The organism is Streptomyces xingningensis, assembly GCF_054957865.1.
On sequence record NZ_JBDJPF010000007.1, the window covers coordinates 115344 to 155915 of the forward strand.

At 68.9% G+C, this 40572-nt stretch carries 42 protein-coding genes; 15 read left to right on the plus strand and 27 right to left on the minus strand.

The window, feature by feature from the left end:
• Positions 1-253: 253 nt before the first annotated feature.
• The gene (locus ABCR83_RS06180; RefSeq protein ID WP_462693774.1) at positions 254-811 is read left to right on the plus strand and encodes a peroxiredoxin; all 558 of its coding nucleotides are present in this window, start codon (positions 254-256) and stop codon (positions 809-811) included.
• A gap of 11 nt (positions 812-822) precedes the next feature.
• Positions 823-1356, plus strand: a complete 534-nt coding sequence (locus ABCR83_RS06185; RefSeq protein ID WP_462693775.1) for an alkyl hydroperoxide reductase — start codon at positions 823-825, stop codon at positions 1354-1356.
• A 69-nt stretch (positions 1357-1425) separates the two neighbouring features.
• Here the strand turns inward: ABCR83_RS06185 and ABCR83_RS06190 are convergent, their stop codons facing one another.
• The 4 genes from ABCR83_RS06190 to ABCR83_RS06205 form a co-directional block, all read right to left on the minus strand.
• Positions 1426-2781 carry an AI-2E family transporter gene (locus tag ABCR83_RS06190; protein ID WP_462693776.1) on the minus strand — a complete coding sequence of 452 codons (1356 nt, stop codon included), beginning with the start codon at positions 2779-2781 and terminating at the stop codon, positions 1426-1428.
• Between the two features lie 176 nt (positions 2782-2957).
• Positions 2958-3677 (minus strand): aggregation-promoting factor C-terminal-like domain-containing protein, encoded by a 720-nt coding sequence (locus ABCR83_RS06195; RefSeq protein ID WP_462693777.1) that lies wholly within the window; start codon positions 3675-3677, stop codon positions 2958-2960.
• A 410-nt stretch (positions 3678-4087) separates the two neighbouring features.
• The gene (locus ABCR83_RS06200) at positions 4088-5410 is read right to left on the minus strand and encodes a PhoH family protein (RefSeq protein ID WP_462693778.1); all 1323 of its coding nucleotides are present in this window, start codon (positions 5408-5410) and stop codon (positions 4088-4090) included.
• Positions 5411-5828: 418 nt separating this feature from the next.
• Positions 5829-6590 (minus strand): isoprenyl transferase, encoded by a 762-nt coding sequence (locus ABCR83_RS06205; RefSeq protein ID WP_462693779.1) that lies wholly within the window; start codon positions 6588-6590, stop codon positions 5829-5831.
• A gap of 113 nt (positions 6591-6703) precedes the next feature.
• Between ABCR83_RS06205 and mgrA the strand changes: the two genes are divergently transcribed.
• A complete protein-coding gene (gene mgrA / locus ABCR83_RS06210) occupies positions 6704-7747 on the plus strand; it encodes an L-glyceraldehyde 3-phosphate reductase (RefSeq protein WP_462693780.1) in 1044 nt (347 codons plus the stop codon).
• Between the two features lie 503 nt (positions 7748-8250).
• Here the strand turns inward: mgrA and ABCR83_RS06215 are convergent.
• Entirely contained in the window at positions 8251-8988 is a 738-nt protein-coding gene (locus ABCR83_RS06215; RefSeq protein ID WP_462693781.1) for a prepilin peptidase, read from the minus strand.
• 104 nt (positions 8989-9092) lie between these two features.
• Here ABCR83_RS06215 and ABCR83_RS06220 point away from each other — a divergent pair, with 104 nt between their 5' ends.
• Positions 9093-9479, plus strand: coding sequence for a DUF192 domain-containing protein (locus ABCR83_RS06220; RefSeq protein WP_462693782.1), 387 nt, complete (start codon positions 9093-9095; stop codon positions 9477-9479).
• A 367-nt stretch (positions 9480-9846) separates the two neighbouring features.
• Positions 9847-10587 carry a hypothetical protein gene (locus ABCR83_RS06225; RefSeq protein WP_462693783.1) on the plus strand — a complete coding sequence of 247 codons (741 nt, stop codon included), beginning with the start codon at positions 9847-9849 and terminating at the stop codon, positions 10585-10587.
• Positions 10588-10649: 62 nt separating this feature from the next.
• On the opposite strand, the gene ABCR83_RS06230 is transcribed toward ABCR83_RS06225, so the two are convergent.
• Complete coding sequence (locus ABCR83_RS06230) at positions 10650-11171, minus strand: ATP-binding protein (RefSeq protein ID WP_462693784.1); 522 nt, start codon at positions 11169-11171, stop codon at positions 10650-10652.
• A 271-nt stretch (positions 11172-11442) separates the two neighbouring features.
• Here ABCR83_RS06230 and ABCR83_RS06235 point away from each other — a divergent pair, with 271 nt between their 5' ends.
• From ABCR83_RS06235 to ABCR83_RS06245, 3 genes are all read left to right on the plus strand, one after another.
• A complete protein-coding gene (locus tag ABCR83_RS06235; RefSeq protein ID WP_462693785.1) occupies positions 11443-12294 on the plus strand; it encodes a DUF5753 domain-containing protein in 852 nt (283 codons plus the stop codon).
• Between the two features lie 12 nt (positions 12295-12306).
• The gene (locus ABCR83_RS06240; RefSeq protein ID WP_462693786.1) at positions 12307-12498 is read left to right on the plus strand and encodes a hypothetical protein; all 192 of its coding nucleotides are present in this window, start codon (positions 12307-12309) and stop codon (positions 12496-12498) included.
• Positions 12499-12775: 277 nt separating this feature from the next.
• On the plus strand, positions 12776-13477 hold the full coding sequence (locus ABCR83_RS06245; protein WP_462693787.1) for a hypothetical protein: 702 nt from the start codon (positions 12776-12778) through the stop codon (positions 13475-13477).
• Here ABCR83_RS06245 and ABCR83_RS06250 read toward each other — a convergent pair.
• The 20 genes from ABCR83_RS06250 to ABCR83_RS06345 all read right to left on the minus strand — a co-directional run bounded on the left by ABCR83_RS06250 (position 13440) and on the right by ABCR83_RS06345 (position 30225).
• Complete coding sequence (locus tag ABCR83_RS06250) at positions 13440-14762, minus strand: hypothetical protein (RefSeq protein WP_462693788.1); 1323 nt, start codon at positions 14760-14762, stop codon at positions 13440-13442. The genes ABCR83_RS06245 and ABCR83_RS06250 overlap by 38 nt on opposite strands.
• A 225-nt stretch (positions 14763-14987) precedes the next feature.
• A complete protein-coding gene (locus ABCR83_RS06255) occupies positions 14988-15590 on the minus strand; it encodes an OmpA family protein (protein WP_462693789.1) in 603 nt (200 codons plus the stop codon).
• A gap of 5 nt (positions 15591-15595) precedes the next feature.
• On the minus strand, positions 15596-16132 hold the full coding sequence (locus ABCR83_RS06260; protein ID WP_462693790.1) for a hypothetical protein: 537 nt from the start codon (positions 16130-16132) through the stop codon (positions 15596-15598).
• Between the two features lie 93 nt (positions 16133-16225).
• Positions 16226-16834: a pilus assembly protein TadG-related protein gene (locus tag ABCR83_RS06265; RefSeq protein WP_462693791.1), complete on the minus strand. Its 609-nt coding sequence runs from the start codon at positions 16832-16834 to the stop codon at positions 16226-16228.
• Between the two features lie 5 nt (positions 16835-16839).
• The gene (locus ABCR83_RS06270; protein ID WP_462693792.1) at positions 16840-17076 is read right to left on the minus strand and encodes a hypothetical protein; all 237 of its coding nucleotides are present in this window, start codon (positions 17074-17076) and stop codon (positions 16840-16842) included.
• 114 nt (positions 17077-17190) lie between these two features.
• The gene (locus ABCR83_RS06275) at positions 17191-17982 is read right to left on the minus strand and encodes a LuxR C-terminal-related transcriptional regulator (RefSeq protein ID WP_462693793.1); all 792 of its coding nucleotides are present in this window, start codon (positions 17980-17982) and stop codon (positions 17191-17193) included.
• A gap of 52 nt (positions 17983-18034) precedes the next feature.
• Positions 18035-19285, minus strand: a complete 1251-nt coding sequence (locus tag ABCR83_RS06280; RefSeq protein WP_462693794.1) for a sensor histidine kinase — start codon at positions 19283-19285, stop codon at positions 18035-18037.
• A complete protein-coding gene (locus tag ABCR83_RS06285; protein WP_462693795.1) occupies positions 19282-20151 on the minus strand; it encodes a DUF5936 domain-containing protein in 870 nt (289 codons plus the stop codon). The genes ABCR83_RS06280 and ABCR83_RS06285 overlap by 4 nt, the downstream gene beginning before the upstream one ends.
• A 10-nt stretch (positions 20152-20161) precedes the next feature.
• Complete coding sequence (locus ABCR83_RS06290) at positions 20162-21097, minus strand: type II secretion system F family protein (RefSeq protein ID WP_462693796.1); 936 nt, start codon at positions 21095-21097, stop codon at positions 20162-20164.
• Positions 21098-21111: 14 nt separating this feature from the next.
• Positions 21112-22449, minus strand: a complete 1338-nt coding sequence (locus tag ABCR83_RS06295) for a CpaF family protein (protein WP_462693797.1) — start codon at positions 22447-22449, stop codon at positions 21112-21114.
• A gap of 16 nt (positions 22450-22465) precedes the next feature.
• On the minus strand, positions 22466-22834 hold the full coding sequence (locus ABCR83_RS06300; RefSeq protein WP_462693798.1) for a TadE/TadG family type IV pilus assembly protein: 369 nt from the start codon (positions 22832-22834) through the stop codon (positions 22466-22468).
• A 3-nt stretch (positions 22835-22837) separates the two neighbouring features.
• Entirely contained in the window at positions 22838-23218 is a 381-nt protein-coding gene (locus ABCR83_RS06305; protein WP_462693799.1) for a TadE/TadG family type IV pilus assembly protein, read from the minus strand.
• Complete coding sequence (locus ABCR83_RS06310) at positions 23215-24495, minus strand: AAA family ATPase (protein ID WP_462693800.1); 1281 nt, start codon at positions 24493-24495, stop codon at positions 23215-23217. The genes ABCR83_RS06305 and ABCR83_RS06310 overlap by 4 nt, the downstream gene beginning before the upstream one ends.
• 8 nt (positions 24496-24503) lie before the next feature.
• Positions 24504-25208, minus strand: coding sequence for a Flp pilus assembly protein CpaB (gene cpaB, locus ABCR83_RS06315; RefSeq protein WP_462693801.1), 705 nt, complete (start codon positions 25206-25208; stop codon positions 24504-24506).
• A gap of 18 nt (positions 25209-25226) precedes the next feature.
• Positions 25227-26135 (minus strand): hypothetical protein, encoded by a 909-nt coding sequence (locus ABCR83_RS06320; RefSeq protein ID WP_462693802.1) that lies wholly within the window; start codon positions 26133-26135, stop codon positions 25227-25229.
• A gap of 165 nt (positions 26136-26300) precedes the next feature.
• Positions 26301-26600 carry a pilus assembly protein gene (locus ABCR83_RS06325; protein ID WP_462693803.1) on the minus strand — a complete coding sequence of 100 codons (300 nt, stop codon included), beginning with the start codon at positions 26598-26600 and terminating at the stop codon, positions 26301-26303.
• 301 nt (positions 26601-26901) lie between these two features.
• Positions 26902-27774 carry a trypsin-like serine peptidase gene (locus ABCR83_RS06330; RefSeq protein ID WP_462693804.1) on the minus strand — a complete coding sequence of 291 codons (873 nt, stop codon included), beginning with the start codon at positions 27772-27774 and terminating at the stop codon, positions 26902-26904.
• Between the two features lie 170 nt (positions 27775-27944).
• On the minus strand, positions 27945-28349 hold the full coding sequence (locus ABCR83_RS06335; RefSeq protein ID WP_462693805.1) for a RidA family protein: 405 nt from the start codon (positions 28347-28349) through the stop codon (positions 27945-27947).
• Positions 28346-29110 (minus strand): IclR family transcriptional regulator, encoded by a 765-nt coding sequence (locus ABCR83_RS06340; protein WP_462693806.1) that lies wholly within the window; start codon positions 29108-29110, stop codon positions 28346-28348. Before ABCR83_RS06340 ends, ABCR83_RS06335 begins: the two co-directional genes overlap by 4 nt.
• On the minus strand, positions 29107-30225 hold the full coding sequence (locus tag ABCR83_RS06345) for a sugar kinase (protein WP_462693819.1): 1119 nt from the start codon (positions 30223-30225) through the stop codon (positions 29107-29109). Before ABCR83_RS06345 ends, ABCR83_RS06340 begins: the two co-directional genes overlap by 4 nt.
• Before the next feature lie 173 nt (positions 30226-30398).
• Between ABCR83_RS06345 and ABCR83_RS06350 the strand changes: the two genes are divergently transcribed.
• The 4 genes from ABCR83_RS06350 (at position 30399) to ABCR83_RS06365 (ending at position 35075) form a co-directional block, all read left to right on the plus strand.
• Positions 30399-31679 carry an amino acid deaminase gene (locus ABCR83_RS06350; protein ID WP_462693807.1) on the plus strand — a complete coding sequence of 427 codons (1281 nt, stop codon included), beginning with the start codon at positions 30399-30401 and terminating at the stop codon, positions 31677-31679.
• A gap of 10 nt (positions 31680-31689) precedes the next feature.
• On the plus strand, positions 31690-33303 hold the full coding sequence (locus ABCR83_RS06355) for an N-acyl-D-amino-acid deacylase family protein (RefSeq protein ID WP_462693808.1): 1614 nt from the start codon (positions 31690-31692) through the stop codon (positions 33301-33303).
• Between the two features lie 88 nt (positions 33304-33391).
• A complete protein-coding gene (locus ABCR83_RS06360; RefSeq protein WP_462693809.1) occupies positions 33392-34603 on the plus strand; it encodes a pyridoxal phosphate-dependent aminotransferase in 1212 nt (403 codons plus the stop codon).
• 67 nt (positions 34604-34670) lie between these two features.
• Entirely contained in the window at positions 34671-35075 is a 405-nt protein-coding gene (locus tag ABCR83_RS06365) for an SCO4983 family protein (protein WP_462693810.1), read from the plus strand.
• A 59-nt stretch (positions 35076-35134) separates the two neighbouring features.
• On the opposite strand, the gene ABCR83_RS06370 is transcribed toward ABCR83_RS06365, so the two are convergent.
• Positions 35135-36979: a phosphoenolpyruvate carboxykinase (GTP) gene (locus ABCR83_RS06370; protein WP_462693811.1), complete on the minus strand. Its 1845-nt coding sequence runs from the start codon at positions 36977-36979 to the stop codon at positions 35135-35137.
• Between the two features lie 274 nt (positions 36980-37253).
• Between ABCR83_RS06370 and trhA the strand changes: the two genes are divergently transcribed.
• The 3 genes from trhA (at position 37254) to ABCR83_RS06385 (ending at position 40524) form a co-directional block, all read left to right on the plus strand.
• Positions 37254-37970 carry a PAQR family membrane homeostasis protein TrhA gene (gene trhA / locus ABCR83_RS06375; RefSeq protein WP_462693812.1) on the plus strand — a complete coding sequence of 239 codons (717 nt, stop codon included), beginning with the start codon at positions 37254-37256 and terminating at the stop codon, positions 37968-37970.
• A gap of 372 nt (positions 37971-38342) precedes the next feature.
• Positions 38343-39890: an MFS transporter gene (locus ABCR83_RS06380; RefSeq protein WP_462693813.1), complete on the plus strand. Its 1548-nt coding sequence runs from the start codon at positions 38343-38345 to the stop codon at positions 39888-39890.
• Positions 39891-39900: 10 nt separating this feature from the next.
• Positions 39901-40524: a TetR/AcrR family transcriptional regulator gene (locus ABCR83_RS06385; protein ID WP_462693814.1), complete on the plus strand. Its 624-nt coding sequence runs from the start codon at positions 39901-39903 to the stop codon at positions 40522-40524.
• The last annotated feature ends 48 nt before the right edge of the window (positions 40525-40572 follow it).

The window sequence follows — 40572 nt, forward strand, 5'->3', positions numbered from 1 at the left end:
ATCAGCCTCAAGCGCACCCGCACCTGCGGAACCCGCAAGCCCGGTTACGAGAACCGTCCCCCGATTCGGCAAACGCCCGACGATGGGAGGTGATAAGCCACGAAAGCCCCTACCTGCGCCCACGCGGGTAGGGGCTTCGTCATTTGATAGGAAATTCCTATCACCATCACCTTGATCACTGATTTCTCTGGATCAATGGATGTGTGGCACGGTGAGGGTCATCCAATCCCCTCAGTCTTGGAGGCACCCCCCGATGCTCACTATCGGCGACCAGTTCCCCGCTTGGAAGCTCATGGGCGTGGAAGGCCCGTCCGATGACAAGCTGGAGATCAAGGAGTACAGCTCGGAGGACCAGAAGAACGGTTGGTCAGTCGTCTTCTTCTGGCCCAAGGACTTCACCTTCGTCTGTCCGACCGAGATCGCCGCGTTCGGCAAGCTGAACGACGAGTTCGCCGACCGCGACGCCCAGATCCTCGGCGTCTCCGGCGACTCGGAGTTCGTCCACCACGCCTGGCGCAAGGACCACGCCGACCTGCGTGACCTGCCCTTCCCGATGCTGGCCGACGCCAAGCACGAACTGATGCAGGCCTGTGGTGTCGAGGGCGAGGACGGCTACGCCCAGCGCGCCGTCTTCATCGTGGACCCCAACAACGAGATCCAGTTCGTCATGGTGACCGCCGGTTCCGTGGGCCGTAACCCCAAGGAGGTCCTGCGGGTCCTCGACGCCCTGCAGACCGACGAGCTGTGCCCCTGCAACTGGAACAAGGGCGAGTCCACCCTGGACCCGGTCGCCCTCCTCTCGGGCGAGTGAGCTGATCCCACATGGCTCTCGACGACCTGAAGTCCGCGATACCGGACTACGCCAAGGACCTCAAGCTCAACCTCGGTTCGGTGATCGGCAATTCCGATCTCCCGCAGCAGCAGCTGTGGGGCACCGTCCTCGCCTGCGCCATCGCGACCCGTTCGCCGATCGTGCTGCGCGCGCTGGAGCCCGAGGCGAAGACCAGCCTCTCCCCGGAGGCGTACACCGCCGCCAAGTCCGCCGCCGCCATCATGGCGATGAACAACGTCTACTACCGCACCCGGCATCTGCTGTCGGACCCGGAGTACGGCAACCTGCGCGCGGGCCTGCGGATGAACGTCATCGGCAACCCGGGCGTGGAGAAGGTCGACTTCGAGCTGTGGTCGCTGGCCGTCTCCGCCATCAACGGCTGCGGCATGTGCCTGGACTCGCATGAGCAGGTGCTCCGCAAGGCCGGGGTGAGCCGGGAGACGATCCAGGAGGCGTTCAAGATCGCCGCGGTGCTCCAGGCCGTCGGTGCCACCCTCGACGCCGAGGCCGCGCTGAACGACTGAGGCATGCGCCCGACGCCAACACGTACGCGACGGCCCGCCGACCATCCGGTCGGCGGGCCGTCGCGCGTCTCAACTGGGCTGCTCGCCCTTGGCATACGCCCGTAGATAGCCGACCACCGTATTGGTGACCGCCACCAGCGGCACCGCCGCCACCGCGCCGCCGATGCCCGCGACCATCCCGCCGGCCGCCACCCCGAGCACCACCGCCAGCGGGTGGACCCGCACCGCGCGGCCGAGGATGAACGGCTGCAGCACATGGCCCTCGATCTGCTGCACCGCGAGCACCACCACCAGTGCCATCGTCGCGGTGAACACGCCCTCGGTCACCAGCGCCACCACCACCGCCAGTGCCCCGGAGACCACGGCTCCGACCAGCGGGATAAAGGCGAAGAGGAAGATGAAGACGGCCAGCGGCACGGCCATCGGCACATCGAGGAAGTACAGCCCTACGCCGATGCAGATCGCGTCGATCATGGCCACTATCACCGTGCCGCGCACATAGGCGGTCAGCGTCGCCCAGGCGCGCGGGCCCGCGCCCGCCACGCCCTCCCGCGCCTCGCTCGGCACCAGCCTCAGCAGCCAACTCCAGATCTTGGGGCCGTCATAGAGCAGGAAGAGGGTGGTGAACATCGCGAGCAGGATGCCGGTCAGCGACTCGATGATGACCTGTACGCCCTCTATGCCGGCCGAGGTGATCTCCTGGGTATTGGAGCCGATGGCCTTGCTGAGGTTGTCCGCGATCTTGTCGATCTGTTCCTGAGTGACATGGAACGGGCTGGTGCGCAGCCAGTCCTTGAGATTGGCGAGGCCCTTCTGTACCTGGTGGGAAAGGTGCTCGGCGTTGTCCATCACCTGCCACACCACAAACCAGCCGACCAACCCCATGACCACGAAGCCGGCGACAAAGGTCATTGCCGTGGCCAGCCCCCGGGGCACCCCCTTGCGCTTGAGCATGGCAACGGTGGGCTGAAGCAGTGCCGTGATCAGCAGGCCCGCGACAAAGGAGAGCACCACCAGCTGCACGGCGCTGATCACCCGCATCAGCACCCACAGCACCCCGGCCAGGATCAGCAGCCGCCAGCCCACCTCGGCCGCGACCCGCATGCCCCAGGGGACCACGGTGGCCGGCTCCGGCCGCGCGGACGGCTGCCCCGGCCCGGCGGTGGCCTGTTCGGACGCAGCCTGCTCCGGGAGGCCACCGCCGGGCCCGGGCTCGGCCGCCGTCTGCTCGGGCACGGCCTGCTCGGGCACGGCCGCGACGGGGGGCTCGGCCGCCGCTGCCGTGGTGCCCGCGAGCACGGGCACGCTCACCGGCTCGGGGACGTCCGCCGAGGCGGGCGCGCCCGCCTGGCGTTCCTCCAGCCGTCGGCCGAGCCGGGTCAGCCCCGCACCCAAGCCACCGAGCCATTGTGGCAATTTGGACATTTCTCTTCCTCAACCCCCGCACGCAACGAAGCCGCACTCAGACACCGGCCCCCGAGTCATCCCCCACGACGGTACCTGGACCCGGCCGGTCAAGGGCGAAAGGTTTCGTCCCAGAAGATCGACAAAGCCCCCGGCCACCAGAGGTGGGCGGGGGCTTTGCGAAGACATCGACGCGTCTAGTACCAGTTGTTGGCCTGCCAGAACGACCACGCCCCACAGGGGCTGCTGTACCGCTCGTTCATATAGCTGAGGCCCCACTTGATCTGGGTGGCCGGGTTGGTCCGCCAGTCGGAGCCCGCCGACTCCATCTTGGAGCCCGGAAGCGCCTGGACCAGTCCATAGGCGCCGGAGGACGCATTGGTGGCGGTGTAGTCCCAGGTGCTCTCGTTGTTCACTATGTTGCTGAAGCACTGGTACTGGTCGGCGGGGACGATCTGCCGGGCGATCGCCTGGACCTCGGCGACCGAGTAGGAGCCCTTGGCCGGGAAGTCGGAGTCGGCGCGCGCGGAGCGGCTGACGGCCTCTTCCTTGTCCTTCTTCTCGCGCTCCTTGGCGGCCTTCTCCTCGGCCTCCTTCTCCTTCGCGGCGTCCGCGGCCTCCTTCTTGGCGGAGGCGTCCTTGGCGGCCTGCTTGCGCGCGGCCTGCTCGGCGTCCCGCTTGGCCGTCGTCTGAGCCACGCTGACCTGAGTGTCCGCCTGCTGGGTCAGCGAAGCCGCCTGCACCTGGGCACTCTGTCCGGCGGGGATTTGCTCAAGGAGCGTGGTGTCGGCGGCGGTGGCCTCGACCTGGCCGGTCTGGTTCTGCTCGCTGCCCGAGGCAACACCTACGACGGCGCCTACGGTGGTGACCGCGGTGGCGGATGCCACGGCGAACCCCCGGACCGAGATCCGGCTCACACGGTTTCCTTCCAGCGTCGCCCGCAGCGGTGACCTCGTGGGCGCAATCGTGCCCCTGGCGCTGGCCTCCGCTGGCCCGGGCCCGCGAAAAACGGGACCGGCCGGTCACTGGAGGCACTGGCCCGGTACGCACTTCAGCGAAGGACTTCCGCACGGTGCTCGGGCGGCATACGGCGGCGCTGTTCAGTTGGGGTGCCGCACGCCCCCGGAGGGGCAAGTGCCGTATGCGGGGCCTGACAGGACCCAGACTCTGCCCGAACGGCAGGCTCCGAGGCAATTCCCCGTTGCGTGGGAAAGCTCACATCCCGTTTAGTCAACAGGATTTCCGGAAACCCGGGCGGAACGCCACAGTGCGCGGCTAAGCTCCTTCGCTTTGCCGCGCACTGTGCCCAACTACCCCCAGAGCGGCCTCAGATACGGCCGTCCTCCAGCATCTCGGTCACCAGCGCGGCGATCGGCGACCGCTCCGAGCGGGTGAGCGTGACATGCGAGAAGAGCGGGTGACCCTTCAACTTCTCCACCACCGCGACCACTCCGTCGTAGCGACCGACCCGGAGGTTGTCGCGCTGCGCCACATCATGGGTGAGCACCACCCGGGAGTTGGCCCCAATGCGCGACAGAACGGTCAGAAGCACATTGCGTTCCAGCGACTGCGCCTCATCGACGATCACAAAGGCGTCATGCAGCGACCGGCCGCGAATGTGGGTGAGCGGCAGCACCTCCAGCATGCCCCGCCCCACCACCTCCTCGATCACCTCGGCGGTCGTCACCGCCGACAGGGTGTCGAAGACCGCCTGGGCCCAAGGGCTCATCTTCTCCGCCTCGGTGCCCGGCAGATACCCCAACTCCTGCCCGCCCACGGCATACAGCGGCCGGAACACCATCACCTTCCGGTGCTGCCGCCGTTCCAGCACCGCCTCGAGCCCGGCGCACAGCGCCAGCGCCGACTTGCCCGTACCGGCCCGGCCGCCCAGCGAGACGATCCCGATCTCCGGGTCCAGCAGCAGATCGAGCGCGACCCGCTGCTCGGCACTGCGCCCATGGATGCCGAACGCCTCCCGGTCGCCGCGCACCAGCCGCACCGAACCGTCCGCCGTCACCCGGCCCAGCGCCTTGCCGCGCTCGGACTGGAGCACCAGCCCGGTGTGCACGGGCAGTTCGGCCGCCTCCGGTACGTACACGCGCTCGTCGGCGAAGAGTTCGTCCACCTGCTCGGCGGTGATGGCGAGTTCCGCCATGCCCGTCCACCCGGAGTCGGTGATCGCCAGCTCGGCGCGGTACTCCTCGGCCAGCAGCCCCACCGACGACGCCTTGATGCGCAGCGGAAGGTCCTTGGAGACCACGGTGACGTCATAGCCCTCGGCCTGGAGGTTGCGGGCGACCGCGAGGATGCGCGAGTCATTGTCTCCGAGGCGGAAGCCGACCGGCAGTATGCCCGGGTCCGAGTGGTTGAGCTCGACCCGCAGCGACCCGCCCAGCTCGCCGATGGGAAGCGGCGCGTCGAGCCGGCCGTACTGCACCCGGAACTCATCCAGCGAGCGCAGCGCCTTCCGGGCGAAGTACCCCAACTCCGGGTGGTGCCTTTTGGCTTCCAGCTCCGTGACCACCACCACGGGGAGCACGACCTCATGCTCCTCGAAGCGGGAGATGGCGCCTGGGTCTGCCAGCAGGACGCTGGTGTCGAGGACAAACGTGCGCCGGTCGTTCTCACGGCGCTTCTTGCTGGTCACCATTGGGTGCACGAACCCCCTCGGGGAGAGGTATGGGACGCGACGGTGTCGCGGGGAAAGGACCGGGTCCAGGCCCCCTTGAGGGGTCGGTCGCCGACCCCCCACGTCGTCCGTGCGGGCCGCAGCGCGTGCCGCCTGCTCCGCACGGTCGTCGTCCGTGTGCAAAGGGCCTCCCGGGCGAACGACCCCATGCCGTTCGCTGGCAGAGCGACGGTCGTTGGACCGGCCGTCGGCCTGCAAGGGATATTCCCGCCGAACCGCTTGACCATGCAACGGCATATGCGACGAGCAGGTGAACGCTTGACCCAACAACGACCATAACCAGCACGACAGGACGGCAATCGCCCCGCACACATGCTGCGGTTAACCGGTAACAGCCCGTATGCCACCGGGTTTTGTCAGGGATTCACCGGCCGGTTCATCAGTACCCATAACGCCGGTGGCGCGCCGCATAATCACGCAACGCACGCAGGAAGTCGACCTTCCGGAAAGCCGGCCAGAAGACTTCGCAGAAGTAGTACTCGGAATGCGCACTCTGCCAGAGCATGAAACCGGACAGCCGCTGCTCGCCGCTGGTGCGGATGATCAGATCCGGGTCGGGCTGGCCGCGCGTGTAGAGGTGCTTGGTGATGTGCTCGACATCGACCGACTCGGCGAGGTCCTCGAAGGAGGTGCCGTTGTCGGCCGCCTCCAGGATCAGGGACCGCACCGCGTCCGCGATCTCCTGTCGGCCGCCGTAGCCGACCGCGACATTGACCAGTATGCCGTCGACCCCGATCGTGTCCTGCTCGGCTTCCTTCAGCACGGACTGGGTCTCGGCCGGCAGCAGATCGAGCTGGCCCACATGATGCACGCGCCAGCGCCCGTCCACGGCCAGCCCGCGGACCGTGTTCTCGATGATGCCCAGCAGCGGGTTCAGCTGGTCGGCGGGCCGGTCCAGGTTGTCCGTGGACAGCATCCACAGGGTGACGACCTCGACGTCCGTCTCGGCGCACCAGCCGAGCAGCTCATGGATCTTGTCGGCGCCGGCCTGGTGCCCCTGCTCGAGCGTGCGACCGTCCGCACGCGCCCAGCGGCGGTTGCCGTCGAGGATGACCCCGATGTGCTTGGGCACCTGGGCGTGGTCGAGGCGGCCCTCCACCCGGCGTGCGTAGAGCCTGTACACCAGGTCGCGCAGCTTCACGTTTTTCCAGCCCCTCCATGCCAGTGCGATCGCCCCGTGAGGGCGCCACATTACTGCCAGCGTGTCGCGAGAACCCAACTCGGCCTGTCACCGGACCGTGATACTCAGTGGTCATGAACGATCCCTCGCACTACCGCGCGACCGAAACTCGCTATGCCGCCATGGAGTGCCGGCGTACGGGCCGCAGCGGTCTCAAGCTGCCCGCCATCTCCCTTGGACTGTGGCACAACTTCGGGGACGACCGCACCCTCGAGTCGCAGCGGGCGATCCTGCGCCGCGCCTTCGACCTGGGCGTCACCCACTTCGATCTGGCCAACAACTACGGCCCGCCACCCGGCTCCGCAGAGCTGAACTTCGGCAAGCTGCTGGCCCAGGATTTCCGGCCGTACCGCGATGAGCTGGTGCTCTCCACCAAGGCCGGCTATCTGATGCATCCCGGACCGTACGGCGAGTGGGGCTCGCGGAAGTACCTGCTTTCGTCACTCGATGCCTCGCTGGCCCGAATGGGTGTCGATTACGTCGACATCTTCTACTCACACCGCTTTGATCCGCATACGCCGCTGGAGGAGACGATGGGTGCCCTGGCGTCCGCCGTCCAGCAGGGCAAGGCGCTGTATGCGGGCATCTCCTCGTACACCTCGGAGCAGACCCGCGAAGCCGCCCGGCTGCTGCGCGAGATGGGCGTACCCGCCCTCATCCACCAGCCCTCCTACTCCATGATCAACCGCTGGACGGAGGATGACGCCCTGCTCGACACCCTGGAGGACGAGGGCATGGGCTGCATCTCCTTCGCGCCGCTGGCGCAGGGGCTGCTCACCGACAAATACCTCCAGGGCATTCCGGCGGGCTCGCGTGCCGCCCGGGGCACCTCGCTGGACCCGGGGCTGCTCACCGAGGAGGTCGTACGCCGTCTGCGCGGCCTCAACGACATCGCCCGGCGACGCGGCCAGTCCCTCGCCCAGCTCGCCCTGAACTGGGTGCTGCGGGACGAGCGGATGACCTCGGCGCTGATCGGCGCGTCCAGCGTGGGCCAGCTGGAAGCGAATGTGGCGGCGCTCGGCGCTCCGGAGCTGAACAAGGAGGAGCTGGCCGAGATCGATTCGTTCGCGGTGAGCGCGGCGGGCGTCAACATCTGGGCGCAACGCGGCGATTCCTAGCCGTTTCTTCGCCGTTCTTCACCGTTCTTCGCCATTTCCTTACGGCTCGCCGATCCCTCCCGCTCCCTCCCGATGGCTCGGAACCGGATACCCGGCGCAACCGTCCGAGGTCAAAGGGATCCCTACCGAGAGTGACAGCGAGGGGAAAGCAAGAGCGAAAGAAAACGGGCCGGTCCGTGGGGGGGATACGGACCGGCCCGAGGGGGGGTTTCCACCATAACCGGTCGGAGGGTGTGCTCTGTGCATCAATAGGGGTGACAGCCCCTACTGCGCTGACGTGCAACACCCTTATTGATCTTGGTTGTCGGGGCCCGCGCGACCACTCCGGAAGCCTCGAAGCCCAGGCAGCACAGAACCTACGCTGTAGAAGCAGCCCTATGGCGCACCATCGGGACACCATCCGCAGAAGCGTCCAAAAATGTTGCGGAAAGTCATCATCGACTTGACGCGAACCGCACCATCGCCATCACTGCCTGTCATTCCCCGTCACCAACAGCACGCCCTCACGCCACCGCCCAGCCGCCCAACACCACCCCCGCCCAGGCACCCACGATCATGAACGGACCGAACGCCAGCGTCGCCCGCCGCCCCACCCTCCGGATCACCATCAGCCCCACCCCATACAGGGCCCCCAGGAGCAGCCCCGCAAAGCCCCCGAATATCACTACCGCCCAGCCATACCACCCCAGCGCACAGCCCAGCCCCACCGCCAGCTTCACATCCCCGAACCCCATTCCGCTCGGGTGGATCAGAAACAACAGGAGATACCAGCCCCCCAGCCCCAGCCCGCCGAGCAGCGCACCCGGCCAGGACCCGCCCGCCCCGGGTAACAGCGCCACCACCCCGAGCAGCCCCGCCATCGCCACCCCCAACGGCACCGTCAGCACATCGGGCAACCGCCGCACCGACCAGTCGATCCCGGCCAGTACCACCGCCACCGGCGCCGCCAGCAGCCACACCCCCAACTCCGGCCGCACCCCCACTGCCACCGCCAACCCCGCACACACCAGCACCATCACCGCCACCGACCACAGCGCCCCGGGCCCATACCTTCCCCCACACACCGCACACCGCCCCCCACCGACCCAGCCCCCGGCGCTCCCCACCACGGCATGCCCACACGGCCCCGCCGACCGCCACCCCTCCTCCGGCTCAACGGACAGCCGATAGCGGACGCGCGGCACCAGCCATCCGACCACGGCGCCATAGAGAACGGCGAGAGCGATCAACACCGGGTACATAAGCCGAGGTTACGTACATCCGCCAGCCCCCGCCGAGCCCTGTGGATAACTTGACCCCCTTACCGAAGCCCCATACCGGCCACCAGTGAAAGGCCGCCCCGCTCATGCCCCGATGGCACAACGGCCCCGCCCAACTCCACATCCCCGCCCCCGACTCCACCACCCCAAACACCCCCACCGTGATCCCGCTCGAAATCGCCGCCTCATACCGCGCCCGCACCCGCGGCCTCCTGGGCCGCGACACCATCGACGGCGCCCTCCTGCTCACCCCGGCCGGTAGCATCCACACCTTCCGCATGCGCTTCGCCATCGATGTCGCCTACCTCACCCGCGACTTGACCGTCCTGGCCATACGCACCATGCCCCCGGACCGCCTCGGCGCCCCCCGCCTCCGCAGCCGCCACATCCTGGAGGCCACGGCAGGCAGCATGGCAAAATGGGCCCTGCTCCCCGGAGTGCAGGTGACGGTGGTCCCCCTGGGACCTACCTGAACCAGTTCAAGTCAAGCCCATCTCGGCCCCGGGCCAGGCGAGCTCCTCGGCGCCCACCACAGGGTTCGGTATCGAAAACCCTCCATGGCCGACCCAGTTACAGCAGATACTCGATACCCAAGCCCACAAACCCTGTGGATAAGTCGGAAGTTGTCCACAGGGGCGAGCAACGGGGTGGGTTTTGCGGTGTGCTGGAGGGGTGAAATCCGACCTTGGAGAACTGCGCCGGCTCGCGGCGGTGCAGGGTGGGTTCCTGCTGACGTTGCAGGCCATTGGCTGCGGCCTGGCCCGGAGGGACGTCGCCAGGACATTGCGGTGTGGGGGCTGGGTGCGCTTGCACCAGGGGGCTTGGGCCGAGCCTGGCCGTGTGATCAACCTCCCCTTACGGCTCAGGGCGTTCCAGTTGCAGCATCCGGATTGGATCGCCAGCCACAGCTCTGCGGCCGAGGCCCATGGCATCGCGATGATGCGCCAGTGTTCGGTCGAGTTCACGCCCTTCATGCCCGTCCGTCGCCGAAGGGCCGATGCAGTGCTCCATCGGGGTCAGCTGGCCGAGGCCGAGGTCACCGTTGTCGCGGGTGTGCGGGTCACCGCGGCGGTGCGCACGGTCTGCGACCTGCTCCGCACGCTCCCCCGGGACGAGGCAGTGATCGCGGCTGACTCCGCGCTCGCCGGGCGTCTTGTGAACCATGCGCAAGTCGAGTCTGCCCTGAGGGCCCGGCCCCGTCGTCCCGGGAGCGTTGAGGCCCGGGCGTTTCTGGCGCTGACCGATCCGTTGTGCGGTTCCCCGGCGGAGTCCCAGGCGCGGCTGGTGATGCACGACGCCGGACTGCGCCCCGAGTCCCAGGTCGAGGTCACCGGGGCGAATGGGCGAACCCGGCGGCTGGACTTCCTGTTCCGGGAGGAGGGGTTGGCGGTGGAAATCGAAGGGTTTGCCTGGCATGGCAGTAGGAGCTCCCATCAGCGGGACATCGCGCGCTTCAATGAGCTCGGCAACTGCCCCGAGGTCCGCCAGTTCCTTCGCTTCAGCAGGGATGACGTGTTCTACCGCCCGCGTCTGATGATCCGCACCATCAAGGCGGCGCTGGCCGGACTCCGGGCGGGATGAGATGAGTTGGGGAATGTATGGCTTCCGCCGGTACTCCGTTCCGCAACCTCCCGCATCGCTGGTCAATAGCGACGGTGTACGTAGGAGTGGGCTCCGGTGTAGGGGAGGTTGGCCCAGATCCTGGTGCCCTCGATGGCGGTGTCGGCTTGATCGATGCCCCAGGTGCCGTCGCACTCGCGGACGACGCAGGCGAGGAGCATCAGCATGCGCTTTCGGCGTGCGGTGCAGATGACATACGCGGCGCGGTCGTGGCGGTGGGAGGGGTGGGGGTCCCAGAGGGTGGTGCGGTTGGTGTGGTCGCGCCAGTGGAGGGAGAGGTAGAGGTCCTGGCCGGGTTCGAAGAGGGCGGCGCAGGCGACGAGTTCGCAGGCGATCTGGAGTACGGGGTCTTCGATGGGCGTGAGGGCGTGGGCGTGCAGGGCGGTGTGGACGTGGGTGCGGGCCAGGGCGGCGGAGCGGGGTTCGCCGGGGATGGTGAAGCTGTAGGCGAGGCCGGTGGGGTCGGCTGTGCGGATGGTGTGTACGGGGCGTTCGGCCGGTTCGTGGGCGTGGGGGTTAACGAGGGGGCAGAGGCTGACGGGCATACGGCAGCTCCGGGTGGGGTGTGGGGTGTTGGAGGTACTTGCGCACGTGTGCACGGCGGCGGTGGCTCGTCTCCCTGGCGCAGGCACGCCTCTCCCAGGGCAGGAGGCTGCAGGCGTACTCGCCGCTCGCGCGGGGCGTGAGTGATGCGATACCGACGGTAGCGAACGGCGTGGCCAAATGGCCACTTACGTCGACCGATTGGCCATATCGAGGGAAACCATCCGTGATCAAGCGGCAGACTGCTGCCCATCGCATGTACGAAGGGAAGCCATGCCTCCGAGGACATCCCCCACAGAACGCCAGAAGCGCGTAGGCGCCGAGCTACACAAGATGCGCATGGCCGCGGGTGTCAGCGCCGAAGCCGTAGCCGCACTGCTGGCTGTCGACCGCAGCAAGATCTCCAACATCGAGCGTGGCATCCGGTCCATCAGCCCGGATCGACTCCGCAGTTGGGCTTGTCACTGCGACTGTGACGACGAGGCGTACATCAATGCCCTCGCGGAGATGACGAAGCCCGGCACCCGAGGGTGGTGGGAGCGATACCGAGGTGCCCTACCTGGCGGCCTGTTGGACATCGCCGAGATGGAATCCACCGCGGCGCGGCTGCGCACCGCACACACTGTCCACATCCCCGGTCTGCTTCAGACCGTCGACCACGCACGGACCATCTTCGAATCGGTCGTCCCGCCCCTACCTGAGAAGGAAATGGAGTTGCGCCTGGTCCACCGCATGGAGCGTCAGAGCATCCTCCTCAGTAAGGCGCCAACGGAGTACTACGGCATCCTCCATGAAGCCGCGCTCCGCATGCAGTTCGGAGGAGCCTCCGTAGCACGCGCCCAGCTCAATCACCTCTTGCATATGACGGAGCTGAGCCATGTCACTTTGCGCGTGCTACCGGTGACGAAGGGAGCCTTCCCCGGAGCAGGGCAGACCCTTGTATACGCCGAAGCCAAGGTTCCTCAGCTGGATACCGCACAAACGGACCACACACATGGGCCCGATTTCCTGCACGGTGAGGCACAGTTGTCGAAGTGCCGTGCCCAGTTGGACTGGATGGAACGACTCGCACTGGATCCGGACGAGTCCCGCGTCTTCATTCAGGACATCGCACGACGACTCTGAGGAGACATCACCATGCCCAACATCACCTGGGACGAAGCGATTTGTGGCGAGGGGAGTGCCTGCTTCCGCATAGGTACCGACGACCTCGGCAACGCCTACATCGCCATCAACGGAGCCGAAGACCACTACCTCACCGACACCCGCGAGGCACTTCGTGCCCTCATCCTCGACATCAAGGCCGGGAAGGCCGACCATCTGCTCTGACGCCTGTTCAAGAGGCGCCGACGCACTCATGATCCCTCGGTCCAGGGCATCCGCACGTACTATGTGCCAACGGGCAGCGCTCCGGTGCTGGTACACAACTGCGCTGCACCCCATATCAGGATTTCACCGGTGGCCTCGGGCTGGGCAACCCAGGGTGTGCATCTGCGCGTTGGCAGCTCCGAGGTCCGTATATTCCCGTCAGGAGAGGGTGGCGTTGGGTTCCAGGCGATCCGGCTCGGCACGAACGGTCCGAGGCTTCACACTCGCGGCGACCGCGATGGCGCTGAGTCTCACCACAGCCTGTGGCGGATCATCGGACGACGCGAAGGACGCGAAGGAGGCCAAGCCGTCGTCGCATTCGCCCAGCGCTCCGGTCTCCGGTGCGCCGGATCCCGGACGGGCGCTGTCCAAAGCCGAGTTGGAGAAGCTCGCGCTTGCGCAGGGTGATGTCAAAGACGTCAGCATCGGTCCGCTCCCCGGCGCGGAGTCCGGGCCCGGGAAGGAGAAGGCCGGCGATGCCGCCTGCCAGCCGCTGGCCGCATTGGTCAACGGCGCCCCGGAGCCCGCGGCGAGTGCGACCGTCTACCGGCAGATCACCGGGCAGGGTGATGCAGACTCGCAGGCCATCACCGAGTTCCTCACCGTGCACAAGCCGCAGGAAGCTTCCAGGGTGCTGGCCGGTCTGCGGGCGGCGCTCAAGAGCTGTGCGGGCGGCTTCACCACTCAGGGTGGCGATGACGGGCCGGCCAAGTACTCGGAGGTCAAAGAACTGCCGACGGCCAAGGCCGGGGATGATTCGCTGGCCTATCAGGTGACGGGTCAGGTCGATGGCGATTCGGTTCCCCTGGTGTTCCAAGTCGTGCGGTCCGGGGCCACGGTGGCGACGTTCTATGCGCCGAATTTCATGGATGAGAAGCCTTCCGAGGTTCCGGCGGCCTTGGTCACGGCTCAGATCGAGAAGTTGACCAAGGCTCGCTGATCCGATGGATCACGCGATGGGGGCGAAGCCGTGCGGCCAGCCACCACGTTCCCAGCCAGACGAGAAGTGCGCTGCCCGTACCGATGCCCGTATAGCCAATGATGCTGCGGGTGTTGAGCCCTTCGCTCTCATCGGTGACCGCATTGGGGTTGGAGGTCACATCGAATCCGGCTGCGGCCACATCGCCGTTGTATGCGGGGGCGGCCTTCGGCCGGCCGGTGACGCTGATACGCAGGGTCACCGGCACGGCGTGGCTGGCGACCTCGCCGATCTTTTGGTGCACACCCACCTGGAGGTAGTACCAACCGGCGACGCGCATCGCACCGGCCGGATCGTCCGCGCCGCGCAGGCGGTTGTCATAGGCGACCGGAGCGGTGCCCAGGGCAATGGTCTGTGTCTTGCCCTGGTATTCCTCGACGGTTTCCTTCACCGTTCCCCGGGCCGGGTTGTTGAGGCCGACGCGGATGCCATCGGCCACATAGAATCCGGAGGGTGCCAGGGCCTCGGGGAGCTCGGTGGTCACAAAGAGCTGCTGGCCCCAGGTGACGGGAATGCGATAGAAGCGGGTCTCCCCGGGCCGGGCCTCGTCCTTCCACACTCCACTGCCCACGGCCGGTGCGTCATTGAAACCGGTGCCGCCGGAGATCGCTCTGGCCGGGCCGGATGGTGGGGTGGGTGGCGTTGAGCTCCAACTGCCGGGTTCCGAGAGGGAGGCGGCGGAGGTGTCGGTCTTCAGTCCCGGCTCGGACATGTATTTAAGCTCGAGCGGGAATGCCACGCTGGTCGTGTCCGTCGACTCCCGGGTCCGCTCGACGGTAACTCGGTAGGTGCCCGCCTGGCGGCAGGTGGTGATGCCCGACTTGAGGCGGCGGACGGCATATACGGCGAGTGGATGGGCGCTGTCTCCATCGGTGAACTTGGCACGGCCCACATCGCATTCACGTCCGTTGCGGTGGGCGAGCGTCACCTTGAGCTCTTCCGACTTGAGGGTCTGGCCGGGTGGTGGTGCGGCCACTGCCGAGAGATAGGCGTCGGATGCCGCGTCGAGCTCGACCGTGTAGTACTTCTTCTCGCCGGGGCCGATCGCATCCGTGTAGGTGCCGAGCTGGAGCAGCGGGCCTTCCTTGTCCGATCCTCCGCCGTTCACCACCTTTGCGCCGGGGGCGGTCTTGTACGCGGGGAGGGCGATGGCCTCGGCCGCGACCGCCGGTAAGCCGGCTGGTGTAAGCAGCCAGAGTGCCCCCGCGATGGCAAGGCCGGTTCTTGCGCTGCCGACGTATCTCACCTGGCCTCCCGGACATCGCCAAACGGTCCGGCCCCATCCTGCACTGACTTGCGTCATATGCGCAGGCTCATTCGGCGAACGAGCTTGGGGGGGTGGCGAGGTTGACGCTGATCATGAATCATGTCCGGTTGGGAGGAGCGTCGGTCCACTTCGGGGCGACCGCGGGTGGCGCGGGCGGCTGTGCGGTCGGCTGCGCCGTTGGCTGCGCGTCGGGCGGGTGCCGGTTCAGCCGGCGCGGGGAAAGGTCACCTCTACGCGGCGGTTCTTGGCGCGGCCCTCCTCGGTGTCGTTGGAGGCCACGGGGCTGTCTTCGGCATAGCCGCGGATCTCATAGCTGACGTCCGGGCCAAGGGACTTGGCGAGTTCCTTCTGTACAGCATCGGCGCGTTGCTTGGAGAGTTCCATACCGTGGTCGTGGGTGCCGAGGTTGTCGGTGTAGCCGTAGACCTTGACCTGGTGGGCGTTTTGCTTCTTGATCTCTTGGGCGATCTTTTTGACTCGCTCACTGCCGGTGAGGTCGGATTTGTCCTTGTCGAAGAGGACTTCGGCCTGGAGTTGGAACTTCACGTCGGAGTTTGAGTCCTCGCGGCGTTCCTTGCCGCCCTCGTCGCCCACGACACTCTTGATGTTGAGCACCTTGGGCTGGGCGAGTGTCCGGCCCGGGGTGAGTTTGAGTCCGGGGGACTTGGGGTCGATGGTCCCCTTGAATACCGAAGGGGCCGATGGGACGTCATCCGCCCTGGCGGTGGGCACAACGGCCGTGATGAGAGCGGAAGTCAGCACGGCCGTCAGCAGCAGGCCCATTGCTTGCTTATGCGTATTCACCATGGGAATCACGCATCTGTCAGCTTCAGGACGGCCGACTGAAAGGTGGGGATCTGGATGTCCACCTGAGTGGTGCTTTTGGGCGGCGCAGGAAACTGCATAAAGACCTTCTGCGCCGAGTTGGCCTTGATGATGGTCAGGGAAGTGCTGGCCAAGGGGCGGCCCTCGGTGTCGCGCAGGATGTAGTAGCGCTTCTTGTCGGCCGCGTCCACCAGGGTGGCGCCACCCAGCGAGCTTCCACCGGCTCCCTGTTTCACAGCGAGCTCCTGCCCCGTCCATGCCTGAGTGTCGGTGAAGTCCTTGCCTGCCGTATTCTTAAGGTTTCCGCTGACCGTAGCGAATCCTCCGGAGTCACGCGTCACAGACGTGATCTCGAGAAGGATGCCATCCGCACCCTTGAGGGTTGCGACGACCTTGTTGTCGTCCGACTTGCTCGGCAACGACTCCTCAATGGTGCTCTGCTTGGCTGCGGGGCTGCTTTCCTGCTTGTCGCCCTTGCCGTCACTACCACACGCCGACATTGACAGGGCAAGCGCTGTCGCCATGAATACGGCTGCCGCAGCGCTGCGCGCCCGGGGACTTCGCCACATACTCATTGCTGCTGTCCTCTACTCGATTTCCACGCGGTCGGGGCGCACTCAGCCTGTGAGTCGCACAGTGAACAGGTCCGTCACCTTGGGGAAGTTCCTTGCATGATCCGGATTCTTGGGGTCGATCTCCCAATCCCTGCCATCGGAGCACCTCAGCTTGAGCAGCGCCTTCTTGTCCGGCAGCAAGGCGCACTTTGGCGCGATGATCGCGCTTGCCGTGGCTCCGGTGCGCTTGTTCTCGGTTCCGGGAATCACCGAGCTTCCGATGGTCTTCTGCGTTCGCACCGTAACGGTGAATCCCATACGTCCGTCGGCAAGCGGACGACAGCCGCCGTCGGTGGTCACCTCGGCCTCATTTCGGTTCGCGAACCGTTTGGCTGCGTCACAGGCCCCCGGCGTCTCGAACCCCTTGCCGCTGATCAGATCCGGCCATGTCGCAGGGCTGATGACCGAGTCGACCAGTTTTGAACGGAGTTGGAATCCGGCGTCTTGCACTGCTGCGAGAGCGGCCGCATCCGCCGCGGATTGGGCACGGTTGCGGGAGGCGGTGGCCTGTCCGACCGCGAAAAACGCAAATGCGAGGAAGAGCAGACCTGCCACCGCCGTAATGAAGATGGGGAGCGCCTGCCCTGCCTCGCCGCGCTGTCGTAAGGTCAAGCCAATCAGGTCGCGATCTTGTTGATGGCAGCGACGAGTTTGTTCTTGATGGCATCCCCGATGTCCGTGAACTTTGCGAGCGCCGCCATGATCGCGACCACCACCACGATCATGCCGATGTACTCCGCCGCGGTCTGCCCCCTGGCCCCCTCCCGGCCGGCCAGCCGCTCGATGCGGCTGTCGAGCCACGAGTTGACGTGGACCTTGGTCTCGACCGCCGTCTTCAACAGCCTGTCGCTCATGCGCTTCTCCCTTCCCAGCAGCAGGAGAAACGTAGGCCGGGAGGCGACTCCCCGGCTTGGGCCCGCGGGCCCAACTCGGGGCCCAAGTGCCGGGCTTTCGCGGTCGGTTCACGGCTACCCGACCCCCCACCACGCCGTACCCAGCCACATCGCGATGGCCTGGCTGCGGCTCCCGGCCCCCAGCTTGGTGAAGATGCGGTTGATGTGGTTCTTGACGGTCTTTTCGCTGATGAAGCATGTCGCAGCGATCTGCGCATTGCTCATCCCCGACGCAATCAGCTCCATCACCTCCACCTCCCGACGGCTCAATGGGCACCGGGCGGAGCCGCCGCCGCGTTGCGGCGCGGGCTTGAACTCCGACTGTGCCAGATCGACTTGCGAAAGCAAAGAGCCCGGCGGCTTCGGAAATCTGCTCGCCTCAGTGAGCGCCGACGCCTGCTCACTGCGCATTGCTGTGCGATTTGCAGTGGCATCAGTGGTTAAACCGCGCAGCTGGGCGAGCAGGACCGTGGCGGCCGTCGTGGTGAGGTGGGCGCGGCCCTCCCTGACATGGCGCACGGCGGCCAGAAGCTCGTCCGCGGTGAACTCGCCATGGACCAGATAGCCCCCGGCGCCCAGGCGCAGCGCCTCGCGTACAACCTCCGCCTCGCGGCTATACGTCAGCATCATCACCGTGGTCAGACGGACCAGGGACGGCAGCACGGAGAGACCGTCCACGCCCGGCATTCGCACATCCAGCAGGATGACGTCGGGGAGGTGCAAGCGCACGGCCTCGTAGGCCTGTTGGCCGTCCGCCGCTTCCGCGACGACCTCCAGGTCCGTGCGGCCGGAGAGCAGGGCGATGAGTCCGGCCCGTACGACGGGGTTGTCGTCCGCGATGACGATGCGGAGTCCGGGAGCCTGCATGGTGTGGCCTCCTTTCCGATCGGAGAGTCAGGAGCGTCAGGAGAGTCAGGAGTCAGCGGTGTCTTCGGTCGTACGATGCGAGCGGGAGGTCCAGGCGGACCTCGGTGCCTTCACCGGCCCACCCCTTGCCGATGCGGATCCGTGCGCCGATGCGCTCGGCGCGTTCGACCATGCCCAACAGGCCGAAGTGTCCGGCCTGTTTGAGCTCGTCCAGGCTGATGCCGGGCGGCAGGCCGCGCCCGTCGTCGCGGATGCTGATGCGCAGTGTGCCGTCGACAACACCCGCGGCCACCTCGACAGCTGAGGTGTGGGCATGGCGGTGGGCGTTTTCCATCGCCTCCGCGGCGATGGCCAGGATGTGCTGGGCGACAGGGCGCGGGACGGGCGGGACGGGGGCCTGGCCCAGTGGGCAGTAGGTCGCGGGAAGTCCGGCGCGCCGGGTGAAATCGTGGGTGGCGGAGGCGAGTTCGGCGGCGAGGGACACTCCCCCCGGCGGGTCGGATTCGCGTCTGAGGCCGGACAGCATGTCCCGGGACTCGGCGGCCGCGCGGCGGGCGCAGCCGGCCACCAGCTCGGCCTGGCGCCTCACCTGTTGTGGGTCCATGCGGTCCGTCGAGCGGGCCAGGCCGTCGGCCGCCAGGGCCAGGCCGTACAGGGTCTTGGTCACCGAATCGTGCATCTCCCGGGCCAGTCGGGCGCGTTCGGCATCGACCGCCTCATTGGCCGCGAGCCGGGAGCGGGTCTCGGTCAGCGCCTCGCTGGCCGTACCGAAGCGGAGGACCAGGCCGCGCAGGGTGACGCCGACGGCCCCGGCCAGGACGCAGACGCCGGGCAGCAGGGTGGATCCGGCCAGGGTGATGTCGAGGTGGCGGTTGCCCAGGTAGGCCAGGGCGACGATCAGCAGGGTGAGGGAGGCGAAGAAGCCCGCACCGCGCCAGCCGTAGACGAGCCCGGCCAGCAGGGGGGTGCAGATGGTGACATAGCTCAGGGGGCTGTCCGGGGTGGCGGTGAAGAGCAGCAGCGCCCCGAAGAGGGTGTCGAGTCCCAGCAGTGCGGGGTGTTGGAGCAGCAGGGGGCCGAAGCGTTCCCAGTCTCTTATGAGGACATAGGATCCCATGAAGGTGAACAGGACGGCGGCCCCGACCAGTACGGTGGGCCAGCCCCGCCGGACGGCGTGCAGGGCGAAGGGGGTGGCGAGGGCGATCATGGCCAGGCGGAATCCGAAGACCTGTCTGCACAGCGCCTGGAGGGCGCTGAGCTGGATTCTGAGCGCCGGTGCCGTGGCGCCGCCGGCCTCGGTCATTCGACGAGGCCGGAGCCGAGGAACATGGTCGTGCCGATCAGCAGCAGGGTGGCCGGGACCATGATCATGGTGACGATGGTGGTGGCCTTGGGCACGGCCTTGGCGGCCTTGCGCCGGGCGTTCTGGGCGTCGGTGCGCCGCATGTCGTTGGCGATGGCGATCAGGGTGTCGACGATGGGGGTGCCCAGTTCCTCCCCCTGCTGCAGTGCGGTGACGAACATGGCGACCTGTTCGGAGTCATTGCGCTTGCGCAGGTCGTCGAAGGCCTCCCGGCGGCTGACCCCCATGTCCATCTGGCGCAGGGTGATGCGCAGTTCATCGGCCCAGGGGCCCGCGTATTTCTCCGCCGTCCGGTCCAGGGCCTGCCGGAAGCCGAGGCCGGCCGAGACGACCACGGCCAGGACGTCGAGGAAGTCGGGCAGGGTGCGCTCGATCGCGTCCTTGCGGGCGCGGACGGCCGACCAGATGCCGACCTCGACCCAGAACGCGGCGAAGGCCAGCATCAGGAGTGCCAGGATGGGCTGCCCGCTGACGAGCATCACCAGCGCGCCGAGGCCGCCGGTGAAGCCGTAGACGAAGCGGCGGGCGGCATAGCGGTCGATGGTGAGGCCACCGGGGTTGCCCGCTCGGTCTATCCGCTTGCGGACCTTGTTGATCCTTGTGGGGCCCATCATCCGCAGCACCATGGGTGCGTACCGCATGCCCAGCCGGTCGATGAGCGAACCGGCGGCGCTGGTGCGGGTGGCGCCCACCTCCAGGGCGACGGCGAGGTCGGGGGGCAGCTTGGCGTCGGCCCGGTAGAGGTGGAGGCCGTAGCAGGCGCCGAGGACGGACAGTCCCATGCCGAGTGCGAGCAGGATTCCCATCGGTGGCCCCTCAGATGTCGATCTTGCCAAGCCGGCGGACCAGGAAGAAGCCCACCGCGTAGAGGCCGATGGAGGTGATCACCGCCAGCTGTCCCAGCACCGAACTCGTGATCCGGTCCAGGGCGCCCGGCCAGATGCGGTCCATCAGCAGCAGGGCGCCCAGGCCCATGCCGGGCACCAGATAGGCGGTGGCCGTCACCTGGACCAGCTGGGTGCGGACCTCGCGGCGGGTCTCCTTGCGTTCCTCGAGGGTGGTGGTGAGGTTGCGCAGCGAGCTGACCACGGTGCCGCCCGCCTTGTTGGACAGCACCAGGGTGGTGACCAGTACTGCCAGTTCCCGGGACGGGAGCCGGTTGGCCAGTTCGTCCAGGGCGTCCTCCAGGGTGTGGCCCAGGGCCAGCCGGTCGGCGACTCCGGACAGTTCCTCGCCCGCGGGGTTCTCGAGTTCCTCGGCGGCCATGGCCAGGGCGGTACGGAGGGAGAGCCCGGCCTGGGTGGCATTGGCGACCACTCGGGAGAGCTCGGGGAGCTGGTTCATAAACCGCTCATTGCGCTTCTGGCGCTGCCAGTTCAGGAAGGCGAACGCGCCCCAGAGTGCGGCCAGTGCGGCGATCGGGCCGAAGAACGGGGCCAGCGTGATTCCGGCGATCACCCAGAGGCCGATGACGGCGCCCAGCATATAGACGAAGAATTCGCCGGGGGTGAGAGTGAGTCCGGTGGCCGCCAACCGGTGTTCGAGCTTCTTTCCCAGGGTCGTCCTGCGGATCCGCCGGTCGATCGCGCGGAAGGAGCGGCGGCGGCCGGTCCGGTGCCCGCCCGGCTCGCTGAGCCGGTCGACCAGGGCCGCGCTCCGGGCCCGGCCCGAGGTGTACGCATGCACCCCCGCGATGGCGCACACACAGCACAACAGCGTGGCGCCGAGGGTCAGCAACGCGGTCTTGTCCATGTCCGTGGGGCCTTCTATCGGGCTTGTCGGGTGGCGAGTTGGTCCTCGGCCGCCGCCACGCCGAAGGCGGGCGGGACCGGCTCGTTCTTGAGGTGGAGCCGTTCGGCGACTCGCTGCGGGAGCGGGAAGCAGGCGAAGGCGCCGTGCACCAGCCCGTCGGCGCCGAGCGGCCAGGCGTCGAACCGGCAGACGGTGGCGATGCGGTAGTCCTCGCGGCCGCGCGAGGAGAGGATCGCGATCTCGCTGACCTTGCGGGAGCCGTCGGCGTGCCGGGTCAGTTGGACGATCACGTCGACCGCGCTGTTGATCTGGTCCTTGAGAGCCGCGAAGGGGATCTCGACCTCGGACATCGAGGCGAGGGTCTGCAGCCGCATCAGGGCGTCCTCGGCGCTGTTGGCGTGCACGGTGGCCAGCGAGCCGTCATGGCCGGTGGACATGGCCTGGAGCATGTCGAGCGTCTCACCGCCGCGGACCTCGCCGACCACGATGCGGTCGGGGCGCATCCGGAGGGAGTTGCGGACCAGGTCGCGAATGGTGATCTGGCCCTTGCCCTCGACGTTGGGAGGCCGGGCTTCCAGGGTGATGACATGCCTCTGCTGGAGTCGGAGTTCCGCCGAGTCCTCGATGGTGATGATGCGCTCGCTCTCCGGGATCAGTCCGGAGAGGGCGTTGAGCAGGGTGGTCTTCCCGGCGCCGGTGGCCCCGGAGACGATCACATTGAACTTGGCGCGGACCAGGGCGGACAGCAGCATCAGCATCCGCTCGTCCAGCGAGCCCAGGCCGATCAGCTCATGGAGGGTGTAGGCGCGGGGGAAGCGGCGGATGGTGAGCGTCGCACCGGAGAGGGCCAGCGGCGGGATGATGACATTGACCCGCTCTCCGGACGGCAGCCGGGCGTCCACCATGGGGTTGGACTCGTCGACCCGGCGGTTGACGGTGGAGACGATGCGCTCGATGGTCTGCATCAGCTGCTCGTCGGAGGCGAAGCGGATCGGCAACTGCTCGACCCGGCCGGCCCGTTCGACGAAGATCTGGTCCGGTCCGTTCACCATGATCTCGGTGATGGAGGCGTCCTCGAGGAGCGGTTCCAGAATGCCCAGGCCCAGGGCTTCGTCCACCACCCGGCGGATGAGCATGGAGCGCTCATGGGTGGAGAGCACCGGGCCCTCGCGGCTGATGATGTGGCCCAGTACGCGCTCCAGCCGGGCCCGGCGCTCGGCGGCGGCCAGCGAGGACATCTCGGCGAGGTCGATCTCCTCGAGGAGCTTGGCGCGGTAGACCGCGACCAGGTGGTTCTCCTCGTGTTCCCCCCGGGCGGCGTCGGGGACGTTGATGCGCGCCTTGAGGCTCATCGTCGGGGCTCCCTGGTCAATTGCCGCTCGGGTCGCGGGGCATGGTGACGGTTCTGGTGACGGTGCCCAGGTGGACGCCGAAGAGGGAGGGGACGTCCACCTCGGTCCGTACCGTGACCTCGCCGCTGCCCGGCGTCGATCCGCTGTGCGCCTGCCTCGCCACCCAGTCGCTCATCGCCGCCCTGGCCACCACGTCCGCGTCGGCCCCGGCGTCGCGGGCCACTGCCCGGGCCGCGGCCCGGGCGCCCGTCCCGGCCTGCTCGGCGGAGTACGCCACCAGGCCGAGCTGGATCAGGGCCAGGCCGACCAGGATCAGGATGGGGATCATGCCGATGAACTCGACCGTGGTCTGCCCTCGTTCGCCTCGCCCGGTGCGTTGGGCCATGGCTCATCGCTCCCTCGCCGCCGATGCCTCGCCCCGGACCCGGACGGGGAAGCCGGCCAGCCCCGGGAAGAGCACCGGGACCTCCAGCCGCACCGTGGCCCGGTAGAGATCGGGGCCGTTGTTCCCGCAGTTGATGTCCGGGCCGCCCTGCCAGGCATCCGGAAGGCTCGCCAGGGCCGCCGCCCGGCAGGCCCCGTCATCGCCCGATACCGCTCCCCGGTGGGCTCCCCGGTCGGCCGCGTCCCCGGCCAGGGTGTAGGCGTATCCGGCCAGCACGCATTCCCACAGGACCGCCAGCACCAGGATGATCAGCGGTAGCAGGCCGAGGAACTCGACGGAGGTCTGCCCCCGGTCGGAACGGGTGGGCGCAGTCGGTGACTTCACCGCTCGGCCCACCCGGCCGGCCCGGCGCCCGGGCGGCCGCGTCCGCGGGCACCGCCCCGGTACAGCGCGCGCCTGCCGCCGCGGGCCGCGGCGTGCGCCGCGGTGCCCCCGCCGGCCAGGCCGAGTTCGCCCGCCAGGCCCCACATCGCCTGCTTGACGGCGCTGCGGTTGTCCAGGTCCTGCAGGCGGCCCGAATCCACCACCGGCTGCAGGTCCTTGAAGTGCGCGGGGATGGTGGTGCGGGCCACCCGGGTACCGACGATGCGCTGGACCAGCGGCGGCTGGATCTCGGTGCCGCGAGCGGCCCGGTTGACAACCGCCAGGGTGTCCTCGGCCTTGCGGACCTTGAGGCGCTCCCACATCCGCACCGTCCGCTTGGCGGCCCGGACGGCCACCACGTCCGGGGTGAGGACCAGGGTGGCGAGGTCGGCCATTTCGATCGCGGCGGCATTGGCCCCGGTCAGCTGGGTGCCGCAGTCCACGACCACCACCTGGTAGCGGCCGCGGAGGGCGCTGATGAGCTGGCGGGAGGTCCGCTCGCCGACCTCCTCGGCGCGCTCGCCGTCGCCGGGGGCCAGGACCAGGCCCAGTCCGGTCTCATGGTTGAAGACCACGTCCTGGAGCACCCGGGGCGAGATGTCGTGGATCTCGGCCAGGTCGGCGACCGAGCGGCGGAACCGGACGTCCAGGTAGGAGGCGATGTCGCCGCCCTGCAGGTCCAGGTCGACCAGCGCCACGGGGTGGCCCGCGGCCCGGGCGGCCAGCGCCAGTTGGATGCCGATGACCGAGGTGCCCACTCCGCCCTTGGCGCCGGTGACCGTGACCACGGTGCCGCCGGGGCCGCTGGGGATGTCCACTTCGGCGCTCAGGTGCTTGCGCACTCCGGTGGCCCAGTTGGCGGTGGCACGCACCCGGGCCACCAACTCGTCGTAGGAGAGCGGGAGTCCCACCAGGCCGCGGGCGCCCGCGTCCATGGCGGCGGAGAACAGCGCGGGGCTGGTGTCCGCGGTCATCAGGATCACCCCGGCCGCCGGGAAGCGCAGCGCCACCTCGCGCACCAGCTCCAGGGCGGGGAGGGGGCCGATGCGCTCATGGACGAGGATGACCTCCGGCAGGTCGGTGACCGTGTCGGCGGCGAGCCGGGCGAGGGTGTCCAGCAGGGTGGTCGAGTTGCCCACCGGGTGGCCGGGTTCGGCGTCCGGGAGCTGGCTCAGCAGCGCCGTCACCGACCGGGCGGCGTCCGCGTCACCGACGGCCGGAAGGATTCTGGTGGCCATCCGTCACCTCACTTGTCACCGTTCAAGGTGTAGTCCCGCTGACTCGGCGGGACCGGGCTCCCGCCGCCCGGCGCGACCAGCGCCAGGCGCACATGGGAGGCGAAGGACTCGGCATAGGCGACGCGTTGGGCGTCCAGGGTCTCCAGCGCGAAGGTGATCGGCACCGCCTCACGGCCCTGCGCCGAGTCACCCTGTCTGGGCTGCAGCGCGGTGAGCTTTCCGACGTCGATGACCTTGGCATTGCTGACGATCACCTTGGAGCGCGGCTGGCCGCCGCTGCCCTCGGCCGGAAACGTCGCATAGATGTTGACCGAGGCCCCGGGTGTGATCTTCCCGGCCACGCCGGTGGACGCATCGATCATGATCGCGATCTCCTGCTGGCCCGGCCTGAGCGCCGGGCGGTCGGCCATCATGTCGGCCTGCAGCAGCGAACCCTGGCGCAGCGGGTTGACCGCGATCTTCCCGGTGATGTCCCCGAGGTTGGTCACGGCGGTCCTGGGCAGCCAGCGCTTGGGCATGGACACCTGCTTGAACTGATCGGCGTCCAGGGCCTGGTATGCGGGGATGTCCGACTTGAGTTCATAGGCCGTGGTCTCGGGTCCCACCTTGGAGTCGACGTCATCGATCACCGCGAGGACCCCGGCGAAAGCGCCGATGGCGCAGAGGACCGACACGAGCAGCAGGATGACACCGCGGCGCTGGCGTGAATTCATCAGTGCGGACTACCTCGTTCACGGGTGTGTGCGATGAGCGGGGTGGTGCGGCCGGACACTCCCGGGGGGCAACAGCCGGGCCCCGTCGGGCGGCGGCTCGGCGGGGAGCAGGGGCGCGGAGCAGAACCCGCAGCGGTCGCCGATGAGTTCAAGCCCGCACCAGCGACAGCATTCCCTCCGCACGGAGGCGATCAGGTGGTAGAGGATGGACGGGTCGGGGATGGCGGCCGCGAACTCGACGGCGCGGTGGGTGCCCCACCAGCGGGTGGACTCGGCGGGCAGCGGAGAGACCTCCTGGACCCCTTGGACCCGCCAGCCGGGGGCGATGGTGTCCAGCACCCAGTCCTCGCCCCTGCGGGGCTTGGTGCGGGCGACGGTCAGCCGGGTCGGGAAGGCGGGGCCGCCGGGCGGCTCGCCGCCGCCGAGGCGGACCAGGCTGCGGGCCGGATTGACCAGGACCCCGAAGCGGACTCCGGGCAGCAGGGAGGTCAGGTGGGGGCCGAGGCCGACCGCCACCCGGTCCAGCCGGGCCACGCTCGCCAGCTGGGCGCCGGCGTAGATGTAGTGGGCCAGCAGCCGGGCGGCCGAGGCGAGCACCCCCGGGCTCAGATCGGACACCGACAACTGGCGTAACTGGCGGGCCAGTACGGCCACCGCCAGCGGCGGGAGGGCGATGGGCAGCAGGGCGACCCGGTCGCTCTCCAGGACCGCCCGGATGGTGTGCAGCCTGCGGACATAGCGGGCGGGCAGGGAGTCGGGGTAGATGACGACCAGAAACCCGCACTGGTCGAGCAGGATCGCCGCCTGGGTGACCGCCGTCTCCAGCGACTGTGTCTCGGGGGGCTGGAGGACGGCCGCATGGGGCGTGGGGCCGTCGCCGGCGGCAAGCACCAGATCGGGGCTGGTGACCGCTATCGCAATCGGCACGTCGGCTTCCCCGTCCACTCCGGCCGCAGGGGCTCCGACGGCCGCAGATCGATACTGCCCAGCGCTGGCGCCTCCGCACTTTATCCACGAATGCGGCGGCTGAGAACAGCCCCTTCACGGCAGTCCGCCCCGCTTCGAACCGGTCACCGAGCGCCGGGGCGTCACTCAGTCCTCACGCATCACTCCATACGAACTGCGCACCGGCCACGGCCAGGTGATGGCACCGGGCAGGATCAGCGGGACCCTGAGCGTCACGCTCGCCCGGTACACCTCGCCCTCCCTCCTGCACCGCGGCTCGCCCGGCCAGGCGTCCGGCAGGTCCGACAGCACGGCCGCCCGGCAGTCCCGCCCGGTCGCGGCGGCCCGCGCGCCCTTGTCCGCCGCATGGCCGGCGAGCGAGTAGGTATAGCCGACCAGCACGCACTGCCAGACCACCGCCAGTGCCACCAGAACCATTGGGATCACTCCCGCATATCCCGCGGTGGCCGCTCCCCGGTCGTCGCTTCGGCGCTTGCCAAGCCCCATCGGCACGTTGCCTTCCCCGTTCGCTCGGGCTGCGGCCGCCCCTCGGCCGTGGCTTCATACTGCCCGGCGCCGGGATCCTGAACGGCATGTTCCGCGGCATACCACCCGTCGGGGATCTGCCGTTGACCGAGCGGCAGTTGCCGCTGATGGCTCGTCAAGGGACTTGCCCCGGAGAGAGGGTGGAAGGATGGGGCAGGGGCGGGTTCCCCTGCCCCGCGGCTTTCCCTGCCCCGCGGCGCACTCAGCTGCCGTCGTCCCAACCGGCCGGCTTGGGCAGGGTGCAGCCCGGCAGGCTCAGGTCGATCTTGTTGCCGGTGCCCACGCACTGGGTGATGCCATAGGTTTCCTCGGCATAGCCGATCCCCGGGTTGATGGTCGTCCGACCGTTCTCGTCGACCTCACACGGGTTGTTGACCGTGCACTGCTCGCCGTTCTCGTTCTTGGTGTTGTTGATGGCGACCACCTTGCCGGTGTTCGCATCGACGACCGGCGAACCGGAGGTCCCGCCGATGATGTCGCAGGGCGAGGTGTAGCGGAGCGAGTCCTTCCAGGTCCAGTCGCCCTCGCGGAGCCGGTAGACAAAGCCATCGACATTGCAGGAGTAAATCTTCTTCCAGTAGCCGGAGACCACATTGATGGCGGTACCGGCGGTCGGGTGGTCGGCCGAGAGGTTCAGCGCGTCGATGCCGGAGCTCTGCTTGATCTGCGCGTAGCTGGTGTTCAGCTCATAGAGCGTGACATCGGTGTCGGTCATCGTGGCGTACGAGACCTTGGTCGCATGCAGCGTGGCGACCTTGCCCGCGCTGGAGTTGAGCAGGCTGAAGGTGCGGGAGGAGGGCTGGTCGGTGATGACCTCGCCGGCGCCCGGCATGCCGGTCTCCAGACAGTGGCCGTTGGTCATGACGAGCGCGGGGTCGTTGTCGGCCGAACTCGGCATGCGTATCAGCGAGCCGGAGCAGTTGCTGAGCGCGACGGTGCCGGCGAAGTCGACGGCCTTCACCTTGGCCTGCGGGGCCTTGGCCGGTGGGGCGGCCGTTGCGGAGGTGGCGGCACCGGCCAGGGTGGCCCCGGCGAACAGCAGCGTGGTGAGCACACCGAGAAGCGGTCTCTTCATGGGGGGTCGTCCTCTCCAGACGGAAGAGCATCCGTTTTGACGTGTGCATTGTTGGGGCCGGTACGGCCGTGCGGCAATGAACCGTCGGTTGCGGAGAGGAAGTTGGCTTGTTTCAGGTGCGCATGGCGCGGCCGTTCACCCGGGCGAACGGCCGGGCCGGGCACCGCGGCTCAGCCGAGGACCGCCAGGGCGTCGATCTCCACCAGCAGGCCCGCGGGCAGGCCGACATAGACCGTGGTGCGGGCCGCCGGGGCCTGCTCAAGGCCGGCGAAGCAGTCGTTCCAGATCTCGTTGAACTCGGCGAAGTGGCCGGTGTCGGTGAGGTAGACGCGCAGCATGACCACGTCCTCCCAGCTTGCGCCGCCCTCCTCGAGCACCGCCCGGACATTGGCGAGGGTCTGCAGGGTCTGTTCACGCAGGGTCGGCCCGGCGACAACGGGGGCCTGGCCCTCGACGGCGGGCAGGAAGCCGACCTGTCCGGCGACCTGGAAGATGTTGCCCTTGCGCACTCCGTGGGAGAACTTGGCGGGCGGGGCGGCGTGGGTGGGCGGGGTGATGGCGGTCTTCTGGGTCATGGCTTGGCCTTTGCGGGTGGAGTGATTCCGGAGTACTCCGCGCTGATGCTCTGTGCCGTGCGGCGCAACAGCGGGAGGAGTTCGAGGAGTTCGTCGGAGGTGACGACGACATTGGGTGCGGAGAGGGAGCAGGCGGCCACCACCCGGCCGTCGGTGCCGTGGATGGGGGCGCCGATGCAGTTGATGGACTCCTCATGGCCGCCGAAGTCGGTGGCCCAGCCCTGTTCGCGGACGGCCGCCAGCTCATGCAGGAAGGCGGTGGCATGGGGGGTCGAACGGGGCGTGTAGGCCGGGTAGTCGAGCCGCTCGGCGAGGGCGATGCGCTCGGGGCCGGGGAGATCGGCGAGCAGCAGTTTGGCGACGGCGGCCACGGTGATGGCGACGGGCTTGCCGATGCGGGAGTACATCCGTACCGGGTAGCGGCTGTCGACCTTGTCGAGGTAGAGGACCTCGTTCGCCTCGTACACGGCGAGGTGGACGGTGTGTCCGCACTGTTCGTTGAGGGCGACCAGGTGGGGGTGGGCGATCTCCCGTACGTCCAGGCTCTCGACAGCCTGCTGGGCGAGCGCGAACAGACGGGCGCCGAGGCGGTAGCGCTGGTCCTGCTGGCGGTAGACCATGCCGTGTTCATGCAGGGTGCGCAGCAGGCGCAGGGCGGTCGACTTGTGGACGCCCAGGCGGGTGGCGACCTGTTCGAGGTTGGCGGGGCCTTCGGCGAGCAGCGGCAGGATGCTGAGCGCTCGGTCGACGGTCTGACTCATCGGGGAACCATTCTGGTGTCTGCCGGGTGTTCGGCCGGGGTCGTCCAGCCGGGGCCGAGTCGCAGTCTGCCCCAGGCGGTGTCGTCGAGTGCGGCCAGCCGGTCGGCGTGGGCGCGGTCGGGTGGGTCGGCGAGGTCGCCCGGTGCGGTGAGGGCGGCGGCGGCCATCAGATGGCCGTGCCGGAGCCGCCCGGCGGGGGGCAGTCCGCGCAGGGTGGCGGAGAGGAATCCGGCGGCGAAGGCGTCGCCGGCGCCGACGGGTGCCACCACTTCCACGGCGGGGGCGGGTTGGGAGGTGATGTCATCGTCGGGGGCATCTGTGGTGGCGTTGTCTCTGCTGGCTCTCGTGACCATGCCTCTCGTGACCGCGTCTCTCGTGACCGCGTCTCTCAAATCCCTGTCTCTCGAAACTGCGTCTCTCAAAAACATGGTGGCACCGGCCGCGCCCCGTTTGACCACGAGAGTGCCGGGTTCGGGCAGGGCGGCCCGGATGGCGGCGGCGCCCCGCAGGCCCCAGGCCGCCTCGGCCTCGTCCTCGCCGACGAAGACGATGTCGCTGCGGCGGGCGAGTTCGGCGAGGACGGTGGGGCCTTCGGGGGCGTTGTGCCACAGGCTGACACGGTAGTTGACGTCGAAGGAGACCAGCGGGGGCCGGCGGCCGGCGGGGGCGGTCAGTGCGCGGGTGAGGGCGAGGCAGCCCGGAGAGAGGGCGGGGGTGATACCGGTGAGGTGGAGGATGCGGGTGGACCAGACGGTGTCGCGGTCGATGAGCTCCGGGGACATGGCCGAGGCCGCCGACCCGGCCCGGTAGTAGACGACCTCGGCGTGCGTGCCGGCGGGTTCGGCGGTGGTGGCGCGCTCGCCGGCGGTACGGAAGTAGATGCCGGTCGGCCGGTGCGGGTCGCGCTGCACGGCTGAGGTGTCCACGCCATGGGAGGCGATGGTCTCCACCACATGGGTGCCAAAGCCATCGGTTCCCACCCGGCCGATCCAGCGGGTGCGGTGGCCGCAACGGGCCAGGGCACAGGCGACATTGGACTCGGCGCCGCCGATGCCACGGGCGAAGCCGGGCACCTCCGCGAGGGGACCTGGACTGGTAGGACGGAAGGCGACCATCGTTTCGCCGAGGCAGGTGACATCCACGTCGGCTGCGGTCACGGGGCCTCTCGCTCCTCACCTGGGGTGCTGTTGCACCGTTGACCCGGCGCTTGGCGGGATGTTAGACAGCAACAAGCGTTATACGCAACGAATGTTGCACATGCCGCAACCCTACTGTCTCTGGAGACCGCATGGCAGCCGACGACCCCGTCGCCCGTCTCGCCCAGGACCGGGTCGACCACCGGTTCAAGGGACTGCCCCCGGATGCGGCGGGCCTGGCCATCGGCGCGCTGGCCGCCGAGCGTCGCTGCCTGTTCACCGGCGGCTTCACCACCCCCGTGCTCGCCCTCTCCGGCGAGGCGCTCGACCACAACCTCGCCGTGATGGAGCGCTGGGCCGCCGAGCACGGCCTGGCCTTCGCTCCGCACGGCAAGACCTCGCTCGCCCCCCAGCTCTTCGAGCGCCAACTGGCGCACGGCGCCTGGGGCATCACCGCCGCCGTCCCCAGCCAGGTGCGCGTCTGCCGCGCCTTCGGCGTGCCGCGGGTCTTCCTCGCCAATGAGCTGGTGGACGCGGCGGCGCTGCGCTGGCTCGCGGGCGAGCTGGCCGCCGACCCCGGCTTCCGCGTCATCGCCTATGTGGACTCGGTGCGCGGCGTCGAGCTGATGGATGCCGCGCTGCGCGAGGCCGGGGCCGTCCGCCCCCTGGAGGTCGTCGTCGAACTGGGCGTGCGGGGCGGGCGCACCGGCGTACGGACCGAGGCCGAGGGCGCGGCGGTCGCCGATGTGGTGGCGGCCGCGGACACCCTGCGGCTGGTCGGTGTCGCCGGGTACGAGGGCGAGGTGCCGGACGCGGACGACGCCCGGGTCCGCGCCTGGCTGCGCCAACTCACCGGGCTGGCCGTCTCGTTCGACCGGGCGGGGCGCTTCGAGGGGCTCGGGGAGATTGTGGTCAGCGCGGGGGGCAGTGCCTGGTTCGACGCGGTCGCCGAGGTGTTCGCGGAGCTTGTGCCGTTGTCCGCGCCGGTGCTCAAGCTGTTGCGCTCCGGCGCTTATGTCACCCATGACGACGGGCACTACCACCGCAAGACCCCCTTCAACCGGCACCCCGAACAGGGTGAGCTGCGGTCCGCGTTCCGGCTGTGGGCGCAGTGCGTATCGCGCCCGGAGCCGGGACGGGCATTCCTCAACGCGGGCAAGCGGGACGCGCCCTATGACATCGATCTGCCCGAGGTCCAGGTGGTGCGCTCGGCCCGGGACGGGTCGCTGCGCCGCCCGGCGCACGGGCTGAGGGTCACCGCGCTCAGCGATCAGCACACCTTTGTGGAGGTCGCGGCGGGGGCCGAGCTGGAGGTCGGGGACTGGGTGGGGCTGAGCCTTTCGCACCCGTGCACGACCTTTGACAAATGGCAGTTGATCCCGGTGACGGCCGGGGACGGCACGGTCACGGATTACCTCCGGACGTTCTTCTGAGGGCCGGCCGATGGACACCGTGCTCCGTGACGTGCTCGTCATCGACGGCACCGGCGGCCCGTCCTACCGGGCCGATGTCGGGCTGGCCGAGGGCCGGATAGCCGTCATCGCCCGGGAGGGCGGGCCAAGGCCCGCCGGGCGCCGGGTACTTGACGCGCAGGGCCTGGCGCTGGCGCCCGGCTTCATCGACATGCATGCGCACAGCGACCTGGCCCTGCTGCGCGACCCCGGCCATGAGGCCAAGGCCGCCCAGGGCGTGACGCTGGAGGTCATCGGCCAGGACGGCCTGTCGTACGCACCCGTGGACGACCGCACCCTGGCCGAGGTCCGGGCCCAGATCACCGGATGGAACGGCGACGGGCGGGACATCGATTTCGGCTGGCGCAGCGTCGGGGAGTATCTGGACCGTCTCGACCACGGCTTCGGCGGCGAGGGCATCGCCGTCAATGCCGCCTATCTGGTGCCGCAGGGCACCGTGCGGATGCTGGTGGTGGGCTGGGAGGGGCGTCCGGCCACCCCGGGCGAGCTGGAGCGGATGAGGCGGCTGGTGGCCGAGGGGCTGGAGCAGGGGGCGGTGGGGCTGTCGTCGGGGCTCACCTATACGCCCGGGATGTATGCCACCAACGCCGAACTGGCCGAGCTGTGCCGGGTGGTGGCCCGGTACGGCGGCTACTACTGCCCCCACCACCGCTCGTATGGGGCGGGTGCGCTGGATGCGTACCGGGAGATGATCGCCGTGGCGCGGGAGGCCGGCTGTGCGCTGCATCTCGCCCATGCCACCTTGAACTTCGGGGAGAACCGGGGGCGGGCCCCGGAGCTGCTGCGGCTGCTGGACTCGGCGCTCCGGGCCGGTGCCGATCTCACGCTGGACAGCTATCCCTACACTCCGGGCAGTACCACGCTGGTGGCGCTGCTGCCGAGCTGGGCGGGCGAGGGCGGGCCGCGGGCGGTGCCGGCGCGGCTGCGCGACGAGGAGGCGGCCGGGCGCATCCGGCACGCCATGGAGGTGGTGGGTGCGGACGGCTGCCATGGGGTGCCGGTCGACTGGGACACCATCGAGATCTCCGGGGTGGCGGACCAGCGGCTGGCGGGGTATGTGGGGAAGACCGTCGCCCGCGCGGCCCTGGAGCGCGGCGAGGAGCCGTGGGACACCGCCCGGCGGCTGCTACTCGAGGACCGGCTGGGGTCCACGATCCTGCACCACGTCGGGCATGAGGAGAACGTCCGCGCGATCATGCGGCACCCAACCCACACCGGTGGCAGCGATGGCATCCTGCACGGCGCCAAGCCACATCCGCGCGCCTATGGCACCTTTCCGCACTACCTGGGGCGCTATGCGCGGGAGCTGGGGGTGCTGTCGCTGGAAGAGTGCGTGGCGCATCTCACGTCCCGCCCGGCGGGACGGCTGAGGCTGCCGGACCGGGGTCTGATCCGCGAGGGATACCGGGCCGACCTGGTGCTCTTTGATCCCCGGACGGTGGCGGCCGGTGCCACATTCCAAGATCCCAGGAGGCTTCCGACCGGCATTCCTTATGTCCTGATTGCCGGACGCTTTGTGATGGAAGACGGGCGGCGTACGGATGTACTGGCGGGGCGCACCGTGCGGCGGCTTCCGGCGGGCTGAACAGGCCCTGTTGGGTGCGTGTCGGGTGCGCCTCGGGTGCGGGGTAATCGGCGCGCATGCCGATGCGCGTCCCCGTATGGTGGCGGTCATGCAGGTGATCCAGTCAACGAAACTCGCCAACGTCTGCTACGAGATCCGTGGCCCGGTGCTCGAGGAGGCCACGCGGCTGGAAGCAGCAGGTCACCGCGTCCTCAAGCTCAACACCGGCAACCCGGCGATCTTCGGGTTCGAGTGCCCGCCGGAGATCCTCGAGGACATGCTGCGCAACGTCGGCGACGCACACGGCTATGGCGACGCAAAGGGCCTGCTCTCCGCTCGGCGGGCGGTGGTGCAGCACTACGAGACCAAGGGCATCGAGCTCTCCGTCGAGGACGTCTACCTGGGCAACGGCGTCTCGGAGCTGATCCAGATGTCGATGCAGGCGCTGCTCGACGATGGGGACGAGGTGCTGGTCCCGGCGCCGGACTATCCGCTGTGGACCGCTTCGGTCTCGCTGGCGGGCGGCACGGCCGTGCACTACCGCTGTGACGAGCAGTCGGACTGGCTGCCGGACCTCGCCGACATCGAGCGCAAGGTCACCGACCGCACCAAGGCCCTCGTCATCATCAACCCCAACAACCCCACGGGTGCGGTCTATGACGACGAGATGCTGCGCGGCCTGACGGAGATCGCCCGCCGCCACAACCTGATCGTCTGCTCCGACGAGATCTACGACAAGATCCTCTACGACGGGGTCACCCACACCCCGACCGCCGCCATCGCCCCCGATCTGCTGACCCTCACCTTCAACGGCCTGTCCAAGGCCTACCGGGTCGCGGGCTACCGCAGCGGCTGGCTGGCGGTCTGCGGCCCGAAGGCGCACGCGGACAGCTATATCGAGGGCCTGACGATCCTCGCCAACATGCGGCTGTGCGCCAATATGCCCGCGCAGCATGCGGTGGCCACGGCCCTCGGCGGACGGCAGTCGATCAACGACCTGGTGCTGCCCGGTGGCCGGCTGCTGGAGCAGCGCGACGTGGCGCACGAGCTGCTGACCCGGATCCCGGGCGTCAGCTGCGTCAAGCCCAAGGGCGCGCTCTACGCCTTCCCCCGGCTCGACCCCAAGGTCTACAAGATCAAGGACGACCGGCAGATGGTGCTGGACCTGCTCCGCGCCGAGAAGATCATGGTCGTCCATGGCACGGGCTTCAACTGGCCGGAGCCGGACCACTTCCGACTGGTCACTCTGCCGAACACCAAGGATCTGGCCGATGCGGTGACCCGGATCGGAAACTTCCTGGACGGTTACGGCCAGCACTGAACATTTGCCAACTTTAGACGATGTCTAAGTTAGGATGGCCTTCAGAGGTATTTCCAGGAGGCCATCCATGTACGAACCGATCCGCAGCAAGTCGGTCCACACCATGGCCGAGCCGACCCGCGCGGCACACGGCCCGCACCGCTCCCGCCAGGAGGAATTCGACATCCGGCTGGCGGGGCACTGCACGGCGCTGCTCACCGTCACGGATGAGCTGCGGGCGCTGGCCCCGTCCGCCGAGCTGGACTCGGCGGCGCGGCGGCTCGCCGACACGGTGCTGCGGCTGGACGGCCGGGCGCCGCTGCGGGCGGCACCGGCACCGGGCGGGACCGGCACCACACGCGCCCTGCACCAGCGGGCCCACATGCTGGCCGGGCAGGCGCTGGTGGTCGCCACCCAGCGGGGTGACGAGGCCGGCGCGGCACTCGCCGCCGAGCGGCTGCGGGCGCACGGCGCCGTGCTGGGAGTGCGCTGACCACGGCCGGTGGGTGGGGATGACGGTGCGCCCGGGGCGCGCCCCCACCCACTGCGGCGTCAGCCGAGACGCTGGACCAGCGCCCGGTACTCGTCCCACAGCTCCTTGGGGGTGTGGTCACCAAAGGTGTTGAGGTGCTCGGGCACCAGCGCCGCCTCCTCGCGCCAGACCTCCCGGTCGACCGTGAGCAGCAGCTCGAGGTCGGCCTCGGGGATGTCCAGGCCCTTGGTGTCCAGCGCGGAGCGGGTCGGCAGGATGCCGATCGGGGTCTCCACGCCCTCCGCCGTGCCCTCCAGGCGCTCGACGATCCACTTCAGCACCCGGCTGTTCTCGCCGAAGCCCGGCCAGACGAAGCGGCCGTCCGCGTCCTTGCGGAACCAGTTGACGTAGTAGATCCTGGGCAGCTTGGCCTGGTCGGCCTTTTTGCCGATCCCGATCCAATGCCCCATGTAGTCGCCCATGTTGTAGCCGCAGAACGGCAGCATGGCGAACGGGTCGCGGCGCAGCTCGCCGACCTTGCCCTCGGCGGCGGCGGTCTTCTCGGAGGCGACATTGGCCCCGATGAACACGCCATGCTGCCAGCTGAAGGACTCGGTGACCAGTGGCACCGCCGAGGCACGGCGGCCGCCGAAGAGGATGGCCGAGATCGGCACGCCCCTGGGGTCCTCCCACTCGGGCGCGATGATCGGGCACTGCGAAGCGGGCACGGTGAAGCGGGCGTTGGGGTGTGCGGCGGGGGTGTCGCTCGCCGGGGTCCAGTCGTTGCCCTTCCAGTCCGTCAGATGGGCGGGCTGCTCCTCGGTCATGCCCTCCCACCACACATCGCCGTCGTCGGTGAGGGCGACATTGGTGAAGACGGAGTTGCCCCAAAGGGTCTTCATGGCATTGGCGTTGGTGTGCTCGCCGGTGCCGGGGGCGACGCCGAAGAAGCCCGCCTCGGGGTTGATCGCATAGAGCCGGCCGTCCTCGCCGAAGCGCATCCAGGCGATGTCGTCGCCAATGGTCTCCACCGTCCAGCCGGAGACGGTGGGCTCCAGCATGGCGAGGTTGGTCTTGCCGCACGCGGAGGGGAAGGCGGCGGCCACGTACTTGGGCTCGACCCGGCCGGAGGCGGAGGGGGGCGGGGTGAGCTTGAGGATGAGCATGTGCTCGGCGAGCCAGCCCTCGTCGCGGGCCATCACGGAGGCGATGCGCAGGGCGTAGCACTTCTTGCCCAGCAGGGCGTTGCCGCCGTAGCCGGAGCCGTACGACCAGATCTCGCGGTCCTCGGGGAAGTGCGAGATGTACTTGGTGGCGTTGCAGGGCCATGGGACATCGGCCTGGCCCTCGGCGAGCGGGGCGCCGAGCGTGTGCACGGCCTTGACGAAGAAGCCGTCGGAGCCCAGCTCGTCGAGGACGGCCGCGCCCATGCGGGTCATGGTGCGCATGGAGACGGCGACATACGCGGAGTCGGTGATCTCGACACCGATGGCGGACAGCGAGGAGCCGAGCGGGCCCATGCAGAAGGGCACCACATACATGGTGCGGCCGCGCATGGAGCCGCGGAAGATGCCGCCCTCGCCGCCCTGGCCCGCGAAGATCTCGCGCATCTCGGCCGGGGCCTTCCAGTGGTTGGTCGGCCCCGCGTCCTCCTCCTTCTCGGAGCAGATGAAGGTGCGGTCCTCGACGCGCGCCACATCGCTGGGGTCGGAGGCCGCGTAGTACGAGTGGGGGCGCTTGATCGGATCGAGCTTTCTGAAGGTGCCCTTGGCCACGAGCTCCTCGCACAGACGCTCGTACTCGGACTCCGAGCCGTCGCACCAGACGACCCGGTCCGGCTGGGTGAGGGCGGCAATCTCTTCGACCCAGGAGATCAGCCCCTGGTGGTTGGTGAGGGTGGTGGGAGCCGCAATTGCGCGCGCCACGATCGCTCCGTCCCGCCGGCGGCCGCTGGGGCCCGGCGTCGCATGTTGAGGGTGGAACGTCTCTTCGCCGCGCCTGACCAGGCAGCGAAGGTCCGTCTCTGCACATACGCCCCTTGGGGGCTGCGACCCAGACGCTTCCCGTCCGCTCATCCGGTGCCGCCCGCACTCATTTGATCATCCGACTCCACTGAGGATCTGTCCAGAGGGCGCTCCCGTGACCATCGCCACGTGATACCGGTCCGTAACCTACGGTGGCGTAGGTAGCATGAGCGGTATGACTCCCGCGCCTGACGCAGTGCCTGTCGGCCCCACAACTCCCGCAGGTGCCGCGGCCGTCGTGCCCCCGCTCTCCCCTCCGCTCAAGCCGCGTCTGCGCGGCTGGCTGCACGCCGGAATGTTTCCCGCCGTGCTGATCTCCGGCGTCTTCCTCACGGCCCTGGCCGACAGCACCCGGGGCCGGATCGCCTGCGCCGTCTATATGCTCACCGCCTGCCTGCTGTTCGGCATCAGCGCGCTCTACCACCGGGGCAACTGGAGCCCCCGCGTCAACGCAGTGCTGCGCAGACTCGACCACGCCAACATCTTCCTGATCATCGCGGGCACCTACACCCCGCTGACCATGCTGCTGGTCCCCGGCGGACGCGGACAGCTGCTGCTGTGGGCGGTCTGGGCCGCGGCGGCGGCCGGCATCGCCTTCCGGGTCTTCTGGGTCGGTGCACCACGGTGGCTCTACACCCCCTGCTATATCGCCATGGGCTGGGCGGCCGTCTTCTTCCTCCCGGACTTCCTGCGCAAGGGCGGGATCGCCGTCCTCGTCCTGGTGATCGTCGGCGGCCTGCTCTACAGCGCGGGCGGCGTGATCTACGGGATCAAGCGCCCCAATCCCTCACCTCGGTGGTTCGGCTTCCACGAGGTGTTCCACTCGCTGACGCTGGCGGCGTTCGCCGTGCACTATGTGGGCATTTCGCTGGTCGCCTATTCGCACACCTGAGGCGCGGGGCGCGCGCCGCGCCCGGACAGCCCGTCGCAGTGGCCGCGGCCGTGAGGTCGCGGCCGTTTTGCATGCCAGCCCGGCGACGCTCGGCAACACCACGGCCAGCACCGCGGCCTCGCCCGCGACCACATAACTCCCCACACACAACGCCGCGACCAGCACTGCCAGCAGCTTCACCATGGCCGCACTCATCACGCATCCCCCTCCGATCTCTCACTGACCGGCACCCTGCCCCGCACACAGCGTCACACACCCCACTGACAATCAGCGTGCCGTCAAGACCGGGGAGCGCACCCGCCCCCTGTTGACAGGATGAATCTTTTGAGAGCTACTGTCATAAGACATGAACTCCCGAAAGGTGCCGCTGTCATGGCCGAACCCCTCACCGACCCCCGCCCCGATCCCCGCCGCTGGTGGGCACTGGGCGCGATCGTCGCCTGCATGCTCACCCTCGGCTTCGACGGCACCATCCTCAATACCGCCCTGCCGACCATGTCCGCCCAACTCGGCGCCGACACCAGCGGGTTGCAGTGGATCGCCGACTCCTATCTGCTGGTCTTCGCCGCCCTGATGCTCCCGGCCGGATTCCTCGGCGACCGCTTCGGACGCCGGCGCATGCTCGTCGCCGGACTCCTCGTCTTCCTCGCCGGCTCGCTGCTGGGCACCTTCGCCGACACCGTCGGCACCGTCATCGCCGCCCGGGCGGTGATGGGCCTGGGGGCCGCACTGATCATGCCCCTGGCCATATCGGTACTGCCCACCCTCTTCGCGAACGAAGAGCGCACCAAGGCCATGGGCGCGGTCTCAGCCGCCTCCGCGCTCGGCATGCCGCTCGGCCCGATCCTCGGCGGCCTGCTGCTCAACCACTTCTGGTGGGGCTCGGTCTTCCTGATCAATGTCCCCCTGATCGGCATCGCCATCACCGCCTGCCTCACCTTGCTCCCCGAGACCACCGACCCCTCCGCCCCCACGGTCGACGTGCTCACCACCGGGCTCACCGCCGTGGGCCTGGCAGCCCTGGTCTATGCCGTCATCGAGGGCCCCCGGCGCGGCTGGACCTCCCCGCTCGTCCTGGGCATGCTCGCGGCCTCCATTGTGGTGATCACCCTCCTGGTGATCCGTGAACGGGGCAGGGTGCGGCCCATGCTGGACCTGGTGCTGCTGCGCAACCGGGGCTTCCTGTGGAACGCCGTGGTCGCCGCCCTCGTGATGTTCAGCCTCACCGGCCTGATGTTCGTGGTGCCCCCCTACCTCCAGACCGTGCTGGGCAATGACGCCCTGGGCACCGGACTGCGACTGGCGCCCATGCCGCTCGGCATGCTGGTCGCCGCCCGGGCCGGCACCCCGCTACTGGCCCGGCTGGGGTCACGCCCGGTGATCGCCGGCGGACTGGCCGTGCTGGCGGCGGGTGCACTGCTCGGCGCGCAGACCGGGGTCCACGACGGCTATGGCCTGACGGCCCTGTGGCTGGTCATGGTCGGCTTCGGTTTCGGCCTCTCCCTCATTCCGACCATGGACGGTGCCCTGGGCGCCGTGCCCCGGGACCGCACGGGCAGCGGCTCCGGGCTGCTGCTGACCCTGCGCCAGGTTTCCGGGGCCATCGGCCTGGCGATCCTCGGCAGCGTGATCTCCACCGCCTACACCTCCCGCCTCGACACCACCGGCCTGCCGCCCGCCGCGGCCGGCACCGCCGGGGACTCGGTGACCGCCGCCCACGCGGTGGCCGGCAAGCTGGGCGATCCGGCCCTCACCCGGTCCGCCGACTCCGCCTACCTGCACGGCATGGACCTCGCCCTGACCGTCTGCGCGGTGGCGGCCCTCGTCACCCTGCTGCTGGTGGTGACCTTCCTCCCCGACCCGCGCAAGGCACCGGCCGCGCCCGGCCTCGAGGTGGTGCCGGAATCGGCCGATGCCTGACAATGCCGTCATGGCCTCAGCACATACGTCACCCGCCGCACAGCCCGGGCCCAAGCTCGGGCTGCGCGAGCGGAAGAAGATCCAGACTCGCCAGGCGATCCGCAACGCCGCGTACCGGCTCTTCGAGAAGCAGGGGTACGACGCGACCCCCGTCGACCAGATCGCCGAGGCCGCCGACGTCTCCCCCAGCACGGTCTTCCGCTACTTCCCCACCAAGGAAGACATCGTGCTCACCGACGAGTACGACCCGCTGCTGGAAACCCTGATCCGGGAACGCCCCGCCGGTGAACCGCCGTTGGAGTCCGTCCGGCACATGGTGCTGGAGGGCCTGCAGAACATCGTCGGCCCCAACAGCCCCGAACTCCGCATGCGGATGCGGCTCATCCGCGACGTCCCGGCGCTGCGCGGCCGCTCCGGGGAGGGCATGGCGGAGTCGGCCCGCATCCTGTGCGGCGTACTGGCCGAGCGCACCGGCCGCGCCCCGGACGACCTGGAGGTGCGGGTGGTCACCGCCGCGGTCCTCTCGGCGATGCAGGAGGCCCTGCTGGTCTGGGTCGACCAGGGTCAGGCCGGGGACCCCCTGGAGTTCATCTCCCGTGCGCTCGACACCCTGGGGCGCGGCCTCACCCTCTGACAGTGATGATGTGACTGGTGGTTCTGCTGATGAGCCTGACTCACCCTC

Coding starts and splice junctions, on each gene's coding strand:
- ABCR83_RS06290 (WP_462693796.1), bottom strand. CDS start 21,097: ATGGACAAGACCGCGTTGCTGACCCTCGGCGCCACGCTGTTGTGCTGT.
- ABCR83_RS06220 (WP_462693782.1), top strand. CDS start 9,093: ATGCCCCGATGGCACAACGGCCCCGCCCAACTCCACATCCCCGCCCCC.
- ABCR83_RS06245 (WP_462693787.1), top strand. CDS start 12,776: ATGGCGCTGAGTCTCACCACAGCCTGTGGCGGATCATCGGACGACGCG.
- ABCR83_RS06230 (WP_462693784.1), bottom strand. CDS start 11,171: ATGCCCGTCAGCCTCTGCCCCCTCGTTAACCCCCACGCCCACGAACCG.
- ABCR83_RS06345 (WP_462693819.1), bottom strand. CDS start 30,225: ATGGTCGCCTTCCGTCCTACCAGTCCAGGTCCCCTCGCGGAGGTGCCC.
- ABCR83_RS06240 (WP_462693786.1), top strand. CDS start 12,307: ATGCCCAACATCACCTGGGACGAAGCGATTTGTGGCGAGGGGAGTGCC.
- ABCR83_RS06295 (WP_462693797.1), bottom strand. CDS start 22,449: ATGAGCCTCAAGGCGCGCATCAACGTCCCCGACGCCGCCCGGGGGGAA.
- ABCR83_RS06335 (WP_462693805.1), bottom strand. CDS start 28,349: ATGACCCAGAAGACCGCCATCACCCCGCCCACCCACGCCGCCCCGCCC.
- ABCR83_RS06275 (WP_462693793.1), bottom strand. CDS start 17,982: ATGCAGGCTCCCGGACTCCGCATCGTCATCGCGGACGACAACCCCGTC.
- ABCR83_RS06180 (WP_462693774.1), top strand. CDS start 254: ATGCTCACTATCGGCGACCAGTTCCCCGCTTGGAAGCTCATGGGCGTG.
- ABCR83_RS06285 (WP_462693795.1), bottom strand. CDS start 20,151: ATGGGAATCCTGCTCGCACTCGGCATGGGACTGTCCGTCCTCGGCGCC.
- ABCR83_RS06280 (WP_462693794.1), bottom strand. CDS start 19,285: ATGACCGAGGCCGGCGGCGCCACGGCACCGGCGCTCAGAATCCAGCTC.
- ABCR83_RS06270 (WP_462693792.1), bottom strand. CDS start 17,076: ATGAGCGACAGGCTGTTGAAGACGGCGGTCGAGACCAAGGTCCACGTC.
- ABCR83_RS06360 (WP_462693809.1), top strand. CDS start 33,392: ATGCAGGTGATCCAGTCAACGAAACTCGCCAACGTCTGCTACGAGATC.
- ABCR83_RS06350 (WP_462693807.1), top strand. CDS start 30,399: ATGGCAGCCGACGACCCCGTCGCCCGTCTCGCCCAGGACCGGGTCGAC.
- ABCR83_RS06200 (WP_462693778.1), bottom strand. CDS start 5,410: ATGGTGACCAGCAAGAAGCGCCGTGAGAACGACCGGCGCACGTTTGTC.
- ABCR83_RS06310 (WP_462693800.1), bottom strand. CDS start 24,495: ATGGCCACCAGAATCCTTCCGGCCGTCGGTGACGCGGACGCCGCCCGG.
- ABCR83_RS06355 (WP_462693808.1), top strand. CDS start 31,690: ATGGACACCGTGCTCCGTGACGTGCTCGTCATCGACGGCACCGGCGGC.
- ABCR83_RS06255 (WP_462693789.1), bottom strand. CDS start 15,590: ATGGTGAATACGCATAAGCAAGCAATGGGCCTGCTGCTGACGGCCGTG.
- ABCR83_RS06185 (WP_462693775.1), top strand. CDS start 823: ATGGCTCTCGACGACCTGAAGTCCGCGATACCGGACTACGCCAAGGAC.
- mgrA (WP_462693780.1), top strand. CDS start 6,704: ATGAACGATCCCTCGCACTACCGCGCGACCGAAACTCGCTATGCCGCC.
- ABCR83_RS06385 (WP_462693814.1), top strand. CDS start 39,901: ATGGCCTCAGCACATACGTCACCCGCCGCACAGCCCGGGCCCAAGCTC.
- ABCR83_RS06365 (WP_462693810.1), top strand. CDS start 34,671: ATGTACGAACCGATCCGCAGCAAGTCGGTCCACACCATGGCCGAGCCG.
- ABCR83_RS06215 (WP_462693781.1), bottom strand. CDS start 8,988: ATGTACCCGGTGTTGATCGCTCTCGCCGTTCTCTATGGCGCCGTGGTC.
- ABCR83_RS06380 (WP_462693813.1), top strand. CDS start 38,343: ATGGCCGAACCCCTCACCGACCCCCGCCCCGATCCCCGCCGCTGGTGG.
- cpaB (WP_462693801.1), bottom strand. CDS start 25,208: ATGAATTCACGCCAGCGCCGCGGTGTCATCCTGCTGCTCGTGTCGGTC.
- trhA (WP_462693812.1), top strand. CDS start 37,254: ATGACTCCCGCGCCTGACGCAGTGCCTGTCGGCCCCACAACTCCCGCA.
- ABCR83_RS06340 (WP_462693806.1), bottom strand. CDS start 29,110: ATGAGTCAGACCGTCGACCGAGCGCTCAGCATCCTGCCGCTGCTCGCC.
- ABCR83_RS06235 (WP_462693785.1), top strand. CDS start 11,443: ATGCCTCCGAGGACATCCCCCACAGAACGCCAGAAGCGCGTAGGCGCC.
- ABCR83_RS06300 (WP_462693798.1), bottom strand. CDS start 22,834: ATGGCCCAACGCACCGGGCGAGGCGAACGAGGGCAGACCACGGTCGAG.
- ABCR83_RS06330 (WP_462693804.1), bottom strand. CDS start 27,774: ATGAAGAGACCGCTTCTCGGTGTGCTCACCACGCTGCTGTTCGCCGGG.
- ABCR83_RS06260 (WP_462693790.1), bottom strand. CDS start 16,132: ATGGCGACAGCGCTTGCCCTGTCAATGTCGGCGTGTGGTAGTGACGGC.
- ABCR83_RS06190 (WP_462693776.1), bottom strand. CDS start 2,781: ATGTCCAAATTGCCACAATGGCTCGGTGGCTTGGGTGCGGGGCTGACC.